The sequence below is a fragment of the Vibrio aestuarianus genome (genome assembly GCF_028858425.1).
Taxonomy (GTDB): Bacteria; Pseudomonadota; Gammaproteobacteria; order Enterobacterales; family Vibrionaceae; genus Vibrio; species Vibrio aestuarianus.
In genome coordinates this window covers 1438275-1495945 of the sequence record NZ_JAKNYQ010000001.1, presented here as the reverse complement: position 1 = coordinate 1495945, position 57671 = coordinate 1438275, and the positions used below count along the sequence as shown (strand labels likewise).

Annotated in this window: 52 protein-coding genes and 1 other annotated feature (2 of these 53 cut by a window edge); of the genes, 33 read left to right on the top strand and 19 right to left on the bottom strand. The window is 42.3% G+C overall.

Features of this window, described 5'->3' with window-relative positions:
* The 3 genes from hutU to MCT08_RS07080 all read left to right on the top strand — a co-directional run.
* Positions 1–1041, top strand: partial view of a urocanate hydratase gene (gene hutU, locus MCT08_RS07090; RefSeq protein ID WP_274678119.1) — the 3' portion only. It extends 657 nt beyond the left edge of the window; only the last 1041 of its 1698 coding nucleotides appear in the window; the start codon falls outside the window, past its left edge; the stop codon is at positions 1039–1041.
* An 11-nt stretch (positions 1042–1052) separates the two neighbouring features.
* Positions 1053–2585: a histidine ammonia-lyase gene (hutH, locus tag MCT08_RS07085; protein WP_053309346.1), complete on the top strand. Its 1533-nt coding sequence runs from the start codon at positions 1053–1055 to the stop codon at positions 2583–2585.
* A gap of 108 nt (positions 2586–2693) precedes the next feature.
* Positions 2694–3419 carry a DUF3581 domain-containing protein gene (locus MCT08_RS07080; RefSeq protein ID WP_274678118.1) on the top strand — a complete coding sequence of 242 codons (726 nt, stop codon included), beginning with the start codon at positions 2694–2696 and terminating at the stop codon, positions 3417–3419.
* Between the two features lie 41 nt (positions 3420–3460).
* Here the strand turns inward: MCT08_RS07080 and MCT08_RS07075 are convergent, their stop codons facing one another.
* Both MCT08_RS07075 and ydiJ read right to left on the bottom strand, forming a co-directional pair.
* Positions 3461–3922 (bottom strand): methyltransferase family protein, encoded by a 462-nt coding sequence (locus MCT08_RS07075; protein WP_274678117.1) that lies wholly within the window; start codon positions 3920–3922, stop codon positions 3461–3463.
* Between the two features lie 103 nt (positions 3923–4025).
* Positions 4026–7061 carry a D-2-hydroxyglutarate dehydrogenase YdiJ gene (gene ydiJ, locus MCT08_RS07070; RefSeq protein ID WP_274678116.1) on the bottom strand — a complete coding sequence of 1012 codons (3036 nt, stop codon included), beginning with the start codon at positions 7059–7061 and terminating at the stop codon, positions 4026–4028.
* Between the two features lie 204 nt (positions 7062–7265).
* On the opposite strand from ydiJ, the gene MCT08_RS07065 reads away from it, so the two are divergent.
* The 6 genes from MCT08_RS07065 to MCT08_RS07040 all read left to right on the top strand — a co-directional run bounded on the left by MCT08_RS07065 (position 7266) and on the right by MCT08_RS07040 (position 12273).
* On the top strand, positions 7266–7955 hold the full coding sequence (locus MCT08_RS07065) for a DUF3334 family protein (protein WP_053309342.1): 690 nt from the start codon (positions 7266–7268) through the stop codon (positions 7953–7955).
* A 126-nt stretch (positions 7956–8081) separates the two neighbouring features.
* Entirely contained in the window at positions 8082–8765 is a 684-nt protein-coding gene (locus MCT08_RS07060) for a DUF2786 domain-containing protein (protein WP_053309341.1), read from the top strand.
* Positions 8766–8896: 131 nt separating this feature from the next.
* On the top strand, positions 8897–9850 hold the full coding sequence (locus MCT08_RS07055) for a J domain-containing protein (RefSeq protein WP_053309340.1): 954 nt from the start codon (positions 8897–8899) through the stop codon (positions 9848–9850).
* Positions 9851–10015: 165 nt separating this feature from the next.
* Complete coding sequence (locus MCT08_RS07050; protein ID WP_080996297.1) at positions 10016–10198, top strand: hypothetical protein; 183 nt, start codon at positions 10016–10018, stop codon at positions 10196–10198.
* Positions 10199–10521: 323 nt separating this feature from the next.
* Positions 10522–10920 (top strand): hypothetical protein, encoded by a 399-nt coding sequence (locus tag MCT08_RS07045; protein WP_053309339.1) that lies wholly within the window; start codon positions 10522–10524, stop codon positions 10918–10920.
* Between the two features lie 249 nt (positions 10921–11169).
* Positions 11170–12273, top strand: a complete 1104-nt coding sequence (locus MCT08_RS07040) for a phosphoribosylaminoimidazolesuccinocarboxamide synthase (protein ID WP_274678115.1) — start codon at positions 11170–11172, stop codon at positions 12271–12273.
* A 66-nt stretch (positions 12274–12339) separates the two neighbouring features.
* On the opposite strand, the gene MCT08_RS07035 is transcribed toward MCT08_RS07040, so the two are convergent.
* Positions 12340–12717, bottom strand: a complete 378-nt coding sequence (locus MCT08_RS07035; protein WP_053309337.1) for a hypothetical protein — start codon at positions 12715–12717, stop codon at positions 12340–12342.
* Positions 12718–12920: 203 nt separating this feature from the next.
* Positions 12921–15269 carry a helicase-related protein gene (locus MCT08_RS07030; protein WP_274678114.1) on the bottom strand — a complete coding sequence of 783 codons (2349 nt, stop codon included), beginning with the start codon at positions 15267–15269 and terminating at the stop codon, positions 12921–12923.
* Positions 15270–15456: 187 nt separating this feature from the next.
* Between MCT08_RS07030 and MCT08_RS07025 the strand changes: the two genes are divergently transcribed.
* From MCT08_RS07025 to MCT08_RS07015, 3 genes are all read left to right on the top strand, one after another.
* Positions 15457–17145, top strand: a complete 1689-nt coding sequence (locus MCT08_RS07025) for an NAD-dependent malic enzyme (protein ID WP_053309335.1) — start codon at positions 15457–15459, stop codon at positions 17143–17145.
* A gap of 179 nt (positions 17146–17324) precedes the next feature.
* Entirely contained in the window at positions 17325–17648 is a 324-nt protein-coding gene (locus MCT08_RS07020; RefSeq protein WP_053309334.1) for a DUF3392 domain-containing protein, read from the top strand.
* The gene (locus tag MCT08_RS07015) at positions 17621–18361 is read left to right on the top strand and encodes a SanA/YdcF family protein (RefSeq protein WP_274678113.1); all 741 of its coding nucleotides are present in this window, start codon (positions 17621–17623) and stop codon (positions 18359–18361) included. The genes MCT08_RS07020 and MCT08_RS07015 overlap by 28 nt, the downstream gene beginning before the upstream one ends.
* On the opposite strand, the gene MCT08_RS07010 is transcribed toward MCT08_RS07015, so the two are convergent.
* Complete coding sequence (locus MCT08_RS07010) at positions 18358–19677, bottom strand: GGDEF domain-containing protein (RefSeq protein WP_274678112.1); 1320 nt, start codon at positions 19675–19677, stop codon at positions 18358–18360. The two genes, MCT08_RS07015 and MCT08_RS07010, sit on opposite strands and share 4 nt — an antisense overlap.
* Positions 19678–19960: 283 nt before the next feature.
* Between MCT08_RS07010 and MCT08_RS07005 the strand changes: the two genes are divergently transcribed.
* The gene (locus MCT08_RS07005) at positions 19961–20785 is read left to right on the top strand and encodes a DUF2797 domain-containing protein (protein WP_274678111.1); all 825 of its coding nucleotides are present in this window, start codon (positions 19961–19963) and stop codon (positions 20783–20785) included.
* A gap of 54 nt (positions 20786–20839) precedes the next feature.
* On the opposite strand, the gene MCT08_RS07000 is transcribed toward MCT08_RS07005, so the two are convergent.
* The 3 genes from MCT08_RS07000 to MCT08_RS06990 form a co-directional block, all read right to left on the bottom strand.
* A complete protein-coding gene (locus MCT08_RS07000) occupies positions 20840–22069 on the bottom strand; it encodes a cysteine desulfurase-like protein (RefSeq protein ID WP_274678110.1) in 1230 nt (409 codons plus the stop codon).
* Positions 22053–22709, bottom strand: a complete 657-nt coding sequence (locus MCT08_RS06995; protein ID WP_171981248.1) for a 2OG-Fe dioxygenase family protein — start codon at positions 22707–22709, stop codon at positions 22053–22055. The genes MCT08_RS07000 and MCT08_RS06995 overlap by 17 nt, the downstream gene beginning before the upstream one ends.
* A gap of 438 nt (positions 22710–23147) precedes the next feature.
* Positions 23148–23792: a MarC family protein gene (locus tag MCT08_RS06990; protein ID WP_168786658.1), complete on the bottom strand. Its 645-nt coding sequence runs from the start codon at positions 23790–23792 to the stop codon at positions 23148–23150.
* Between the two features lie 378 nt (positions 23793–24170).
* On the opposite strand from MCT08_RS06990, the gene trxB reads away from it, so the two are divergent.
* The 3 genes from trxB to cydC all read left to right on the top strand — a co-directional run bounded on the left by trxB (position 24171) and on the right by cydC (position 28752).
* Positions 24171–25130: a thioredoxin-disulfide reductase gene (trxB, locus tag MCT08_RS06985; RefSeq protein ID WP_176313465.1), complete on the top strand. Its 960-nt coding sequence runs from the start codon at positions 24171–24173 to the stop codon at positions 25128–25130.
* A gap of 120 nt (positions 25131–25250) precedes the next feature.
* Entirely contained in the window at positions 25251–27038 is a 1788-nt protein-coding gene (cydD, locus tag MCT08_RS06980) for a heme ABC transporter permease/ATP-binding protein CydD (RefSeq protein WP_274676489.1), read from the top strand.
* Positions 27031–28752 carry a heme ABC transporter ATP-binding protein/permease CydC gene (gene cydC / locus MCT08_RS06975; RefSeq protein ID WP_053309325.1) on the top strand — a complete coding sequence of 574 codons (1722 nt, stop codon included), beginning with the start codon at positions 27031–27033 and terminating at the stop codon, positions 28750–28752. The genes cydD and cydC overlap by 8 nt, the downstream gene beginning before the upstream one ends.
* Positions 28753–28891: 139 nt before the next feature.
* On the opposite strand, the gene rluB is transcribed toward cydC, so the two are convergent.
* From rluB to rnm, 3 genes are all read right to left on the bottom strand, one after another.
* A complete protein-coding gene (gene rluB, locus MCT08_RS06970; RefSeq protein ID WP_053309324.1) occupies positions 28892–29908 on the bottom strand; it encodes a 23S rRNA pseudouridine(2605) synthase RluB in 1017 nt (338 codons plus the stop codon).
* 110 nt (positions 29909–30018) lie between these two features.
* Positions 30019–30639 (bottom strand): L-threonylcarbamoyladenylate synthase, encoded by a 621-nt coding sequence (locus tag MCT08_RS06965; RefSeq protein WP_168521758.1) that lies wholly within the window; start codon positions 30637–30639, stop codon positions 30019–30021.
* The gene (rnm, locus tag MCT08_RS06960) at positions 30636–31514 is read right to left on the bottom strand and encodes an RNase RNM (RefSeq protein WP_171981241.1); all 879 of its coding nucleotides are present in this window, start codon (positions 31512–31514) and stop codon (positions 30636–30638) included. The genes MCT08_RS06965 and rnm overlap by 4 nt, the downstream gene beginning before the upstream one ends.
* 63 nt (positions 31515–31577) lie before the next feature.
* Here rnm and trpL2 point away from each other — a divergent pair, with 63 nt between their 5' ends.
* The 15 genes from trpL2 (at position 31578) to MCT08_RS06885 (ending at position 46699) form a co-directional block, all read left to right on the top strand.
* Positions 31578–31715 (top strand): tryptophan operon leader peptide, encoded by a 138-nt coding sequence (gene trpL2 / locus MCT08_RS06955; RefSeq protein ID WP_080996294.1) that lies wholly within the window; start codon positions 31578–31580, stop codon positions 31713–31715.
* Positions 31662–31765, top strand: a sequence feature (Trp leader region). Its footprint overlaps the gene before it by 54 nt.
* 124 nt (positions 31766–31889) lie before the next feature.
* Positions 31890–33455, top strand: a complete 1566-nt coding sequence (locus MCT08_RS06950; protein WP_171981240.1) for an anthranilate synthase component 1 — start codon at positions 31890–31892, stop codon at positions 33453–33455.
* Positions 33456–33460: 5 nt separating this feature from the next.
* Positions 33461–34051, top strand: a complete 591-nt coding sequence (locus tag MCT08_RS06945; RefSeq protein WP_168786652.1) for an aminodeoxychorismate/anthranilate synthase component II — start codon at positions 33461–33463, stop codon at positions 34049–34051.
* A gap of 21 nt (positions 34052–34072) precedes the next feature.
* Positions 34073–35071, top strand: a complete 999-nt coding sequence (gene trpD / locus MCT08_RS06940) for an anthranilate phosphoribosyltransferase (protein WP_053309318.1) — start codon at positions 34073–34075, stop codon at positions 35069–35071.
* Positions 35072–35076: 5 nt separating this feature from the next.
* On the top strand, positions 35077–36486 hold the full coding sequence (trpCF, locus tag MCT08_RS06935; protein WP_274678109.1) for a bifunctional indole-3-glycerol-phosphate synthase TrpC/phosphoribosylanthranilate isomerase TrpF: 1410 nt from the start codon (positions 35077–35079) through the stop codon (positions 36484–36486).
* A 57-nt stretch (positions 36487–36543) separates the two neighbouring features.
* Entirely contained in the window at positions 36544–37734 is a 1191-nt protein-coding gene (gene trpB / locus MCT08_RS06930; protein WP_053309316.1) for a tryptophan synthase subunit beta, read from the top strand.
* The gene (gene trpA / locus MCT08_RS06925; RefSeq protein ID WP_274673712.1) at positions 37734–38540 is read left to right on the top strand and encodes a tryptophan synthase subunit alpha; all 807 of its coding nucleotides are present in this window, start codon (positions 37734–37736) and stop codon (positions 38538–38540) included. The genes trpB and trpA overlap by 1 nt, the downstream gene beginning before the upstream one ends.
* Before the next feature lie 326 nt (positions 38541–38866).
* Positions 38867–40123 (top strand): dicarboxylate/amino acid:cation symporter, encoded by a 1257-nt coding sequence (locus tag MCT08_RS06920; RefSeq protein ID WP_176245692.1) that lies wholly within the window; start codon positions 38867–38869, stop codon positions 40121–40123.
* 205 nt (positions 40124–40328) lie between these two features.
* Positions 40329–41507, top strand: a complete 1179-nt coding sequence (locus MCT08_RS06915; RefSeq protein WP_274678108.1) for an acyl-homoserine-lactone synthase — start codon at positions 40329–40331, stop codon at positions 41505–41507.
* Positions 41507–44089, top strand: coding sequence for an ATP-binding response regulator (locus MCT08_RS06910; RefSeq protein ID WP_274678107.1), 2583 nt, complete (start codon positions 41507–41509; stop codon positions 44087–44089). Before MCT08_RS06915 ends, MCT08_RS06910 begins: the two co-directional genes overlap by 1 nt.
* 412 nt (positions 44090–44501) lie before the next feature.
* On the top strand, positions 44502–44753 hold the full coding sequence (locus MCT08_RS06905; RefSeq protein WP_274678106.1) for a hypothetical protein: 252 nt from the start codon (positions 44502–44504) through the stop codon (positions 44751–44753).
* An 86-nt stretch (positions 44754–44839) separates the two neighbouring features.
* The gene (locus MCT08_RS06900) at positions 44840–45403 is read left to right on the top strand and encodes a septation protein A (protein ID WP_274678105.1); all 564 of its coding nucleotides are present in this window, start codon (positions 44840–44842) and stop codon (positions 45401–45403) included.
* 111 nt (positions 45404–45514) lie between these two features.
* Positions 45515–45916 carry an acyl-CoA thioester hydrolase YciA gene (gene yciA / locus MCT08_RS06895; protein WP_053309309.1) on the top strand — a complete coding sequence of 134 codons (402 nt, stop codon included), beginning with the start codon at positions 45515–45517 and terminating at the stop codon, positions 45914–45916.
* An 89-nt stretch (positions 45917–46005) separates the two neighbouring features.
* Positions 46006–46302 carry a YciI family protein gene (locus tag MCT08_RS06890; RefSeq protein WP_053309308.1) on the top strand — a complete coding sequence of 99 codons (297 nt, stop codon included), beginning with the start codon at positions 46006–46008 and terminating at the stop codon, positions 46300–46302.
* A 1-nt stretch (position 46303) separates the two neighbouring features.
* Positions 46304–46699: a GspS/AspS pilotin family protein gene (locus MCT08_RS06885; RefSeq protein ID WP_274678104.1), complete on the top strand. Its 396-nt coding sequence runs from the start codon at positions 46304–46306 to the stop codon at positions 46697–46699.
* 66 nt (positions 46700–46765) lie between these two features.
* On the opposite strand, the gene metE is transcribed toward MCT08_RS06885, so the two are convergent.
* On the bottom strand, positions 46766–49057 hold the full coding sequence (gene metE / locus MCT08_RS06880) for a 5-methyltetrahydropteroyltriglutamate--homocysteine S-methyltransferase (RefSeq protein WP_274678103.1): 2292 nt from the start codon (positions 49055–49057) through the stop codon (positions 46766–46768).
* Positions 49058–49320: 263 nt separating this feature from the next.
* Between metE and metR the strand changes: the two genes are divergently transcribed.
* Positions 49321–50232 carry an HTH-type transcriptional regulator MetR gene (gene metR / locus MCT08_RS06875; protein WP_171980996.1) on the top strand — a complete coding sequence of 304 codons (912 nt, stop codon included), beginning with the start codon at positions 49321–49323 and terminating at the stop codon, positions 50230–50232.
* A gap of 16 nt (positions 50233–50248) precedes the next feature.
* Here the strand turns inward: metR and MCT08_RS06870 are convergent, their stop codons facing one another.
* The 4 genes from MCT08_RS06870 to MCT08_RS06855 form a co-directional block, all read right to left on the bottom strand.
* Complete coding sequence (locus MCT08_RS06870) at positions 50249–50449, bottom strand: DUF4250 domain-containing protein (protein WP_171980995.1); 201 nt, start codon at positions 50447–50449, stop codon at positions 50249–50251.
* 69 nt (positions 50450–50518) lie between these two features.
* Complete coding sequence (locus MCT08_RS06865) at positions 50519–51199, bottom strand: hypothetical protein (protein WP_274678102.1); 681 nt, start codon at positions 51197–51199, stop codon at positions 50519–50521.
* A gap of 63 nt (positions 51200–51262) precedes the next feature.
* Positions 51263–52045, bottom strand: coding sequence for an EAL domain-containing protein (locus tag MCT08_RS06860; protein WP_274678101.1), 783 nt, complete (start codon positions 52043–52045; stop codon positions 51263–51265).
* Positions 52042–53673 (bottom strand): bifunctional diguanylate cyclase/phosphodiesterase, encoded by a 1632-nt coding sequence (locus MCT08_RS06855; RefSeq protein WP_274678100.1) that lies wholly within the window; start codon positions 53671–53673, stop codon positions 52042–52044. The genes MCT08_RS06860 and MCT08_RS06855 overlap by 4 nt, the downstream gene beginning before the upstream one ends.
* Before the next feature lie 211 nt (positions 53674–53884).
* On the opposite strand from MCT08_RS06855, the gene MCT08_RS06850 reads away from it, so the two are divergent.
* Positions 53885–56146 (top strand): YgiQ family radical SAM protein, encoded by a 2262-nt coding sequence (locus MCT08_RS06850; protein ID WP_274678099.1) that lies wholly within the window; start codon positions 53885–53887, stop codon positions 56144–56146.
* Positions 56147–56189: 43 nt separating this feature from the next.
* Here MCT08_RS06850 and MCT08_RS06845 read toward each other — a convergent pair whose 3' ends face one another.
* The 3 genes in view from MCT08_RS06845 to MCT08_RS06835 are tightly spaced (each overlapping or abutting the next) and all read right to left on the bottom strand, a layout consistent with a single transcriptional unit that may run on beyond the window.
* Positions 56190–56714: a DUF3833 domain-containing protein gene (locus tag MCT08_RS06845; RefSeq protein WP_274678098.1), complete on the bottom strand. Its 525-nt coding sequence runs from the start codon at positions 56712–56714 to the stop codon at positions 56190–56192.
* Entirely contained in the window at positions 56711–57271 is a 561-nt protein-coding gene (locus tag MCT08_RS06840; protein ID WP_168521723.1) for a chalcone isomerase family protein, read from the bottom strand. The genes MCT08_RS06845 and MCT08_RS06840 overlap by 4 nt, the downstream gene beginning before the upstream one ends.
* A protein-coding gene (locus MCT08_RS06835) for a DUF2878 domain-containing protein (RefSeq protein WP_274678096.1) crosses the window boundary here: on the bottom strand, positions 57204–57671 show its 3' portion. It continues 78 nt past the right edge of the window; 468 of the gene's 546 nt are visible here — the last part of the coding sequence; its start codon lies off the right edge, out of view; its stop codon occupies positions 57204–57206. The genes MCT08_RS06840 and MCT08_RS06835 overlap by 68 nt, the downstream gene beginning before the upstream one ends.

Genomic DNA, 57671 nt, shown 5'->3' with positions numbered 1-57671 from the left:
AAAGCCACCAGCATAGATGAAGCTTTAACAATGATTGCGCAATCAGACACGCCGATTTCTGTTGGCTTGCTCGGTAATGCGGCGGACGTTTTCCCGCAGTTAGTCGAACGCAATATCACCCCAGATGTGGTTACTGACCAAACATCAGCACACGATCCGCTAAACGGCTATTTACCACTCGGCTGGAGCATGGAACTCGCCTCTCAAACTCGTTTAGAAGATGAAGCCAAAGTGGTAAAAGCGGCCAAGCAATCAATGGCGATCCAAGTTCGAGCAATGCTTACCTTGCAACAACGTGGCGCTGCAACTCTTGATTACGGTAATAATATCCGCCAAATGGCATTAGAAGAAGGCGTTGAAAACGCGTTCGATTTCCCTGGTTTTGTCCCTGCTTACATTCGCCCATTATTCTGTGAAGGGATTGGGCCATTCCGCTGGGCCGCGCTTTCTGGCGACCCAGAAGATATTTATAAAACCGATCAAAAAGTCAAAGAGTTGATCCCTGACAACCCTCATCTACATAACTGGTTAGATATGGCACGTGAGCGGATTCACTTCCAAGGTCTCCCTGCTCGTATCTGCTGGGTTGGTTTGAAAGATCGTCAACGTCTCGGTCAAGCTTTTAACGAAATGGTTAAAAATGGCGAACTCAAAGCACCAATTGTTATTGGTCGCGACCACTTAGATTCAGGTTCAGTCGCGAGCCCGAACCGCGAAACCGAAGGCATGCTGGATGGGTCAGACGCCGTCTCCGATTGGCCACTGCTCAATGCATTACTCAACACCGCAGGCGGTGCGACATGGGTCTCTTTACATCATGGTGGCGGTGTCGGGATGGGCTTTTCTCAACACTCTGGCATGGTTATTTGTTGCGATGGAAGTGACGATGCATCACAACGTATTGCTCGCGTACTACACAACGACCCTGCAACTGGCGTGATGCGCCATGCTGACGCGGGTTATGACATTGCGAAACGTTGTGCTAAAGAACAAAAACTGGATCTACCGATGCTTAACCAAGAGCTTGCGCAACTGAAGTAAGGACCATGAAAATGTTGAATCTTGTTATTAAACCAGGGCAACTAAGCCTAAAACAATTGCGCCAAATCAGTCGTTCACCGGTTGTGGTATCGCTTGATCCAAGTGCTATACCAGATATTGAAGCCAGCACTCGAGTGGTTGAGCAAGTTATCGCCGAAAACCGTACCGTTTACGGCATCAACACCGGCTTTGGCCTGCTCGCCAATACCAAAATCGCACCTGAAGATCTGGAAACTCTGCAAAGAAGCATTGTCCTTTCACACGCAGCTGGTATCGGTAAATTCATGTCGGATGAAACCGTTCGTTTGATGATGATATTAAAAATCAACAGCTTATCTCGGGGCTTTTCAGGCATTCGCCTTGCAGTGATTAACGCATTGATGGAGCTGGTAAATAGCCAAGTCTACCCTTGTGTACCACAGAAAGGTTCCGTGGGTGCTTCGGGCGACCTTGCACCACTGGCACACATGAGCACCGTGTTACTGGGCGAAGGTCAAGCACGCCACAACGGTGAGGTAATTTCCGGTTTAGAAGCATTAAAAATTGCAGGTTTAGAACCCATTACCCTCGCACCAAAAGAGGGACTGGCTTTATTAAATGGCACGCAAGCCTCTACCGCTTTTGCACTAGAAGGGTTGTTTGCTGCTGAAGATTTATTTGCATCAGCAACCGTGTGTGGTGCCATGTCAGTTGAAGCGGCGCTAGGCAGCCGTCGACCATTCGACCCACGCATTCATCGTGTTCGTGGTCATCGTAGCCAAATGGACGCAGCTACAGCCTATCGACATATGCTGGATATTAGTAGTGAAATTGGCGATTCACACACCGCGTGTGAAAAAGTACAAGACCCTTATTCACTGCGCTGCCAACCGCAAGTTATGGGTGCTTGCTTACAACAAATTCGCAATTCTGCTGAAATTTTGCAAGTTGAAGCCAATGCGGTTTCAGACAATCCATTAGTCTTTGCCGATGACGGTGACATTATCTCTGGCGGCAACTTCCACGCAGAGCCTGTTGCTATGGCTGCGGATAACTTAGCACTCGCGATTGCCGAAATCGGCAGCTTATCTGAACGACGTATGGCACTTTTGATTGACAGTGCACTCAGTAAGCTGCCTCCATTTTTAGTCGATAATGGCGGCGTCAACTCCGGTTTCATGATTGCGCAAGTTACAGCAGCAGCGCTTGCCAGTGAAAACAAAACCCTTGCCCATCCGGCATCGGTTGATAGCTTACCAACCTCAGCTAATCAAGAAGATCACGTATCCATGGCCACTTTTGCTGGCCGCCGTTTACGTGATATGAGCGAAAATACACGGGGAATTTTGGCCGTTGAATACCTTTCAGCAGCTCAAGGGCTAGATTTCAGAGCACCCAACAAATCATCAACACGAGTCGAAGAAGCCAAACAAATCCTGCGCGAGAAAGTACCGTTTTACGATAAAGACCGTTACTTCTCACCGGATATTGAACAGGCCAATACGCTACTCAAGCTGGCCGTTCATAACCACTTAATGCCCGACATGCTACTACCTAGCTTTTAAACATCGACCTGAGCCTCACAAAAGGTGAGGCTCATCTCACTGGATAGACCATTCATCCAGCTTTCTTCGCTTATAATCCAACGCAGTTTTGGCTAGAAAGCGTAAATTATGTTTCTGACTCCTTATTTTTCACATCAAGACAAGCAATTCCAATTCACTCGCCAACAAGCGAGCCATTTTGCAAAAAAAGTGGCGGGCGATTTCAATCCGATTCACGACGAAGATAGCAAGCGCTTCTGTGTGCCAGGCGATCTTCTCTTTGCAGTGCTGTTGCAAAAAGAAGGCATCAGCCAAAAAATGCGTTTTAATTTTTCTGGCATGGTGAACGACGGCATAGCACTGCATATTGAAAATAAGTGTGATAAAGAAAGTGCAGTCGTTGATACGAGTGGTAAAGAATACTTGCATATGAACCGTGAAGGCCAAGTTAGTCATGATACGGCCTTTATCGAGCATGTGGTCACTAATTACGTTCAATTCTCAGGCATGAACTTCCCACACATCATGGTTCCACTAATGGAAGAAGCGCAGATGATGATCAACTGCCAACGTCCATTGGTTATTTATGAAAGCATGGAAGTGGAATTTAACCGCTTAGATCTAACTCATCCTGAAGTGTCGTTTTCCGGTGCATCCTTTGATGTGGATGGTAAACGTGGCGTAGTTACCCTGAATTTTGTCTTTAAAGAGGAAGGCGAAGTTGTCGGTAAAGGCGTAAAACGCATGGTGGCAAGTGGCCTCAAGCCTTACGATCAAGATGCCGTTGATGATTTGGTTAACCGCTTCAATGAACGCAAAGAGATGTTTCTAGCTAAGTTTTCTGCAGCTGCATAACAACCATACATACCCATAGCCCTGCCAACTTGGCGGGGCTTTTAAATCCAGCGTCTCACTCGCTGTTTATAATCCACATACTCCTCACCAAACAGTCTCTCCAAAACCCGTTCTTCTGGGAGGATCTGTAACCGATTCATAAACCACACAAACAAAAAGATAATGGCAAAACTTAGTATGTTTTGTTGCCAATAAGCCGTAGCAAAAAGTAGTAAAAGCAACCCTAAATACATAGGATTGCGTGAGTAACGATAGATTCCACTATCAACAACACATGATGCGTTTTCCGGCTTAGTTGGATTAACCGTCGTTTGCACTTTGCGAAATTCATGAATGCCCCACAAGCCGACAATGCCGGAAAGCACGAAGCAAATCGCAAATACCACCGCAGGTAAAGGCAATGTAATACTGGCAAAAACAAAGAGGTGGGAAAGACGATTCATCAACACCAGTGCTACGATAAACACCGCGACTGGTGGAATCTTAAGTTCTAATTTATCCATCGTTTACTCTCTCAATCTTACTGCAACTCCAAGTATAGCCATAAAATCTAGAAAAAAGCCCAGTCACAAACTGGGCTATTTGCTTAACCAACACTCGGATAATTTACACCAAGGCTAACAACGCTTGTAGAGGATGCTTTGGTTTAAAGTGTTCGAAGCGTTTAACTTGGCTACGACACGAATAACCAGTGATCAAACAGCGCTCCTTCGGCAATTTTTCTAAACTTGGTTGCCAACTTAAACCATAAATATCTTTGGACATTTCAAGTTTATCGAGTTCATGACCAAAGGTTCCAGCCATACCACAACAACCGACAGGTACGGTATGAAGTTTTGCGCCAAAGTGAGTAAAAATCATCCCCCACTCTTTTTCTGCATTAGGCAATTTTGTTTTCTCGGTACAATGAGCAAACAAATACCAAGCCTCGGTATCTAAAGCTTCACTAGCATTAAACTCGGCCAAACGAGGCAACAACCATTCATGCACGGTCAATACATCAAAATCACCACGCTTATCGCCCAGAATCTCGTTGTACTCATCGCGATAACAGAGCACTAGAGCCGGGTCAACACCGACCATCGCAATATTAAGATCAGCCACTTGTGATAAAAATGCCGCGGTATTTTGCGCCGTTGAGGTGAACTGTTTTAAGAAACCTTTAATATGTTGTGCTTTACCGTTAGGTTTAAACGGCAACAGAATTGGATTTTTGCCCAATTTGATCAGTAATTGGATAAAATCTTCAACCACGTCTGCATCGTAATAGCTTGTAAATGGATCTTGCACCACAATCACATGTTGATCGCGATCTTGTTGAGATAATCCAGCCAAACGCTGCAAGTTAAAATCAACGCTATGGCCAGCCACACGTTTTGCCAAAGTTGGCACAGACAACAGCGGTGCATCGACATACCCAACCGTTGATGCAGTCAAACTTTGCACCCACTTTTGTGAAAGCGCAGTATTTACCACTCGTGGTACCTTCGCCATTAACGGCAACATGCTTTCAATATTTGCAACCAAGTAATCTTTTGCTGGGCGTTGATAGCGTGAATAGTAAATATTGAGGAAACGCGAACGAAAACTCGGTACATCCACTTTGATTGGACACTGACTAGCACATGCTTTACATGCCAAGCAGCCATTCATCGCTTCATAAACTTCGTGAGAAAAATCGTATTGATGACGTTTATTTAATGAATTACGAACACGCTCAATCATTGTTTTGATGGTAGGTGACGATTCTAGCACTTGTTTTTCAAGATCAAGAATATCAACACCTTGCTCCGTTAATTGGCGTAACCATTCCCGGACTAACCCTGCTCGACCTTTTGGTGATTGACGACGATCAGCGGTGACTTTCATCGATGGGCACATCGGAGAGCTAGTATCATAATTAAAACAGAGACCGTTTCCGTTACACTCCATCGCTTGCTTGAAACTGTCACGAACTTGAACATCGATTTGGCGATCAAAGTACCCACGTTTAGTATCCGTCACTTTCACTAATTCAAAATTAGTATCGAGAGGAGTACATATTTTGCCGGGGTTCATCTTATTGTGTGGGTCAAACGCCGCTTTGACTCGTCGCAATTCAGTAAACAGTTCCTCACCAAAAAATTCAGGACCGTATTGTGAGCGATAACCTTTGCCATGCTCACCCCACATCAAACCGCCATATTTCGCGACAAGCTTGACGACTTCATCCGACACTTCATGCATCATCAGTTCTTGTTGGGGGTCACACAAATCTAATGCTGGTCGAACGTGAAGAACTCCTGCATCCACATGACCAAACATGCCATAACTGAGCGATTTGCTATCAAGTAAGGTTCGAAATTCAGCAATAAAGTCTGCTAAGTTTTCTGGCGGTACACACGTGTCTTCGGCGAATGCGACTGGTTTTGCTCGGCCTTTTGCCGCGCCCAATAAGCCAACCGCTTTTTTACGCATGTTATAGATACGGTTGATGCTAGCTAAATCACTACACACTTGGTAGCCAATAATGCCAGCTTCTTGATTGGTAAGCATTTTCTCAAGGCGCGCTGTTAGTGCTTGAACTTGCTCCGAAACCTCTTGTTCATCTTGCCCTGCAAATTCAACCATGTTGATGCCTTGCATCTCCTTGCCTGGGACATCTGCGAGCAAGTCACTAACACTGTGCCAAACGATGTCTTGCTTGGCCAGGTTCAGTACTTTTGAATCAACCGTTTCAACCGATAACGCTTTGGCTTCGACCATCAAAGGAGCATTACGCAGTGCTGAATCAAAAGTGTTGTACTTCACATTGACTAACGTACGTGCTTTAGGGATAGGGGTTAGGTTTAGCGTGGCTTCGGTAATAAATGCCAGAGATCCTTCTGCACCACACAATACACGGGTCAGGTTAAACGAATCACTTTCTTCATCAATGGCATTTTTGAGATCATAACCGGTCAGAAAACGGTTAAGTGCTGGGAATTTCGCAACAATTTGCGCCCGCTTTTCACGGCACACCGCTTCGGTCACTTGTAACGCTTGCTCTGCAAATGAACCTTGTTCAGCCATACCAAGTGACATATCAGACTCAAGCTGTGATCCATCGGCAAATACCGCTTGTAACGACAGCACATGGTCTGAGGTTTTGCCATATTTCAACGACCCTTGCCCAGAAGCATCAGTATTAATCATGCCACCCAATGTAGCGCGATTACTGGTTGAAAGGTCGGGCGAGAAAAAATAGCCATAAGGGCGTACCGCATCATTAAGCTGATCTTTCACAACACCAGCTTGAACACGTACCCATCCTTCTTCTGCATTAATTTCAATAACTTGGTTCATATGGCGAGACAAATCAACCACAACGCCTTTCGTTAACGATTGGCCGTTGGTCCCCGTACCACCACCGCGCGGTGAAAATGTGACTCTCTCAAATTCAGGTTTTGAACTAATCTTACCTATAAGAGATACATCATGCGTCGATTTTGGGTGGACCACCGCTTGAGGTAATTGCTGGTAAACGCTGTTGTCAGTAGCAACGGCGAGTCGACTAGAGTATTGTGATTCAATATCGCCGCTAAACCCCTCTGCTTTGAGTTGTTGTAAAAAGCTCAAAACAACGGGATCGACGTCTAATTGGTGGTGAAGTCTTGGTAACATTTGCTTCCTGCCCCTACTGCGCTGATCCAATCAGCTGTGGGTTAATGGTTAATTTGATATTAATCTTTGAATTTCGTCACTTTACAACATTTAAAAAGGTGATCAAATCAGAATCTCAATGCAAGAATGGATCTATGGGTTGCATTTTTCTTATTGGATTCAATATCAGCCTTTTTTAAGCCATTGCACATTACGGATATAAGAATGAAAAAAAATAAAATTGTTACGACCGAAGACATCTTGTTGAAACTTTGCCAATCTGTATCGGGCGTACTCAGCTCAGCGACAGCAACCAATGTCGCCTACTCAGCCATGGTGCAAAAAATCAACAAGACATCACTAAAGCCTGATTTCGGTTGTTTTGTACTGTTTGATGGGGGGTTCTCTGGACTGGTGGTGATTAACTTTACAGCTAAAGCAGCATTAGAAATATACACCAGCTATATGCGCAATATGGGGATGCCAGAGGAAGAACTTGCGGTATTACACACTTCCGATGAAGTGGGTGACGTGCTTGGTGAATTGATGAACCAACTCGTGGGTGATTTCACCAACAAAATCCGTAAAGAACTGCAAACTAACATCACTCAAAACCAACCCAAAATGCTGTCGTTAAATAAACAGGTTATTTTGTCTGTTGATACGAATTTAGACCGACCTCAAGCCCGCCGAGTAACCTTCTCGACAGAAAATAACAATATTTTCTATCTTGAGTTAGCGATGGATAAAACAGAGTTTATCCAACTTGAAGAGTTTGAGATCCAAGAAGATGAAAGCCCTGATTCCATTTTAGAAGCGACTCAACAAAAACTTTCAGAGAAAGCAAAACGCGACGAACAACAAAATAGTAATACAGATATTACCACTGACTTACTTGATGAACTGGGGATTTAACGCCCTTTAATCGCTACTCTCGCTGCCTAAAACTAGGCAGCGACTTCTGCTTGGCTTTCACTTCCTACTTAAAACCGCTAAAATGCCGAACTTTTCTAAAAGTTGAAGCACTGTATTTGCAAATTGATGGATAAACAAAAAGCCTTAAAGAAAATCGCTAAATGCCTTGAGCTTGGTAATTCCGCTAATGTGAATGAAGCGGCTAATGCCATCAAAATGGCTCACCGCCTCATGCTCAAGTATGGACTTGATAAAGATGATATTGAATTTATCAAGATGGGCAAAACCCAATCCACTCACTTATTGCCTACTTCTATTGGCTCTTCATTGCTACGTGTCATTCGTGGTATTAACACCAAGTTTGGCGTTGAAGCGGTACTGCTGAACCATAAAGGTCTTAAGCGTGTCGAGTTTATTGGTGAGGCTGATCGCGCTATTTTTGCCGCTTTTGCTTTTGACATCATTTATCGTGAAATGAATGAGCACACAGGTCAATTTAGAAATAGTTTTGCAGGCAGTGGCACGTCTAACACAGAGGTCACTCGTCGCGTCAATTCGTTTGTATCGGGTTGGATAGAAGGAGCTCTCGAAAAGCTGCCAACCATTACCGCTGATGATGAATCGAATAATAAAATCAATAATTACATCGACAAAGAATTCAAGAACATTGATCGCGAAACCTTCAAACAGCAACTTAGAGATGCGATGAAAAATATCACCGCAGACTACGAAACGGGGCTCAAAAAAGGTCGCAAGATATCGGTGAGTCGCCCTATAGATGGCGCTCCAGTCCCCAAGAGACTCAAATAATCAGAAATACTTGTTGATGTTCTGTTTATCTGATGCAATTCAACTAAAGTGTGTATAGCCATAACCCGTAACTTGAAGGTGATAATTTGAGATTTGTCCTGAGTTTATGCCTATTAATCTCTTCATTTGTTATGGCTGATTCATTGACAGAACTGACCGCTCAAGCACAGCAGCAGAACCCGAATGCACAATATCAGTTAGCCTTGAGTTACCAACAAGGCAATGGTGTTGTGAAAAATCTGGACAATGCTTTTTATTGGTATCAACAAGCGGCGCATAATGATCACCCTCTGGCTAAACTCAAATTGGCCGATGCCTATCTCAAAGGTTTAGGAACGACCCAAAGTACCTCCCAAGCTATTTTCTGGCTAACCGATCTGGCAACCACTGGCAACATTGATGCTCAACTGCGACTTGCTCAGCTGTATGAAACACTGCCATCATCCCCATCGCCACTTGAACTTTCAGAAATTTGGTACCATGCTGCGGCAGCCGAAAATACTCAAGCTGAAGAAGGTTATGCTCGAGTGCTCGAGGAAAAATTTAATAAACAACGAGCCAAACAAATTTCATCTATTGAACAACTAAATAGTGCATTCACCACCACTTCTGAAGAAGAAGCATCAATAAGTTCAGCATCAACAACAAAACCGCAAGCCGATATCATGGCTGATTACTTATCATTGATTGTGCTAGCGATCATCTGCTTAGTCACTTGGTACATCTATCGATTTTTGATTAAAAGACACCGCGAAAATAAGAATCAAGCAAACAATAAATTACAAAAAGACAATCAATCCCAAGCTTTCGTCATCAAACAACAAAAGAGACAATTAGAAACCCTATTTAGAGAACTCAAAAGACTGCAACAGCTGCATGCAAACCAATCTCAAGATCAAAAACTGTTGCTGGCATGTACGCTATTTGGATTCAAACCCTCGGCTCTTCCCGATGAAAAAGCCATTAAGCTCCGTTATAAACAACTTTCAAAAATCTATCATCCTGATCTAAAAGGTTCTCAAGATGAAATGAAACGTTTGAATGCTGCGTTAAAAATCATCCTGTGCAGTGTTAATAAAAAGTAAATTTTATTTCTGGATGTTTCATAGATAACCTTCACCCTAATAAAATAAAGGTAATGCAATCGATCCCCATCTCAATTTTAGTAACAAATAGTTAACTTATCTGTTTTTAATATGGGATAATCTCGCGTGAGAATTGCACCTAAATAGTCTAGGTGGGGAGATAAAATGTTTACGATTGAAGGTATCTGCGATTGGTGTAAACAACCAAAGCTACTAACTAAACACAACTATATTGATGGGAAATCGCACAACTCATGTGAAAACTGTAATGAGTTTGCAAGAATGGACGTAAGACAATTTAATATTGCAGAACAAGCAGTAAGAGAACGACAGTCACTTTCACAGTAAAGTCATATATGTTCGACAGAAAGGCGCCTTTTGGCGCTTTTTTGATTTATCCACGTAAGCTATCGAACTTCAATCCCGCGTAACTGATGGATATACAGGTATTACTACGGTCATCCTTAGTCTATCTAGATCACAAAACCTGTAATGTCGTTGTTTTTTTAAACAGCCAAAATTTTCAAAAAACTCAAACTAAATCAATAAATTAAAACAAAAACCATAATTAAATCGATCTTTTTTGCTGATAAAAACAACAAAAATAACTTGATCAAACCAACCTCTTAAAATACTGTATACACATACAGCATGTGTATAAGGACAGTATTATGTTTCAAGCAAATTTTAGATCACACACTCTAGTTAGACATCATCGGTATACTTCTTCACGTCCGCAAAAGGGTACTGTAGAGAACATGATGTCAACATTGGCTGGACTGTCTCAACAGCAACAACAGTGGATCTTATTTACCGCTGAATGCCCTCGTCCTCAATATCAACAATTTGCTTCCTTTAACATACATTGCGATAGAGTAATTCATATGAAACCTTCTCAATCTCTATCTGAGTTAGAGATTGTGATTAAAGCAATTCGATCAGGTAATGCTAGCGCCGTTATCGCCTCAAACGGCATCGAAACGGTTAACCAAGCATTATTGAAACAGTTGGCGGCAGAACATCAATGTGAAGTGTTTTTCGTTGAAGGCAGACATCCACAATTCCATTAATTAAGATCAACGTTTATACACTGTCTTTTGCCTTCCCTCTGGGAAGGTTTTTTTCATTATTTTTCTCCTTTATTTCTTTCTATAAACTCAAAATTCAATAAAGTAGCCAGATAAAAAGCAAACGATTGCTATTTATCTGGCAGCGAGCAATAGTTCTGGTATGATGCGCACAGTTAATCGATATCCATACCTGCTTTATGCTAGAGATATCTTCTCTGTATGACGTTTGAAAAAGATAGGAATGTCTAAATGAGCCTCGCTGATCAAGTTCTTGCCGTCAATGACGACCTCCCAATTCGCACTCACCAACCTGTTCACAGTGGTAAAGTCCGCTCCGTTTATTGGCTAACGGCAGAAGACAGCCGCCGTTTAATTCAAGAAAAAGGATACAACGTCGCACCAGATGCCCCTTTGGCAATTATGGTCATTAGCGACAGAATATCGGCCTTTGATTATATTTGGCACGCTGAAGGTGACATCAAAGGTGTTCCCGGTAAAGGTGCAGCATTGAATGCGATATCAAACCATTGGTTTAAATTGTTTAAAGATAATGGCTTAGCTGATAGCCATATCCTAGATATCCCTCACCCTTTCGTGTGGATTGTTCAAAAAGCCAAACCAGTAAAAATTGAGGCTATTTGCCGCCAATACATTACTGGTTCAATGTGGCGTGCGTATGAGAAAGGCGAGCGTGAATTCTGTGGTATTCAGCTTCCGGAAGGGCTACAAAAAGATAAAGCCCTACCTGAAATGCTAATTACACCATCAACAAAAGGCATTTTAAAAGGCATACCGGGCGTACCTGAAGCTGACGATGTAAACATAACCCGCCGCAACATTGAAGAAAATTTTTCTGCCTTCAACTTCAACAGCGCTGACGATATTGCACTTTATGAGAAACTACTGAAGGAAGGTTTTGGCGTTATAAGTCAAGCACTTGCAAAGGTGGATCAAATATTCGTTGATACTAAATTTGAGTTTGGTTACGTGGCTGATACCAACGGTGTTGAAAAGCTGATTTATATGGATGAAGTCGGTACGCCAGATTCATCTCGTATTTGGGATAATAATGCTTACCAGCATGGGGAAATCGTTGAAAATTCCAAAGAAGGTTTCCGTCAATTCTTACTTAACTATTTTCCTGATCCCGATATCTTACTTAATAAAGAAAGAATGACTGAGCGTGAGGCACTCGCTCGTGATAATGCTTTACCTTTGGAAGCACTGATGGACATTTCAAAAACATACTTAGGAATTGCGGAAAAGATCATTGGTCGCCCTGTCGAACTTAGCAAAAATCCAAAACAAGAGATCATTGATATTTTAAGTACGCAATATGGCTTAATTGACTAGGTCGATAGGCTGGTATTTAAGACAACGGGGCTATACGCCCCGTTATTATATGTAGACATATACTATCTATAGCGTAATGACAAACTCATCTGGTTTGGTCGTTCGAATGAGTGTTTTGCTTTTACTCTCAATCGCCTGAATCTGCTCCGAGTCTAATGGATATGGCATCACTAAAGTTAGCTCATCGATCCCTTCTAGCTTCGCAAGTTTCACTAATGAAATGAGATTAGATTCATCACTACGACGTGGTGACAACGATTTTAGTGCCATTTCCCACAAGCGATCTTCTGGAGTCGATAATTCTTTAATGCTGTCTTTCCACATCATCCCAAAGATCGGCGCAAATGACGTCATCGCTTCAATAAAAGTCCATTTTTTATTACACGAAGCACCAAGAAATGTCGTGTAATCGAACACGGCACGATTTATTTCTTGTGTATTCATTTTGTCCTCCGACAAATTAGCAGCATACTGTACTCAATATCATATAAGCTTATCTATATAGCAATAGGATATAAAAAAATCGTCTTTTATGCCCAAGCTTCCCGCGAAATAGCTATATAAAAATCAGTTGTGTAACAAAACACAAACAGACTTTACGACATATGTGCCTGATTGATTAATATTTCAAACAGTGAAGGAAAACATCACCTTATATCGACAATACGACTCGCTTTTTTATATTGAATTCTAAAGCCTTGCCATCTTGGTAACTCCCAACGTTTAGGATCACCTTTTCGTAAACCACTTTTATACACAAGATAAATGAGCTTCTTAGCAACATGGTATTCAACGCTTAAGTTAAGATCACCTAGATAAAGCTCAAAGGGGTAAGTATTAGCAAAATCCTCATACTGCCAATATGGAATACCATCAAACTCAAAATCGTCGACATCAAATATCGATAGATCTTCTAAGCTGCTAACTTCTAATGTTTTAAGCTGATCTTTAAACCAACGATCAAAAGTCATGTTGTGGTGGGAAGTCTTTGTTTCATCCAAACCAAGCTCAACATATAAGCGCCAATGCGCAATCTCTGTCATCCGAGTCTGAGCTAAACCCGGTAGAATATCGCCATTTTTAACCGCTTCAACTAAGGGGATAATGGCAAACTCACCACAAGCTTCAACCTGTCGACTTACAATTTTGCGCCCCGCGTAGATCAGATTCAAACGAGTATTGAGTTTGCCATTCTCATAAATAACATCATCTTGCTGCCACTCTCCCAAATTAAGTTCATCAATTATCGCCAGATCAATTGGCATCATTACTGTCGCTAAGGTCAGCGTTTGCTTAACGCCTCGCCCGGCCAAACTGTGTTGGTCTAATACCAATGCTGCTTGACACTCTTGGCTAAAACGGCTGTTTCTTGCTGGCATAACTTCCATTTGGCCATTACCAAGCGCATCTCGACGTTTTTCTCGACGAACAAAAACGAGTTCAGGGTGTAAACGAGCGATTTCTTTTGCCAAACTAGATCTTTGATAACGGGAGGCAACGTCTAGGTGGGGCAACACGAAGATTGCTCTCATTTGTGCTGAAAGTCCCTTTGCTTCCTTAAGAACCTGTTGATCAACCGTTACCCCGCTAAAAGTTTCTCCACGAACTATTCGGATCAATAATTGCCCATCGCACTGACAAGGTTCTTGCTGTACTAAGGAATCTAATGCCTCCTCATTACTGGATAACGAATAGAGTGAAGCAGAGACCGAAAGGGCAGCGGTTAAATCAACCATCGCTTCTTTCAATGCTTTTGAAGGCATTCGCGTGACTAAATCGGCATATAAGCTGTCAATAGGAAGTGGCGCGAGTTGTAAGCCATGCTCTGTAACTTGGCCATCTTCATCAATGGCGTCCATCTGGCGCAATATAGTCAGTGCACTCTTTAGTGCTTTTTCTGGCAGCGGCTCTAGAAACGTTAATCTCGGCAGTGGATAACCACAACTCGCGCTCGCAAGCATAGCTTCAACCAATTCCTCGCGTTGTAGCTCTGGTGGCGTGACATTAGCAAGCGCGGCATGTTGACCATATAGCCGCACTGCGGTTCCATCCATCACACGCCCTGCCCGTCCCGAGCGCTGATTGGCACTAGCTTTAGAAATATGCTTTAAACTTAAAGTGGTACGACCGTTGCGTTGCTCAGTTCTGCGCTCTAAGCCACTATCAATAACAACTGTCACATTAGGAATAGTGAGTGAGGTTTCCGCTACATTGGTAGCAAGAATGACTTTTTGTTGCGGTTGGATCGTTAACGCAAGCTCACGTTCATGCTCTGACACTGACGCATGAAGTGGCAGCACCAGTAAATCTTCGATGTTAGATAATGCCTGTTGGCATTGCTGAATTTCTTTACGACCAGGGAGAAAAACTAGGATATCACCTTGAGTTGCTCCATAAGCACTAACGACCTCCGCCTTCACTCGCTGCTCTAAATGTCTTGCATCTGGAAGCTGGCGGCTGTCATTGGCACGGTAGTTAACAGCCACATTAAACTTTCGACCTTGCGCCACTAACCGCTTACCACGAATATAACGTGCCAGCTTATCTCCTTCAATCGTTGCTGAAGTTAAAACAATACGATGTGTTTGCTGCTGATTAAGCAATGCAACTAATAGATCGGTATCCCAGCGGCGTTCATGAAATTCATCAACCATGACCACCTTGAAATCATGCAATTTATTTTCAGCAAACCAACGTAAAGCCACACCAGGTGTTACGAATACAACTTGTGTATTGGCATCGAAATACTGCTCTAACTTGATCGCATAACCTATCGTTTTACCTACAGGTTCATTATGTTCATTGGCCAGAAAACTTGCCAACGAGGTACAAGCGATACGTCTTGGTTCAATCACTAGTACCCTGCCTACATGTAATGACCACAAAGGCAAACGGGTCGACTTCCCTGATCCCGTTTCTGCTTCAACGACTAAATGCTGAATGAGTAGCTCAGATTTGAATGACTTTTCTAGCGTATCAATAGGTAAAAATTGCATGTAAATAAGAGTCTGAAGACATTTGTAGAGGATTATATACTCAAACAACTTGAAGTAGGTGCAAGATAACGTTTTGTCCTCTTTAGTTCAGTATTCTGCGTTATGTATCATGGCCCATCTATTTACAATATCATGAGTAAACCGTTATCATTTTCGAGTCTCCTCTCCACCCTATAATAGGCTTACAATGAATAACGACAAACGCCCTCTTTATATTCCCTATGCTGGCCCTGCTCTACTCAGTACCCCACTGCTCAATAAAGGCAGTGCATTTAGTGCTTCAGAGCGCAGATCGTTCAATTTAGAAGGGCTGCTTCCTGAAACAACGGAAACCATTCAAGAACAGGTGGTACGTGCCTATCAGCAGTACTGCAGTTTCGAAAGTGATATGGACAAGCATATCTACCTACGCAATATCCAAGATACCAATGAGACACTTTTCTACCGTTTGGTACAAAATCACATTACTGAGATGATGCCTATCATCTATACACCAACGGTGGGTGCCGCATGTGAAAATTTCTCGAATATTTATCGCCGTGGACGCGGTTTGTTCATCTCATTCCCAAATCGAGATCGTATCGATGACTTATTAAATAACGCCGCTAACCATAACGTGAAAGTCATCGTAGTGACCGATGGTGAACGCATTCTAGGTTTAGGTGACCAAGGCATTGGCGGCATGGGAATTCCGATCGGCAAACTGGCACTTTATACCGCATGTGGCGGTATTAGCCCAGCTTACACACTGCCGATTGTTCTTGATGCCGGCACCAACAACCCGCAACGACTTGCAGATCCTATGTACATGGGGTGGCGTCATCCGCGAATTACTGGTGCAGAATATGACGCTTTTGTGGAGGAATTCATTCAAGCGGTACAACGTCGTTGGCCTGATGCTTTGATCCAATTCGAAGATTTTGCACAGAAAAATGCCATGCCACTGCTTGAACGTTATAAAAATCGCATTTGTTGTTTCAATGATGATATCCAAGGCACCGCTGCAGTTACCGTCGGTTCATTATTGGCAGCTTGTAAAGCGGCAGGCAGTCAGCTATCAGAACAACGTATCGCCTTCTTAGGCGCAGGTTCTGCTGGTTGTGGTATTGCTGAAGCGATCATCGCACAAATGGTTTCTGAAGGCATTTCTGATGCACAAGCGCGCTCTCAAGTTTACATGGTGGATCGCTGGGGTCTATTACAGGAAGGGATGCCTAACTTACTCGACTTCCAACAACGTCTAGTGCAAAAAAATACCGATACAAAAGATTGGGTGACTGAAGGCAGCGGCTTCTCACTTCACGATGTAATGCGTAATGGTAAACCAACCGTTTTGGTTGGCGTCTCTGGTGCCCCTGGTTTGTTCAGTGAAGAAGTGATCACTGAAATGCACAAGCATTGCCCACGTCCGATTATTTTCCCATTGTCCAACCCAACCAGTCGCGTAGAAGCAACACCGAACGACATTATTCGTTGGACAAATGGCGAAGCCTTAGTTGCCACTGGCAGTCCGTTTGATCCTGTTCAGCACAATGGTAAAACCTACCCGATTGCGCAGTGCAATAATAGCTACATCTTCCCAGGCATCGGCTTAGGCGTGCTAGCGGTTAACGCTAGCCGCGTCACCGATGAAATGCTGATGGAATCAAGTCGTGCACTTGCCTTGTGCTCACCACTGGCACTAAACGGACACGGCGCATTGCTTCCACCACTAGAAGCGATCCACTCGGTTTCTAAAAAAATCGCTTTCGCTGTCGCTAAAAAGGCAATTGAACAGGGTGTTGCTCTTGAAATCTCTGACGATGTATTAGAAAGTGCCATCGAGCAGCATTTCTGGCAACCGACCTATCGCCGTTATAAACGCACAGCGTTCTAACTGATAAGCAATCCGTTGTATTATCCAATTGCAGGTTAGCGACAAGTAAACTACTGCCCCAATCACTAAATCAACGCTGTGATTGGGGTTAGCAAGCGCAACATGCCTCGCTACAACTTCAATGAGTAAGGGAAACGCACTGCCGAGCAAAACGCTAGCGGCTTTATTTGTGAATCAATATGATGAATTTTTTGGCCCCTGCAGGGCACTATATTGCTCCCTATCTGGGTGAGATTTCTACAGCCTTCATCGCCTGTTTATTGGTGATGCTGGGCTCGGATATCAACGCTTTTATGCGCCGATTAATGCGTGATCAGCACTTTGTTATTCGTACATTGGCATTTATATTGATTAACGCCTTTGGTTACGGTTTGATCATTATCAAAGCAAGCCCTTACCTTGCTCAGACACTTTCAAAGTTAGAACAAGGCATGATGTTTAGCATTGTTATGTTATCTTTTACTGTTATCGGAATATGGGCGCAAAGGAACCGTCAAATTTAGTGTTAAACTCTTCCCTCTCACATAAACTCCAGCATTTTTGGAAAAAATATCTTTCCAAACCACTTCGTTATGCATCTGTTTTATTGATTTTGCTATGTGTAGGCGTTGTTGGTATCGATCGCTGGGTAAGCTGGCAAGCGTCTGAGCAAATTTTGACTGACCAGTCGCAAGTTGGTGAGTTCCAAGTCGCGGTTGTACTTGGAACCAGCAAATATTTGGGGAAAATACTCAATGAATATTATACCCACCGCGTAGAGGCGGCTATTTCTCTCTATGATCAAGGAAAAGTTAAAAACTTCTTACTGAGTGGCGACAATGCCCACCGTTCATACAATGAACCTTGGACAATGAAACGTGACTTATTACGAGCGGGAGTTCCAACTGAAAGTATCTACTTGGACTATGCTGGTTTTCGAACCTTAGATTCCATCATACGAGCGAAGCGTATTTTTGAAACCGATAACTTCTTAATCATTTCTCAGCAATTTCATTGTGAGCGCGCGCTATTCATTGCGAACCACCATAACATTAACGCCCAATGTTTAGCCGTGTCTGGCCCGACCAATAGCTCTGGTTTTAAAGTGAGGTTACGCGAGGTTTTTGCTCGAACAAAAGCCTTCTTGGATCTCTATATCATCCATACACAGCCGAGGTTTCTGGGGCCTAAAGAACCGATCATGATTGATGATTCTCACGCTGAAAAACGCAACTAACTCGCTTCTCGTTGTACAAGCCCGTAGTTAATCTCAACACGATTACGCCCTTTGTTTTTTGCTTGATACAAAGCATCATCAGCTCTGGCAATCATTTCAGTGATACGTTCGTCCCCCATCATCGCAACACCAATACTGCACGTTAACTTATCACCATGAACCCAAAGGTGTGCTTCAACTCTGCGCCTTAATTTTTCGGCTCTAGCACAAGCTTCTTGGAGCGAAGTGTCAACGCAAAATACAATAAATTCTTCCCCCCCCCACCGAACTAAGCGATCTTTTTCCGGAAGAGTGCTCATTGTTACCATGGCAAACTCTCGCAAAATATCGTCTCCGGTCGAGTGGCCGTAGCTATCATTGACACTTTTAAAGTGGTCAATATCGATGTACAACGTACAAAATTGAGTATCGGACCAACGCACCTTGTGTGCACACTCATTTAACCACTCTCGAATTCCATTGCGGTTTAACGCACCGGTCAAAGAGTCGCGATGGGCCATTTCGGCAAACTTAATGTTTTGAGAACGAAGTGTACGGTTAATAATTTTTAAATGCTCTTGGCGCTGTAGTGCAAGTTGGGCCTCATGCCGACTTTTGCGCATCTCATTGAATGAAATAGATAAGCCAACCAACATCCAAAAGCTCAATAAAAATAGAAATAGATGCTCACCGTTAACATAAGCGCCGATAAACTCCACACTATTGACGTGCATCTCATAATGACCGAGTTCACTTCCAGAGCCTGTAGCAAACTCAATTTTATTCACATTACTAAATTCGGGCGCAGAATGTTCAATACCAATGCGGTTATCCACTAACCACCACGTCATGACTTGAAGGTTTGCCATCGGAATTTCAATCTCACCTTTCCCCCCAAGTGAGAACTCTAATCCGTTGTATTTATGTGTATATTCATTCTCAACGGTTGAATATTCATGATTAAAATTTCGCAGATAAAAACGTATCGCAGGAGGAGAGGCAGATTGACTGTACGTAAAATCAATACTCAACCTAACGGTGTGATAATCAGATAAATCCAAACCGACCCGAGGATCATCATTGGCGTGAATAGAAATCCCACAATAAGGCCACTGGTAGCTACTTGGTAACAAATCACAACTAAGATGTGCTTGCCCATTTTGAAGACTTAGCTCAGATGTCGATAGCCCCCCATCAAACTGATCATTTGTTGGATGAAAAGAGTATTGAGAGGGTGTGATTTTTAGTACCTTTTGATCACCAATAGCAAGATATGTCACTACTATAATGACCGTTAAGAGCATCAATCCGACCAGAAATCTGGGGAAAGCCGTCATGTAATTACCCCCTAACAATGTTTAACCTTCACTCCTTGAAGGTTAAACATTGTCTTTACTTTTTTTGCCCAATGAAAAAACAGTAACAATGTCTTGTTTTTAATACATTGGTGCCAAAATTTCTATGTTTAATTGACTTTTATCATTCTATTTTACGACCAACTTCAATAAATACTTATTTAGCTAACGCTTAAGTAAAATCAATCATGGTGTAAAACAGCCCCGCCAAAGCCAACTATTTTTCTGTTAGAATGACTCAAACTAACAATAATGAGTATATGTCATGTCTCTCTTAGCGACAGGTACACTGAAGAAATTACATTCTAGCCTCAATGATCACGTCTCTTACCAACTACCGGTAGGAGATGAACTGATTGCCCTCAATCAATTCATCGGCCAGTCATTAACACTCACTCACACGGGTAATATTTATTGTTGTTCATGCGGCAAAAAAACCAAGAAAAGTTATTCTCAAGGACATTGTTTTGTCTGCATGAGAAAACTCGCTAGTTGCGATATGTGCATCATGAAACCTGAAACCTGTCACTATAATCAAGGAACTTGTCGTGAACCTGAATGGGCAGACAAAAACTGCATGGTTGACCACTATGTTTACCTATCTAATACCTCCAGTTTGAAAGTAGGGATCACCCGCCACACGCAAATTCCAACACGTTGGATTGATCAAGGTGCAACGCAAGGGTTACCAATATTCAAAGTGAAAACGCGTTATCTTTCAGGTTTGATTGAGGTAGAACTTGCAAAACATATTGCTGATAAAACAAATTGGCGTGAATTACTGAAAGGTGATGGTGAGCCCATGACTCTTGAAACTAAATTTGCCCAGTTACTTCCTTTGATTGAGGACAAAATTGCGCAACTAAAAGTGCAATTTGGTGAAGATGCGATCCAAACTTTGGATGAGAATATAACTGCTATCAAATACCCGGTAGAACAACATCCGAAAAAAATAGCCTCACATAATTTTGATAAAAACCCTGTCGTATCTGGCGTTTTACAAGGCATCAAAGGTCAGTATTTGCTGTTTGACACCGGCGTAATCAACATTCGTAAATTCACCTCATATGAAGTTGAGGTTTCAAACTAACATTGCTTCTATTTGAAGAAAACCTCATTCGCTGAATGAGGTTTTTGACTCTCTTTAATCAAACGTTGATAACACAGCAAATAGTCGGTCTATTTCCTCTCGTGTGTTGTAATGCATAAAACCAATACGCACAACACCACCGCTTTCTTCCAGACCAAGTTGACGTACTAAACCTAACGCATAAAAGTGCCCATTCCATACACAAATATTATGCTCACCCAAGGTTTTCGCTATGATCTCAGGATGATGATGTGCAAAGCGAATAGCAAAAGTTGGTGTGCGTAATTGGCTGTCAGCTTTATCAAGACCGTATAACGTAACTGACGTTAATGCCCGCAGTTTATATAAAAAATACTCGCTTAATTGACGCTCATGCTGATTATATTGCGCAAAACTCTCTACTAAACGCTGTCTGAGAGTACGGCTTGGATCGCCCCATTGAGCCAAATATTCCACCGCAGCAATAACGCCAGCTAACCCTTCAAAACTCTGCGTCCCAGTTTCAAAACGGCCAGGACCAATATTAGTGGCAGGCTCTACTTTGTAAGGTCTCAGCGCGTGTAACCAATGTGAGGCAATGTAGGCGATCCCTACATGTGGTCCAAAAAACTTATACGCTGAACATGCAAGAAAATCGCAGCCTAAAGCCTGAACATCAATCAAATGGTGAGGAGCGTAGTGAACGGCGTCAACATAAACCATTGCTCCCACTTGATGCGCAGCGTCAATAACGCGCTTTACATCGACTATCGAGCCTGTCGTGTTTGATGCATACGTGATCGCAACTAATTTAGTTTTACTATTTAGCAGCGAAAGTAGATGGTCGATATCCAGCGAGCAATCACCTTCATCAACTTTGGCCTGATGAACGATAACTTGTTTATCTTGCGCGGCTTGTTGCCAACTAGAGACATTCGAGTAATGGTCTAAAGCGGTCACGATCACTTCATCATTAGGTTGCCAATCACGGCTAATGGCGCGGTTAAGCTGAAATGTCAGAGAGGTCATATTTGCACCAAAGACAATATTCCCCGATGATTCAGCATTAAGCAAAGCTTGTGCAGATTCACGTGCTTGCTGCATTAAATCTGTCGTGTTTCTACTAGAAAAAAAATGCCCACCTAAATTGGAATTAAAGTACCCCAAATATTGGGTCATTGATCTTAATACAGTGCGAGGAACTTGAGATCCACCGGGTCCATCTAAAAAACAGACTGGCTTGCCGTTATATTCTTGAGACAATGCATCAAACTGTGATCGAACCTTTTCAGGAGTGAAGGTCATTTTTACCACCCTTTGCCGTTAATACAAACACATCCATATGACCTTCCTCACCATGTTCAATAGAACGAATTGGGCTGGCGTTGTGCCACAATTTACTGTCAGCGAGCATCGCAACTTCACCATTATCTAAAATCTTACGAAAGAAAGGAGCCTCATGACTGTCGTTATACAGCATGATTTCACCGCCCACGATGTTATGGCGATTTATGCCAACCAAAGCGATATGATCAAAACCATCTTGATGAACCCCTTCTGGAGCAACTTGTGTTTCATCATAAACCGCTGAAATGCGAATTTGGTGAATTTCAATTTCTTGCCCATTGGGCAATCCATTAGATTGAACGAACAGAGTACACACTTCATTCATTGCTGGGCTTTGTAGTGTTGAGGGCAAAATAGGATCAAAATGGCGAATCACGTTGCCTTGAAAATGATTGATTTGATCCGTTTGCATAAAATCGTGCTTATCCAGTGCTTCAACTTTTCCATCAATCAATCGAACCACCGAATAACGACGTAAACGGTATTGTCCGTCCGCATGTTCTGTATGAGGCAGTTGAGCAAACGATGGCGCTAATTGTTGAATCGCCTCTTGGCTCAATCGAGTAATATGTAGGGTGTTTTCGTGTGCGTTTAACATCATCGACTCCTTAATGAAAGCACATACCTTCAAACTTTATTTAACAATAAATTTACATAAAGGATACGTTGAAATATTACAAATTCAAGATATAGCGAACATTAACTCCGACAACTTAGTCAAATAAAAAATATAAAACCAAAAAACCACTATATATTGGCCATAAAAACCAAAAAGACAGTATTCACTATTGATTATTTAGACAAGGTCACTAGATTAAGATTTAAATAGATAAAAATCAGTCGGTTAATAACCATTTTAAATATGGAAAGTCTAAAACTAAAATGAAGAAGGCATGGTGCAGAGCATTGATACGGAAACAGTATAATGAACAGAAACGCTCCCTAGCAACTTGACGTTACCAAGGTACAGACTGAGCGTTCATTGCCCATCAACACAATATATCTATGTTGATGGGGATTCACTCATTCAAATAAATTAAAAACCTAAAGATTGGTAAGCTTGATGGATTCCTTCGATCAACATTTGAGTACCAATAACAGCCAGTATCAAACCCATCATTCGTGTTACTACGTTGAGTGCACTTGGTCCAATCGCTTTAACAAAGCGTTCACCAAACAAGAAAAGTATGCAGGTTAATGCACACAATAATCCGAAAGCGATAATAGTGACAACGGTTTCAACAACGCCGCCTTCAGTTGCGAAGTTCATCGCTGTCGCAATAGTACCAGGGCCTGCCAAAATAGGCATAGCCAAGGGTGAAACGGCGATCCCTAGTGCGACATCTTTATCTTTCCGTACCGCCTCGGCCTTTTTTTCATCATGATTTGGTGAAGATTCACCTTGTAGCATACGATAGCCGATCAAAAATACGATCACTCCACCAGTAATGCGCAACGCATACAAAGTGATACCAAACATATCAAAAATGATTTTTCCTGATATCGCAAAAATCGACACAATAATGAATGCAATAAACACCGATCTAAATGCTATCGATTTAACGGTACCTCTATCGTCGCCACTGGTTAGCCCAAGAAATATCGGTGTATTTGCTATCGGATTCATGATGGCAAAAAAGCCCATGAACACTGTAATAATGTGGATAATTAACTCTTTCATTGGCAACCTTTTAAATAAGCGTTAAAAGTTAATTTGATGTGCCAAACTAGAAAGCCGAACATTTCAGAACAAATTCTAATTTTTAGTATCAAATACAAATAAGAAAAGACAAGTATAAGCGCCACTATGCAGATGTCTACCGAATACCCTTAGTCTAGGTACGAAGACCACTGTGTAAGTTCTTTCCCTAAGATTAGTTTGTACAATACCTTGAGCTTTTGGTAAATCATTGCATCAGTAAGGCCATTAGACATTCCAAATGTCTCTAGGCATATAACTATTTATTTCTAAAAACCCTCTTGTTAATTCTTTTATTACCCATACATATTCCCTACAATCGAATCAAATTTTTCGAGCATCTTCGATACTGGAGCGCACATGAGCGACGTAAAACATTGCAAACTTCTTATTCTTGGTTCTGGTCCTGCAGGCTATACCGCTGCCGTTTATGCGGCTCGCGCTAACCTTAATCCAGTTCTCGTTACCGGTATGCAGCAAGGTGGCCAGTTAACGACCACTACAGAAGTTGAAAATTGGCCAGGAGACGCCGAAGGCCTCACGGGCCCTGCGTTAATGGAACGAATGAAAGAGCATGCCGAGCGCTTCGAAACTGAAATCGTATTTGACCACATCAATGAAGTGAACTTATCACAACGCCCATTTCAGCTGAAAGGTGATAGCGCACAATACAGTTGTGATGCTCTTATCATCTCAACCGGTGCATCGGCGCGTTACCTAGGTTTAGACTCTGAGGAAGCCTTTAAAGGACGTGGCGTTTCAGCGTGTGCAACCTGTGATGGTTTCTTTTACCGTAACCAAAAGGTAGCAGTTATCGGTGGTGGTAATACTGCCGTAGAAGAAGCACTGTATCTGTCAAATATTGCAGCTGAAGTACATCTTATCCATCGTCGTGATTCATTCCGCGCAGAAAAGATCCTAATCAACCGCCTGATGGATAAGGTTGAAAACGGTAATATCATCCTCCATACCGACCGAACACTAGATGAAGTATTAGGCGATGATATGGGTGTAACTGGTGTTCGTTTGAAACATACACAATCTGATAAAACGGAACAGCTTGATGTCATGGGGGCATTTATTGCTATTGGCCACCAGCCAAATACTGAAATATTCAAAGGCCAACTTGAAATGAAAGATGGCTATATCCTTGTAAAATCAGGTCTTAACGGCAACGCCACACAAACCAGCATCGAAGGTGTTTTCGCCGCTGGTGATGTAATGGACCATAATTATCGTCAAGCAATTACCTCTGCAGGCACTGGCTGTATGGCCGCTCTTGATGCAGAACGTTATTTAGATGGCCTAAACAATAAGTAAACAAAAGGTTATTTTCCAGTTTTATAACAAAACCCTACAGCCCAGTGGTATATCCACTGGGCTTTCTTTTGTATACTAGCACCCTTCCGTTTACATAATAATTATCATTAAGCCTTCGAAATGGATAAGAAAAAACAACGTAGCTTGAATAATTGGCTCAAACAGCAGAGCAAACTAGCGAAACGCTGGTTGATGATCGCTGTCAGCCTTGGCGTACTATCAAGTGTGTTTTTGCTGGCTCAGGCCGCACTCCTCGCCTCCATTCTGCATCAACTGATTATTGAACATGTCGATAAAGCAGAGCTCATTCCCTATTTTGTGGGCCTAGCCGCCACCATCGCGATCCGAGCCGCTTGTGCTTGGGGACGTGAAATTGCCGGTTTTCGCTGCGGAGAACAGATCCGCATTTATATCCGTCAACTCATTTTAGATAAACTACGCGAACTTGGCCCTGCCTATATAAAAGGAAAGCCTGCTGGCTCATGGGCAACGTTATTGCTTGAACAAGTAGAAGATATGCAAGATTTCTTTGCTCGATACCTTCCGCAAATGTCACTGTCAGTACTGATTCCGTTCATTATTCTTATTGTGGTATTTCCCGTTAACTGGGCTGCTGGTTTAATTTTCCTCATCACCGCACCATTAGTGCCGATGTTTATGGCATTGGTTGGCATGAAAGCGGCGGACGCCAACCGCAAAAACTTTAAAGCACTGCAACGTTTGTCTGGGCATTTTTATGATCGCCTACAGTCAATGACAACGATCCGCTTGTTTGATCGCACCCAAGCAGAAACCGAGCAGCTCAGAGGTGCATCCGAAGTATTTCGTACTCGCACCATGGATGTCTTGAAGATTGCTTTTCTATCCTCAGCGGTATTGGAGTTTTTTACCTCAATTTCCATTGCTATTACTGCGGTCTATTTTGGCTTCAGCTTTATTGGTGAATTGAATTTCGGCTACTACGGAACCAGTATTACGCTCTTTTCGGGGCTATTTATCTTGATACTCGCACCAGAATTTTACCAACCACTGCGCGACTTAGGTACCTTCTACCATGCCAAACAACAAGCCGTTGGTGCTGCGGAAAGTATTGTCGAATTTTTAGAAACCGACGTGAGTAAAGTAAAATCAGGCGATCACGTTTTAGACGATGTAAAACATATAGAAATCAAAGCTCGAGATCTCGAAGTGTTCAGCCCCGAAGGCAAAAGACTGGTTGGCCCGCTTTCGTTTACCCTTGATGGCCAAACAACCACGGCGCTAGTTGGCCCAAGCGGTGCAGGAAAAACCAGCTTAATCAATGCAATTCTAGGCTTTATGCCCTATCAAGGAAGCTTAACTATCAATGGCATTGAACTAAGTCAAATTAATCACAACAGTTGGCGTAAACAGATCAGTTGGGTCGGACAAAATCCGCTTCTATTACATGGGACCATTTACGAAAATATTACACTCGGTCAAAACGATTTAAGTGATGATACGGTTCGAGCGGCCTTAGAGAATGCTTTCGCTGCTGAATTTGTAGATAAACACGGTCTTGAATACGCTATTACCGATCGCTCTGGCGGCTTGTCTGTCGGGCAAGCTCAACGTATAGCACTCACACGCGCTATGCTGCAAAACGGTAATTTTTGGTTGCTTGATGAACCGACAGCCAGTTTAGATGCGCGCAGTGAACAGTTAGTGATGAAAGGTTTAAATAGCCAAATTATCGATAAAACTGCATTGATGGTGACACACCAACTTGCACCGCTGAAGTCGGTACAACAAATCTTGGTGATGAATGATGGAAAGATTGTTCAAAGCGGTGATTACACCTCGCTCAGTCAACAAGCCGGGTTATTTGCCGATATGTTGTCAGCTAACCAAGCCTTAGATGAAAACAATAAGGGGAACCTTGATGCGTGATCTAATCCCTTATCTAAAACTGTATAAAAAACACTGGTTCGGCTTATCGCTGGGAATGCTTCTTGCCTTTTTAACCTTGTTTGCTTCTATTGGTCTATTAACTCTTTCGGGTTGGTTCTTATCCGCAGCAGCAATTGCAGGCTTAACCATTGCCCGAGAAACCTTTAATTACATGCTACCCGGCGCGTTTGTGCGAGGGTTCGCGATGGGCAGAACCGCAGGGCGTTGGGGAGAGCGAGTCGTAAGTCATAATGCAACTTTCAAACTGCTAACCGATCTACGTATTTTCTTTTTCCAAAAGCTTGCTCCACTTATACCAGGGAAAGTATCTAATTTAAGAGATGCCGACCTACTCAACCGCTTAGTAGCAGATATTGATGCCATGGATCATGTCTATTTGCGCTTGATCAGCCCCGTCACCGTCGGCATTTTTGGTATTACAGCCCTCACCGCTTTCCTATGTTGGTTTGACCTACAGTTAGGTTTAATACTCGGAGCAATTTTACTGACGCTGTTATTAGTCTGGCCTGTATTATTCTACAAATTGGGTAAACGCAATGGTGCAGAGCTAACGCAGCATAAAGCAGAACTACGCATTACGACATTGGATTGGCTGCAAGGTTATAGTGAGCTGACCTTATTTGGTGCAGAAAACCGTTACCGTGAAGCGATTCTTTCAGCACAAAATAAATTACTCGCCAACCAGTTTGCCAACGCCCATTTCTCGGGGCTTGCACAAGCTTTATTGATGCTGGCCAATGGCTGGACGTTAGTATTGATCATTTGGCTCGCCGCAGATGGCGTCGCAGGAAACCAACCCGATCCAATGATCGCCTTAGTCGCTTTTGCAACCATGGCAAGCTTTGAGCTGCTAATGCCAATAGCCGGTGCTTTCCAGCATTTAGGTCAGACTTTAACTTCAGCACGTCGTCTAAATGATGTCACTTTGGCAGATCCAGAAGTTCAATTTCCAACTAAAACTACTTCTCATAGCGGCCAATTTGATATTGAGTTTTCAAACCTAAACTTTCACTACCCTGATGGTGACCAAAGAGTATTAAACAATGTGAATTTGCATATTCCCGCAGGTCATCGTGTGGCAATTGTTGGCCAGACCGGTTCTGGAAAATCAACATTAATGCAGTTGCTTTCTCGCTACTGGGATCCTCAACAAGGTGAGATCGCGATTGCAGGCACACCACTTAAAAATTGGAATGAAAGTGATCTGAGAAAAACCATCAGTGTCGTTAGTCAACGGGTTGACGTGCTTAATGGTACCTTGCGTGACAATTTAGCGATGGCCGATCCAACAGCCAATGATGAGCAACTAGCACATGCATTAACACAAGTCGGATTAACCAAACTACTTGAAGACCAGGGTTTAGATGCTTGGCTTGGTGAAGGTGGTCGTCAACTTTCTGGTGGTGAGAAGCGCCGTATCGGTATTGCTCGTGCATTTTTGCATAATGGTTCGATTCTATTATTGGATGAGCCGACAGAAGGTTTAGACAAACAAACGGAACAGCAAATCACCGCGTTGTTTAAAAAACACTTTGCCAACAAAACCGTCATTTTCATTACCCATCGCTTAGTCGAGTTAGAATCAATGGATGCGATCTGTTTGATTGAACAAGGGGAGATTGTTGAATACGGCAGTCACCAAGCTTTATTAGCTCAGCAAGGTCGTTACTACCAACTCAATCAAAGTTTGTAAGGGTGAAGGCTTGGTGATACTACGATCACCAAGTTCAGAAATAAGAAGACTTACACTTTAATCAACAATCCCAAAGCTACCAATAAAAATCCCGAGCAAAGCTCGGGATTTTTAAAACTTCATTATCTCAATGTAAACATTAAGACTGGCGACGAGGTGCTTTCGCCTTACCTGCAGGGCTGCGACCATTGGGTTTGCGTCCACCTTGCTCTGCACCGCTATTACGCGTGCTTGATGCAGGTTTACGACGACCTGTTGTGGTCCCATTGGTTGTACGAGTACTTTTCGGCTTACCTGTTGTCGTTGTCACGCGCTCTTCATGACGTTTAACAGCACGACGAATCTTTTGGCTACGTGAGCGTTCACGTTTACGCGACGTGTTGTCTTTACTTAGATCAAGCATCGTTTCTTTTTCAGGACGCAGTTCGACCAGTTCACGCAAGTAGTTGACATCTTTAAGATCAAGCTCTTTCCAACCACCACGAGGTAATTTCTTATCAAGGTAGATATCACCATAGCGAACACGTTTCAAACGGCTGACGGTTGTTTCTTGAGATTCCCATAAACGACGAACTTCACGGTTACGACCTTCGTTGATAACCACATAAAAAGTATGGTTCATACCTTCACCACCGGCATAAACAATATCTTCAAAGCGAGCCATACCATCTTCAAGTTGTACGCCCTTTACAAGGTTACGTACTTTTTGCTCGTTCACTTCACCGAAAACTCGCACCAAGTATTCACGCTCAACCTGACGGCTTGGGTGCATCAAACGGTTAGCCAGTTCACCATCAGTAGTAAACAGCAATAGGCCAGAAGTATTGGCATCAAGGCGGCCAACAGAGATCCAACGAGAACCACGAATTTTTGGTAGGCGATCAAACACCGTACGTCGGCCTTCTGGATCATGGCGGGTACACAGTTCACCTTCAGGTTTGTAATAAGCTAGAACACGACACACCACTTCTTCTGGCGCTTTGACTGACACAACATGCCCATCAACTCGCACTACAGCGCTGTCATCTTCTAGGCGTTCGCCTAACGTAGCTACCTTGCCATTAACACTTACGCGCCCTGTTCTAATCAACGCTTCTAACTCTCGACGAGAACCATGACCTGCTCGTGCTAAAACTTTTTGTAACTTTTCGCTCATTTATTTACCTTTGTGTCGTCTTCACAGACGTCGAATGAAAAAATGCGACCCCAAAATCGCGGCCGCATAGTATCTCAAATTCTACGTCAAAAAGCACCCGTTTTGATTACCTACTCAAATGGCGTTGGATCACCAGCCCCAACGCGAGTAATTACCATTTCATCATCGCTAAAATCAATTACTGTCGTCGGTTGTTCGCCTAAGTAACCGCCGTTTAATATTACATCGACAGCATGTTCTAGACGATCGCGAATTTCTTCAGGATCAGACTCTGTATGTGTGTTCCCAGGCAGAATGAGTGATGTCGACATCAGTGGCTCACCCAATGCTTCCAATAAATCTAAAGCAATACGGTTATCCGGAACACGGATACCGATAGTTTTACGCTTCGCGTTCATAAGACGACGCGGGACTTCTTTGGTTCCTTTGAAAATAAAGGTATACGCGCCCGGTGTATTGTTTTTTAACAGACGAAAAGCGGTGTTATCGACACGAGCATAAAAAGAGAGCTCAGATAAGTCGCGGCACAATAGGGTGAAATTATGCTTATCATCAAGGCGACGAATTTGGCAAATACGCTCTAAAGCTTGCTTATTCTCTAACTGACAGCCTAGTGCGTAACCTGAATCCGTTGGGTATACGACAACACCGCCATTACGGATAATAGCAACCGCTTGGGTGATCAAGCGCGCCTGTGGGTTTTCTGGATGAACGTAAAAAAACTGGCTCATTGTAATTCCTCATTATCGAGTCTCTCGACTCTATCTATAGGGTTTAAACCCCAATCTTTCCAGACAGGTTCGACTCCAGAAGGCAACCAAAGGTTTCGCCCCAATTCCATCCACGGTGAGGGGTAATGAAAATCACTGCCTTGAGAAGCTAATAGTTTGTATTGTATAGCATAATCCGCCAAATTGCGTCGTTCTTGTTGTGCTTGTTGTGGTTGTGCCACTTCCATTGCATCACCGCCGGCTTCAACGAATGCGGTTATTAGGCGCTTGAGCCACTTGGTCGTCAAGTCATATCGCCCCGGGTGAGCCAGCACTGCCAGCCCTCCGGCACCGTGGATCGCTTGGATGGCATCATTCATTGAACACCAATTAGGTGGTACATAGCCTGGCTTGTCACGGGTAAGAAACTTTTTAAACACTTGCTGCATGTTTTTGGCAAACCCTTGCTCTACCAACCATTTGGCGAAATGAGCGCGGGTTATCGGAGCTTCCCCAGCAATCATTTGTACTTCTTCGAGTACCCCTTCGCGAGTTGATTTTTGTAAGCGGTGTGCAATCAGTTCAGCACGTTTAACACGGTGGTTCTGCTGCTGCTCTATTAAAGCCACCAGCGGGGCAGATTTAGGATCGACATTTAACCCTACAATGTGGATGTCTTTATTCTGCCAAACGGTCGAAACTTCAATACCATCGATAAGTTGAATAGGTAGCTGATTCTGTTCGATATAGTCATGAGCCATGGCTAACGCATTGATGGTATCGTGGTCAGTAATGGCGAGTACTTCGATATCAAAGCTCAACGCCCTATCAATCAACGCTTGCGGAGAAAGTCTTCCATCAGAAAAAGTAGTGTGACTATGTAAATCAATTCTCATAATTTCAATTTGCCGTTTTTAAGGCTTGACTTTTCATCCGGGTACTAGTTAACTAGTACACAAATGCAAAGTACATATCTAAGGTTGACTATGTTACAAGAATTTAACCAAAACCATAATCACAATTTAAGCGCAGTTTCTGCTGAGCTCGATTGGTGGCGCACTTGGTCAAGTTCTTGGTGGGCTCACGTGTACTTTTAAAAGTAAACCACATATTCACGAAGCCCGCTTACATCAGCGGGCTTTTTATTTTGTCGGACAACTCACATTCAACTGAACAATAAAACAGCAAATCGCCTAAAACGTCGATTGGGTCATGAAAAGGATTGTGCGAGTATGAACGACAGGAACTTAAAAAATCATGAAGGATGTCTTGTGAACAAGGCCATTGAAATTAAAAAGTTAGGACGTATTGAATTGCTGAATACTTCAGTTCAATACACGCAGGATCCAACACGTCTTTTCCATTCACTTTGTGAATCAAAAACCGATTGTTTATTGCTTGAATCAGCAGAAATCGATTCAAAACAAGATTTAAAAAGCCTACTGCTGATTGATGCCGCTGTGCGTATTATATGCTTTGGTCACGTTGTCACCTTTCAGGCATTAAGTGATAACGGGCAACATCTTATTGAGCACTTGCACCGTAATATCAAAGCGGACATTACACATCGTCTTCAAGGAGATACATTAACTCTCGAATTTCATGCTGCGTGCGATACGTTAGATGAAGATTCGCGCTTACGTGAAGCCTCTTCTTTTGATGCGTTGCGCCTTGTTCAGCACAGCTTTGACCTCACCAACCAAGATAAACACGCTCTTTTTCTTGGTGGCTTATTTGCCTACGATTTGGTGGCAAACTTTGAGCCACTTGGTGATGCAGCAGCGACAAACCAATGCCCTGACTATGTGTTTTATGTAGCTGAAACTCTGATGGTCATTGACCACCAAACCGAAGTTTGTCAGTTACAAGCCAGTTTATTTGAACCTACAGATGAGGTTCGTGTCGCTCTGAAAGCACGTTTAGCGGCTATTGCTGAGCAAAGCCTTGCACCAAAGCCGCTGCCTAAAGCAAAAACAATTGCCAACCTTGATGTCGTGCCTAGTGTCACTGATGAAGCCTTTTGTAATACCGTTCGTGATTTAAAAGAATACGTGGTGAAAGGCGATATCTTCCAAGTAGTGCCGTCACGCCGTTTCACGCTGGCTTGCCCTTCCCCGCTTGCCGCTTATAAGCAATTAAAAGAGAGTAACCCAAGCCCGTACATGTTCTACATGCAAGACGAACGCTTTACTCTCTTCGGAGCCTCTCCTGAAAGTGCATTAAAATACGCAACAGAAACCAACCAAATTGAAATCTATCCCATCGCAGGCACTCGCCGCCGCGGAAAACGCCCTGATGGCAGCATTGATTTTGATCTAGATAGCCGCATTGAACTTGAATTGCGCTGCGATAAAAAAGAGAACGCTGAACATATGATGCTGGTCGACCTTGCACGTAATGATGTCGCACGCATTTCTCAAGCAGGGACAAGGCACGTGGCCGATCTATTAAAGGTCGATCGCTACAGTCATGTAATGCATCTTGTGTCACGCGTAGTCGGTCAATTAAGAGACGATCTCGATGCACTGCACGCCTACCAAGCTTGCATGAATATGGGCACGCTGACTGGTGCACCAAAAATTCGAGCCATGCAACTGATTCGTGATGTAGAAAAAGCTCGTCGTGGCAGTTATGGCGGTGCGGTTGGCTACCTGACTGGTGAAGGCGATCTCGATACCTGTATTGTCATTCGTGCCGCTTATGTCGAAGATGGTATTGCGCAAGTTCAAGCTGGTGCGGGGGTTGTTTATGATTCAGACCCACAAGCAGAAGCTGATGAAACACGTGGTAAAGCTCAAGCCGTTATTTCCGCGATTCAAGCGGCACATAAGGAGTAGTCAAAATGGCTAATATTATTTTTATCGACAATTTTGACTCATTTACCTACAACCTAGTAGATCAGTTTCGATCTTTAGGCCATAGCGTGACCATTTATCGTAACAATATTGCGGCGCAAAACATTGAACATGCGGTTAATCAACTTGAAAATCCGGTTGTTTTACTCTCTCCAGGACCAGGAGCGCCCTCGGAAGCTGGTTGCATGCCAGAGCTTATACAACGTTTAAAAGGAAAAGTACCGATGATTGGCATATGCCTTGGCCACCAAGCGATTGTCGAAGCGTACGGCGGTACCGTTGCAGGAGCCGGTGAAATCATCCACGGAAAAGTATCGATGATGGCACATCAAAACCATGCTATTTATCAACAGCTTCCATCACCACTAGCCATTGCACGCTATCACTCATTGGTTGCAACTCATGTTCCTAGCTCACTGACAGTAACCGCAGAAGTTGATGGACTAGTGATGTCTGTTGTACAAGAACAAGACAAAGTGTGCGGATTTCAATTCCATCCCGAATCTATTATGACGACACATGGCGCAACTTTGCTCGCCAATGCCATCGATTGGGCTTTAGCAGAACAGACAATTTAACCGGATTGAAAAGGACTTTTTATGGAACAGATCATTAATAAACTGTATGCCCAGCAGTCACTATCTCAAGCAGAAAGCCAACAGCTATTTGACGTCATCATCCGTGGTGAGCTTGATCCTATCTTAATGGCCGCAGTACTAACGGCATTAAAAATTAAAGGTGAAACACCACAAGAAATAGCTGGTGCAGCCAAAGCCCTGTTGGCAAATGCCTCACCATTCCCAAGACCAGATTACGATTTTGCCGATATCGTCGGAACCGGTGGTGATGGCTCAAATACTTTCAATATCTCTACCACTGCTGCTTTTGTCGCCGCTGGTTGTGGAGTGAAAGTCGCGAAACATGGTAACCGAGGCGTATCGAGTAAATCTGGATCTTCTGACCTTCTTGACTCATTCGGTATTAACCTCGCAATGAGCGCGGAAGATACCCGCAAAGCAATCGATGATTTAGGCGTGGCTTTCTTATTCGCACCGCAATATCACGGTGGTGTTCGCTATGCGATGCCAGTACGTCAGACGATGAAAACGCGCACCATCTTCAATATATTAGGACCACTGATCAACCCAGCACGGCCCAATATTGAATTGATGGGTGTTTATAGCAAAGAACTGGTTCGCCCCATCGCAGAAACCATGTTACAAATGGGTTTAAAACGTGCAGCAGTTGTGCACGGCAGTGGTTTAGATGAAGTCGCTATACATGGCGAAACGCTAGTAGCAGAAATACGTGACGGTGAAATCATCGAATACACCCTTCGCCCAGAAGATTTTGGGGTCGACAGCTACCCACTTGAAGCAATTAAAGGCGGTGAGCCTGCGGAAAATAGAACCATTATTACCAACCTACTGACAGGAAAAGGCACTCCAGCTCAATTGGCTGCGGTTGCTGTCAATGTAGCTCTACTGCTTCGACTTTTTGGTCAAGAAGACCTTAAGGCCAATACAGAACAAGCTATAACGGTGATGAATTCGGGCAAAGCCTATGAGCTTGTCCAACAATTAGCGCAACGAGGTTAAGCCAAATGTCTGAGCAACTCTCTGAACATATTTCAACGCAACATACTCAGATGGCTGAAGTGTTGGCAAAAATCGTCAATGATAAATACCAGTGGGTGGCACAACGTAAAGCAGTACAACCACTGGCAAGCTTTGAACACTTACTGACTCCTTCAGATCGCTCTTTTTATCAAGCACTCGATACAGGAAAAACCGCCTTTATTTTAGAATGTAAAAAGGCATCACCATCTAAGGGATTGATTCGTGAAGATTTTGATTTAGATTACATCGCTTCCGTTTATAACGAGTATGCCAACGCGATTTCTGTTCTAACCGATGAAAAGTACTTCCAAGGTGATTTTGAGTTTTTACCGCGTGTTCGCTCACAAGTAAGCCAACCTGTTATCTGCAAAGATTTCATGGTTGATACGTATCAAGTCAATTTAGCTCGCCATTATGGCGCTGATGCTATCCTATTGATGCTTTCGGTGCTCGACGATAGTCAGTATCAAGAGCTTGCAAACGTAGCTCATGCTCTTGGGATGGGCATTCTTACCGAAGTCAGCAATGAGGAAGAACTTCAACGCGCGGTCGCATTAAAAGCCAAAGTGATTGGTATCAATAACCGTAACTTGCGTGATCTTTCTACCGATCTCAATCGCACTAAGCAACTCGCACCTTTATTACCCAAAGAAACCATCATCATTTCTGAATCGGGAATTTATACCCACCAACAGGTGCGCGACCTCGCCCAATATGCCAATGGCTTTTTAATCGGCAGTTCGCTAATGGCTGAAGACAATTTGGAACGAGCGGTTCGTAAAGTCACATTGGGTGAAAATAAAGTGTGTGGCTTAACTCACCCAGACGATGCAGCTAAAGCCTACCAAGCAGGGGCTGTATTTGGCGGATTAATTTTTGTGCCGCGGTCAAAGCGGTGTATCGATGTTGAAACGGCCAGTTCAATCATCAACAGTGCCCCTTTGGATTATGTGGGTGTTTTCCAAAATCATCAATTTGAATACGTCGCACATACTGCATCAACACTCGCACTGCATGCGGTACAGTTACATGGCGATGAAGATCAAACTTATATTGATTCATTAAGAACAGCCTTACCAGACAACATCGAGATTTGGAAAGCTTATGGCGTAAGTGATCATTTACCGACTTTCATTGAGCATAACGTTGATCGCCACTTACTCGATGCCAAAGTTGGCATGCAGTCTGGCGGAACTGGAACCAGTTTCAATTGGCAACTGTTGACCAATATCAGAGATGTCATGTTAGCGGGTGGGATATCTGCAGACAATGCCCAGCACGCGGCCAGTTTTGGCTGCTTAGGGTTAGACCTAAATTCCGGAGTAGAAAGTGAGCCTGGAAAAAAAGACCTGCACAAGCTGACCCAAGCTTTCAGCGAGATTAGAAATTATTAATAACACATTTATTACCGTTGAATCGCTCAGCGGTAAAATAGAATAAGGAATACAATTATGGCTAAGCTCGATGCTTATTTTGGTGAGTATGGTGGTCAATATGTGCCACAGATTTTAGTACCCGCTCTCGATCAATTGGAACAGGCTTTTATTGATGCACAAGAAGATGAGCAATTTCGCTCAGAATTTATGTCTCTGCTTCAAGAATACGCAGGCCGCCCAACTGCACTAACCCTGACTCGCAACTTGGTTAAAGGGACTAAAACGAAACTGTACCTCAAACGTGAAGATCTACTGCACGGCGGCGCACACAAAACCAACCAAGTACTAGGCCAAGCACTGTTAGCTATGCGTATGGGCAAGAAAGAGATCATTGCTGAAACCGGTGCAGGTCAACATGGTGTAGCAACAGCACTAGCATGCGCATTACTCGGTTTAAAATGTCGTGTCTACATGGGAGCAAAAGACGTGGAGCGCCAAAGTCCCAACGTGTTTCGTATGAAACTCATGGGGGCAGAGGTCATCCCTGTTCACTCCGGTTCTGCCACCCTAAAAGATGCATGTAATGAAGCTTTACGTGATTGGTCTGCCAGTTATGAAACAGCTCACTATTTATTAGGCACTGCCGCAGGCCCTCACCCGTTTCCTACCATTGTTCGTGAATTTCAACGTATGATCGGCGAAGAAACTAAGCTGCAAATTTTAGCACGTGAAGGTCGACTACCAGATGCAGTGATTGCCTGTGTTGGTGGTGGTTCTAACGCCATCGGTATGTTTGCTGACTTTATTGAAGAAAAGGAAGTACGTTTGATTGGTATTGAACCTGCGGGTAAAGGCATTGACACCGACCAACATGGCGCACCACTAAAGCATGGCAAGACTGGTATTTTCTTTGGAATGAAATCTCCACTAATGCAAGACGAGAATGGCCAAGTTGAGGAATCTTATTCTGTATCCGCAGGCCTTGATTTCCCATCGGTCGGTCCACAGCACGCATATCTTCATTCAATTGGCCGTGCTGAATACGACAGTATTACCGATGACGAAGCGTTAGAGGCATTCCAAGCGATTGCCCGTAACGAAGGTATTATCCCTGCGTTAGAATCGTCACACGCTGTCGCTCACGCAATTAAGATGGCTTACGCTGAACCAGACAAAGAGCAGCTATTGGTTGTCAACCTATCCGGTCGTGGCGACAAAGACATATTCACTGTTCATAAATTGCTAGAAGAAAAAGGAGCGTTGTAATGGATCGCTATCAAACTCTATTTCAGCGCTTAGCTGATAAAAATCAAGGTGCTTTTGTTCCATTCGTTACCATTGGTGATCCAAACCCAGAGCTGTCTTTGCAAATCATGCAAACGTTAGTAGATGCAGGTGCCGATGCATTAGAGCTCGGGATGCCATTCTCAGACCCACAAGCTGACGGGCCGACAATACAAGGGGCAAACATTCGAGCGCTCGAAGCAAATACAACACCAGACATCTGCTTCGACCTGATCCGTAAAATTCGTGAGCAGCACCCAGACTTGCCAATTGGTCTGCTGATGTACGCTAACTTGGTTTACTCAAGAGGTATCGATAATTTCTATCAGCGTTGTCAAAGTGCAGGCGTTGATTCCGTACTCATCGCTGATGTTCCGACTAACGAAAGCCGAGATTTTGTCGTCGCAGCCGAAAAGTATGGGATTCACCCAATCTTTATTGCACCGCCAACAGCCAGTGACGAAACACTAGAATCGGTTGCGAAGCTTAGCGGTGGTTATACCTACTTACTTTCTCGATCAGGTGTAACTGGAACTGAAACCAAAGCGAACATGCCAGTTCATGCACTGCTTGACCGACTGAATCAATTTGACGCACCGCCTGCTCTACTGGGTTTTGGCATCTCGGAACCAGCTCAAGTTAAGCAAGCCATTGAAGCTGGCGCTGCGGGGGCAATATCAGGCTCTGCTGTAGTTAAGATTATTGAACAAAACATTGCTCAGCCACACGAAATGTTAACCGGTCTTAGCAAATTTGTATCAAGCATGAAAGCGGCGACCATCCGATAATTATTCATCCAAACTTCTCTATGAGATCGATTTCTTACTCCAAAGTAGAAATCGATCTTTTTATTAACATGTAAACCCGACAGATAAAGCATTCGCCAGCTCCGCAAAACAAAAATCCACATTCACCACGACAATAGCAATCGTTTACCCACGCGTTAAATACCATTTTAAATCAACTTACTATCAATATTATTGTCAATTCACTTTCATGCAATGTTGCTAAATGTGAAATATCCGTGTAAAAAGCTATACGAGATATTTATCCTACATTTGTTATTTATATAGTGGGTAATACTGGGATTTTACAATTAATTAGCACAGAGGTTATGGAAGTGTTAAAAGAGAAGAGTTTACTAAGCAACATTGGCGTTCAAGTCGTCATTGCTATGATCGTTGGTACCGCCGTTGGTGCCATGATGGGGCACGAGGCGGCGATGTTTGCCCCACTCGGCGTGATTTTTATCAACCTAATTAAAATGCTAGTCATTCCATTGGTTGCTGTTGCATTAATTTCTGGTGCTGCAGGCCTTGGTGATAGTCAATCAGCAGGAAAAGTTGGGGCGGTAACTTTAGGCTACTTTGCTGTAACTTCAGCACTAGCAGTTGCTCTAGCACTATTGATGGGTGAAGTGTTCCAACCAGGTATTGGTATCGATGTGTCCGGTGTAGAGGGGATGTTTTCTGCCGAATACGCATCAAAAGGTGAATTACCTACTTTTTGGGCGACCATCACAGGTATGATTCCAACCAATGTTTTCCAATCACTGAACAATGCAAACATTCTACAGATTCTTGTCTTCTGTCTATTTTTCGGTGTTGCCATCTCTAAGCAAAGCAAAGAAAAACGTGATCCAATCATCAATGGCGTAAACGTTATTGTTGATGCGATGGTTTGGATGATCAACAAAGTAATGATCATTGCACCGATTGGTGTCTTTGGCCTGATGGCAGAAGCCGTAGGTACTTTTGGCTTTGGTGCGTTGATGGTGGTATTTAAACTATTTGTTGTTTACGTTGCTGCAATTTTGATTTTTGGATTCATCGTTTACCCATTGATGATTCAGATATTCACCAAAACATCGGCGAAAAAATTCATTCTTGCGATGAAAAAACCACAAGCCGTTGCCTTATCCACAGCCTCTTCTATGGCTACGCTACCAGTAACCATGGATACGGTAGAACATGAACTTGGCGTTCGTAATTCAACAGCCTCTTTTGTTTTGCCATTAGGTGCAACGATTAATATGAGTGGTAATGCAATTTACTACGGTCTAGTTGCCATTTTCTTTGCTCAACTATTTAATATTGATCTTTCAATGGGTGCCTATATTGCAATTATTGTTACCGCTACGTTAGGTGCAGTAGGCCAAGCTGGTGTACCCGGTCCTTCATTCCTTGTGGTCGCCGTTCTATTAGCGGCAGGTATTCCAATTGAAGGTTTACCATTATTGTTCGCACTTGACCGTATCTTCGATATGATACGCACAGCCCTAAATATAACGGGTGATGCTGCTTGTGCTGTCATCGTGGATTCTCTTGTGGAAGAAGAAATAGAAACTGAACTTCAAAAACAACAAGCTTAAAACTACCCTATAAAAAATATCGATGGGCTACCGAAAGGTAGCCTTTTTTCATTTAAAAATGAGATAGCCTGTAATAAATAGATATAATGATTATTGAATAAAAAAAACACTACTGATATTTTCCAATAAATTAAGAATAGGAAGGGAAATAATTATTAAAACAACCCTTCATACATAAAAAACACGTCAGTAGCGAGATTAAATAATGGATATCATTAAGGCTCTAGAGCATGAACTATATATTAATTGCAAATCAAACAAAAAAAACATATTTTCTTTATTCAAGCTAATAGAAAAAAACATATCACCCTCCATTTGCTATGAGTTATTAAATTGCAGACTCGCCATAACAAAAAAAATTGACCCAACTACTGAAAAGTTAAATATTGCAGGTTGCATAAAATCTCCCGCTTATAAACAATCTCTTACTCATGAAGTTCCTGACTGGCCTAAAGAATATCATTTATTAGAAAAAATAATTCATCGCGATTTTCTGAACATAGCTCAGTTCTGGTGTGAATTTGAAATATATAAGATTAAATCTAAATATCCAGAGAATGAAGATAATAAGCATAAAAAATTACCATTATTGGAAGAAGCGTATCACTCTAAGATAGTTGAGAATATACAATTATCTCAAAAGCTATACTACACACTGCATCATACACAGCCCATGTCATTGTCCGATGCTATATTATTAATGAATCTTTCAACTTTCATTGCAGATAAAGGTTGGTATGAAATGCTCGAAAGTTTGACGATATCGTCTACAGGAAGGCACTTTATACTACTAACAAAAACTAACGAGTCTATTTCCACGATTGTTGGTTCCGCTAGAATTCAATTATGGAATGAACGTCATGCTTGGCTTTCCTTTTCTCCTTTTTTCACCAATGAAGGTTGGCAGCCATGCATTCATGATAGTATTATAAATAGCCCCCTTCTTACCAAAGTTTTCAAGACTAGTTGTATACCAAAATTAGATTCTATTCATTCATTCGAAAAATATTTCGATGATAAAATTCTCAAAAAAAATCATATTTGTGAGGTTATTAGGCTTAGTATAAGTGGGACCGTCCAAGAATGTATATTTTATTTATTCCTTACACAAAAACACCTTATAAGAGAATTAGATGAAAGGGGGTTCTATATGGCTTACGTCATAATAGAACAGCCTTGGTTGATGAATTTTTATCAAGAATTAGAACTTAATGGCTATCTTAGTAGTAGTTATAAAAACTTAAATGACACCGGAAGAAATACATACAAAGGATTTTGGATTATCCCTAATCTAAAATCCGAGCTTAATAACACATCCTTTAAAGATTACAAAAACATTGTTATTAAAAACAAGAAAAGATCAGGTAATTATAGGAATGATTAATGTTTGATAACATAATGTATCCAAAAGGAATATTTTTAATATCATCCTCTATTATTGTACTAATATGGTTGTTATATTTTTGTCTATCCTTGAAAAAAATTTCATTACTAAAAGGAAAAGATAATAAAAGAAATAATAAATATGCAGTGGCGCATTTTTTTTACATTGTTTATACATCAGGATTATTCATATGGATTCTAATGAATTTGTACTTCCATACTAATTATTTGATTATTTATCCTCCTGAGAATGCGATATATATAGCAACTTTAGCCAACCTGGCCGGATTTAGTTCTTTCGCCTCTGCATTTTTATTTTCATGTAGTCTGCGCTCGACCATTTCCTCAGTCCCCACTCCGGCTTGGAAGTATGTATTGCTAGCTGTTGTTTCATCATATGCTTACGTTGTCAATATCGTACCAGGGTTAGTAATCAAATCTATCGATATAGTTACTCCAAGTGATTTCATAATCAAATTTGGCCCCTACACTAGCAGTTTTTTTGCTGGATTTATCTTAATAGTTTATATGACTTTTAGTAATCTATTATATTTGAGAAAAGCAACGAATAGGCTTGGTAAGACCAAAATGAATTATATGCTTTGTGGTATAGTCATTTTTATGATTTCCACAGCAGTTCTAAATATTGGCTTTACTTATTTACTTAACGATTTTTCACTCACTTGGCTCCCGCCAACACTATCAATCAGTGAAATATTTTTTTTTGGTTATGCTTTACTTACTGTTAGGTTTTATAGTTATAGATATATTCTATATGAATTAACACTAACATGCGGGCTTATTATAGCTTATACCATTCCATTTTTTTTCATAATTACCTTTGCGTCGAAAATTTCAATCGAAATGATTTGCATACTCGCAACAGTATGGTTCATTTTCTCTGTGGCAATTTGGAATAACATTCATAAACTAATGAAGATGGCTTCATCCAAACTGGTTTATGGGTCAACGCTTACACCTATTGATAAAATTTTAAATCTTGAACAAGAATTCCAAAACTCCGTAGAAGAATCCATTAAAAAATTAGCAAAAATCCTCGACATTCCTAAAGAAAAACTACAACTAGTCACCAATGATTATAATAATGGTAACTACTCTGAGTACCTTTCTACTCATCGTTCGATATTAATCGCAGATGAAATAAGTGATGATCTGGTACTGACAGAAAAATTACATGAATTACAAGATATAATGGGTTTAAACAATACTGCTTTAATCTTGCCTCTTTTTGATCAAGATTATAAAGTTTCACATTTATTGGTATCTCAGTATAAAACTGATGGTTCGCTATTCTCAAGTGAAGAAATACATGCTCTACAATTTCTCATTAGTAGAGTTCAAGGTTATATCAATGCTCATAGAAAAATAACCCAGTATCAATCACTTGCCCACTCCATTGCCCACGAAATGCGTACCCCATTAGCTATGGTTCAGCTTCAATTTGAAGATTTGAAAAATAAAATTGATGCTAATCAACCAGTCTCAGAATTGTTCGCTTCAATAAACAAGGGGAAAACAGCCATACTAAACGGAAGGCAAATAATTGACATTATATTACATGAAGCACGAAATTCATCTACGAAACAAGAATCAACATCTTTTTATCGAATATCTTACGTTATTTCACAAGCTCTAAGTCGATACTGTTTTGAAAATTATGCTATTCGTCAACGAGTTGTTTTTCATAACAATCAGGATTTTTTAGTTAATTTAAATGATACAATGTTTAGCTTTGTTATTTTCAATCTAATCCGAAATGCCACTTACTATTTTGACTCTCATCCTAATAGTAAAGTGGATATTATTATTGATACTGGCCAACAAGAAAATTGTGTCATATTTAGAGATACTGGGCCAGGTATAGATGCCAGTATAAGCCAAAAGATATTTGATGACTTTTTTACATACAATAAAAGTGGCGGTAGTGGGTTAGGATTAAGCTACTGTAAGCGTGTGATGGAAACCTTTAGTGGACGTATAGAATGTCATTCAATTCCAGGTGAGTTCACAGAATTTAAGCTTTATTTTCCTACTGTAAATATTACTAATAAACAATACCCTTTTTGCTTATCAACACTAACTACACAAGATTTATATACTATCAAAGATAGCGTGGAAGTCTTCAATGTAGATAATATGACACCCATCAAGAAAACCATATTAGTTGTTGATGATCAGCCAGTTCAAAGAGCGTTAGTCAAAGTTTATTTAGAACAGCTTGGCATGAATGTTATTCAAGCTCATAACGGAGAATCTGCTATTAACCATTTTTTAAATAGTCACATAGATTTAATATTAATGGATATTCAAATGCCTAAAATGAATGGTTTTGATGCAAGTAGGCGAATTAAGCAACTAAAGCCATCCATACCCATTATTGCCCTTTCCGGAGAGTCTTCTGAATACGACTTAAGTTTAATCGATAAACTAATGGATGGGAGATTGGTGAAACCAACGACTAAAGCGGAGTTACAAGCCGCCGTTTATAGATACACAGCTAATCCCAAGCATGAAGCCTCCCTATGTCTAAACAACTTAGAATTGCAGGTAGACGGCAAGTAAGTGAATCCCCTTAAGCGGAGATAAACGATGTGATTGAGGTAAGCTACGCTGCCAACGTCGCTGCAACTTCAAATAGGAAGTATATACATAGCTTAAGTATGGTTGCTTGTATGTGATTATTTTGCATTGCAATTTGCAAAATCACATCATGTACGCCTAAAGTTAAGTTGTAGATTCATGTAATAGACGAGTACATCATTGGCATTAATATTGCAAAGAGCAAATATCCCCCTTCATGTGTTTATACCTAAATAACTTGAAGTTTCAGGTCGGCGGCAAGTAAGTTCATTCCAATGAGCATAGATAAACGGTGTGATTAGGGTTAGCGGACATAGCCAACACTGCTACAGTTTCAAAAATGCAAAGTATGTGATTTTTAACAAGAGTGAAGGATGAACTTGGAGTCTCAGTAATGGATATACACAGAAATGCTTATTACAGTTTAATTCACTATGGAATCAAAGAACTGATGATTGACCGTATTGGTCATTTTAATGAAGTCGAGTACCGTCAATATCTTGGCTTCATTACAGGTAAAGATTCTTGTTTTTCAATGACAAATGAAGAACTTGTAATTACCGTCGCTAACCTTAAAAGCGAAGGTTATTTAGAAGATATGAAGCGTGGCATCTCACAATTAGAACCTAGCGGTTGGGAAAGGTAATTTGTGTCGAATTGCCTCTTCCTATTTAGCTATAGCGTACTTTTCGTTAGACTGTCGTCAACATTCCAACCAAAGTGTTCATACTGATGAAACAACTTATTGATTTTATTCCACTGATTATCTTTTTTGCTCTATTTAAAATGTACGATATTTACGTAGCGACAGGTGCATTAATTGTCGCTAGTGCGGTACAAATTGCCCTAACTTATGCGCTCTACAAGAAAGTAGAAAAAATGCAACTCATCACTTTTTTGATGGTGGCTGTATTTGGTGGGATGACGATATTCCTACACGATGATAACTTCATTAAATGGAAAGTCACCATTGTCTACGTTGTCTTTGCCTTAGGTCTCACTATCACCCACATTATGGGTAAATCGGCAATCAAAGGGATGCTTGGCAAGGAGCTATCTTTACCTGATCATGTTTGGGCCAAAATTAATTGGGCTTGGGTACTGTTTTTCTGCGTCTGTGCTGTTTTAAATATCTATATCGCGTACCGATTGCCTTTAGATGTCTGGGTAAACTTCAAGGTATTTGGTTTACTAGCCGCAACTTTTGCCTACACTCTACTCACTGGGGCGTTTATTTATAAACATTTACCTAAAGAAGATAAAGCGACAGAAGCCAATCAATCTAAGGACAGCTAACTACTCATCCGATGACTCTGAGGGTGTAAATCATGTCTTGTTTCGCTATAATCTACAGTCATTTCACAGCGACCATTTGGTCGCTGTTTCGTTTGTTGCGGATGTCTAAAAATGAATCAGGAAAATAACGCTCCTAGAGGTCAACTATTGCTGCGCACCCTTGCAATGCCAGCAGATACAAATGCCAATGGTGATATTTTTGGCGGATGGATCATGTCTCAGCTTGATTTGGCTGGCGCCATTCTAGCTAAAGAGATATCGAGTGGACGGGTGGTCACAGTTTCTGTATCCAGCATTACCTTTAAAAAACCAGTAAAAGTCGGTGATGTTGTCTGCTGCTACGGCGAATGCACGAAAATTGGACGAACGTCGATGTCAGTAAACCTTGAAGTATGGGTGAAACCTATCAAGCAAGATAGTGTCGGCGATCGATTCCAAGTGTGCGAAGCCACTTTTAACTATGTCGCCATCGATGCAAATGGACGTCCACGAGCTATTAACCCGGGTAGCTGATCAAAAAATTGAGTTTGATTACTTTCAATCTCTATCGGTTTGAGTACATTAAGGCTTCGACTGAAAAATCAATCAATAAGGACATCAATATGTGGTACGTCATCTTCTCACAAGACGTGGAAAACTCTTTGGAAAAACGCATGAGTGTCCGACCGCAACATTTGGAGCGCTTACAAAAACTGCAAAATGAAGGCCGTTTGCTTACAGCTGGACCTATGCCTGCCATTGATTCTGATAATCCCGGAGAAGCAGGGTTTACTGGCTCAACCGTTATCGCTGATTTTACGTCTTTACAGCAAGCGCAAGCATGGGCTGACGCTGATCCCTATGTTGAGGCTGGAGTTTACCAACACGTTATCGTTAAACCCTTCAAAAAAGTTTTTTAAAATGAAAAAAATCGCTTTTGTCATCTCTATAATCTTGCTGGTGACTGGCTGTAGCTCAAGTGCTGACAAACAGAAACAAGAACAGTTAGAACTCTTGGCGAGTAGCCGCGCCAGTGTTATCAGTAGTGAATTACCTTTAGAATTTGGTCCTCTTTCGGTTATGAGAGCCATTTCAAAAGGCAGCACCGTTGAAATTATGATGATTTACAATTCTGATCACCAAGGTGCCAAGCCCATTGATCAAGTATTGAAAACAAGTATTAATGCCTACTGCTCTGACTCTTTAACAAAGTCAAACCTTGATATCGGTTTAACTTACCGTATTCAGATTCGTAATAATCGTGGTCAGTTGATGATCGACCAGTTCGTGACTAAAGAAAGCTGTACTGTCCAATAGAGATCATTTTAACTGCGCTCTTATTGTATAAGGCCTCATCCTGAGGCCTTAATTAGATCAAAGAACCTAGCGGTCAAAGGTTAGCTCTTTACGTAGTGCTTTGGCTGCCAGAACTAAATTGGTCAACGCTGCTTCAGTCTGAGGCCAGTTACGTGTCTTCAAACCACAATCTGGATTAACCCACAGACGCTCCGCTGGGATCTTCTCGGCCGCTTTTCGGACTAAACCCTCAATCCATTGCTGTGATGGGATATTCGGAGAGTGAATATCGTACACTCCTGGTCCTATTTCATTCGGGTAATTGAATTCTTCAAACGCTTTCAGCAGTTCCATATTAGAACGCGATGTCTCAATAGTAATCACATCGGCATCCAATGCTGCTACAGAGTCAATAATTTCATTAAATTCGCTGTAGCACATATGAGTGTGGATCTGTGTCTCTGGTTTCGCACTGGCGGCTGAGATTTTAAAGGCCTCCACCGCCCATTGTAAATACGCCTCATGATCACGCTTTTTCAGCGGCAAACCTTCTCGAATAGCAGGTTCATCAATTTGGATTATATTAATGCCTGCCTGTTGTAAATCGGCGACTTCGTCACGCAACGCAAACGCCAATTGTTGAGTAATTTCCTTCCGAGAAATATCTTCACGAGGGAATGTCCAGCATAAGATCGTTACTGGCCCTGTTAGCATGCCTTTCATCTGTTTAGACGTTAGCGACTGAGCATAAGTTGACCACTTAACGGTTATTGGCTTCTCTCGCTCTATATCTGTCACCACAATGGCTGGTTTAACACAACGAGAACCGTAACTTTGAACCCACCCAAACTGAGTGGTTTGAAAGCCCGCAAGATTTTCAGCAAAATATTCCACCATATCGTTACGTTCAGCTTCACCGTGCACCAATACGTCCAAATCTAATGCCTCTTGGCGTTTTACAGCATCGGCAATGTGGCCTTTTAATGCCGCTACATATTCGCTTTCAGAAAGTTGACCTTGGCGATAAGCACTACGTTGGGTGCGAATTTCCGCTGTTTGAGGAAAAGAACCTATCGTTGTTGTTGGCAAAAATGGCAAACCAAGAACTTCCGCTTGGTGATGCGCACGCTCTGCATAAGGTGCGCTTCGCTCCGACAATGCAGAAGTAATACTATTTACGCGAGCTTGGACCTGAGGTTTATTCACATGAGTTGCACTCTGACGCGCTACAATCGGCAAACTATAGGTATCACAAGATAAAATAGCGGCTGGATCGCCATCTAATGCCTTGCCCAATAAAGCCACTTCCGTCACTTTTTGCTTAGCAAATGCGAACCAACTTTGAACCTCCGTTGATAAACTTTGCTCAAGATCTAAATCTATCGGGCTATGCAGTAGTGAGCATGAACTCGCAATCCATAATCGCTCACCCAACTGATTTTTCACCGGCTGTAGACGAGCTAATAACGCAGCAAGATTGGCTCGCCACACATTTCGCCCATTTACGACCCCCAACGAGAGTACCCAATCACTTGGCAACTTTTCGACTACAGCTTCAAGTTGTTCTGGAGCGGCGGAAAGGTCGATATGTAAGCCGTGAACCGGCAGCTCAACAATCTTATCGAGCGTATCAACCACCGAATCAAAATAGGTAGTTAATAACAATTTCACATCACCACTGATCACTTGGTAAGCCAGTTTTAGTACATCTTGCCACTCTTTCTCTAACTCTAACGATAAAATCGGTTCGTCGATTTGCACCCATTCAACGCCTTGTTTAGCTAACTTGGCAAGAATGGTTTGGTATGCGGTTAACAAACGAGGTAATAAAGTGAGGCGATCAAACCCTTCTTCTATTTCTTTACCTAGATAAAGATAACTAAGTGGACCAAGCAACACCGGTTTCACTTGATGCCCGGCCTTCAACGCTTGATTGGTTTCTTCAAATAACTGTGGCCAACTGACACTAAACGTATCATCTTGGCTAAATTCGGGCACAATGTAGTGGTAATTCGTATTAAACCACTTAGTCATATCTGACGCTGCACTACCAGCACAGCCACAGCTTGCTTGCGATTGACCACGGCCAACGCGAAACAAAGTGTCTAAATCAGGAAAACCATTATTGTGGCGCTTAGGAACATGTCCGAGTAGCAATGTGGTGGTGAGCACATGATCATACCAAGCAAAATCCCCTACTGTTGTAAAACTAAGCCCAGCTTGCTGCTGTAGAGCCCAATTGTGCTGACGAATGGTGCTACCCACTTGTTTTAATTGATCTTGTGTACTTTCTCCACGCCAATATTTTTCAAGCGCAAACTTGAGTTCACGTTTTTCACCAATACGCGGATAACCTAAAATGTGTGTGGTTGTCGTCATCTTCCTAGCCCTTATTCTGTTGGTAGTGTTGAACTTTTATCTTGATAATTAAGAAGTCCAGATGGCTAAACTATCCACTTGAATGGGCCAGCGAACAACATCCAATTATTCAACATGTTCATTAAATAAATTCATGTTATTTTCGACAACGTTAGGTCACCTCAAAATAAATAGCCATCTAGATGTTTACAGCTCCCTACATACAGCGTAAGTTAGTGCAATTAAAGCCATCTATTTCAAGAGATAATGAGGAAATAGTCACGATGATCGAACTTAAGCATTTGCGAACGTTAGCTTCGCTAAGAGATTCGGGTTCATTGACCTCGACCGCAACGTCTCTCCACTTAACACAATCAGCGCTTTCACATCAGATTAAAGATTTAGAGGCAAGAATTGGCGGGCAGTTGTTTTTACGCAAAACTCGTCCTGTAAAATTCACCTCAGAGGGAGAAATTTTACTCAAACTTGCCGATGAAATTTTACCCAGAATGGCAAGAGCTGAAAACGAATTAGCGAGTCTGAAAGAAGACGTAAATGGGCGTTTGCACATGGCAATTGAGTGTCACTCTTGCTTCCAGTGGTTAATGCCAGCATTAAAGGAATATCAACTGGCTTGGCCAAGTGTCACGTTAGACTTTTCATCCGGCTTCGGTTTTGAACCCTTACCCGCTTTGCTAGCAGGAGAACTTGATCTTGTCATTACTTCCGATATTTTGCCTCGATCCGAAGTCCACTACGAGCCTCTATTCGACTTTGAAATGCGTCTTATCACCTCAACCGCTCACCCTCTTGCAGAAAAAACGATCATCGAACCTAGCGATTTAGCCTCGCAAACCATGTTGACTTATCCGGTCCAAAAAAACCGCTTGGATGTCGTAAAACACTTTCTGCAACCCGCAGGCATTGAGCCAGCAAAATGGAAACAAGCTGATAACACATTGATGTTGGTACAAATGGTATCTGCAGGTTTAGGGGTAGCCGCACTGCCTAATTGGGCAATCAGTGAATTTTCTAGGCAAGGACTGATCACCAGTAAGCCATTAGGTAACGGTTTATGGCGGCGGTTATTTGCAGCCACCCGTCATAGCGAAAAAGATAAACATTATCTGCAAGCTTTTTTCGTCACCGCTCGACAACAATGCAAAAGCCACCTTGATGGCATCAAGATGGCTTGATAGTTAAACAAAAATATTAACGGGAATAGGATTTGAATTGGTTAGTCAGTGGATCGTATTGGTAACCTAAGACATCTAGTTTACCAATAACACCTTCCACATCCATTTCGTACATACTGGCAAGTTCTTCAAAGCTGTCGCACTCTAAGCGCAGTTTTTCATTCACAATGCCCAGTAAAATAACACTATCAAAGCGGCTGACGTTACTTAGGTCCATCACAAGCTCCTTTACCAAAGAGGTAATAAAAGCCTAGTCGCAAAATCATCTGCAAAAAGTGACCAATATCTAGAGAATAAATAAACCTTGGAAACTTGTGCTTGCCGCTAACATAAACAGTAGGGCAATACCTAACTGGATTTTTTCTGCACTTTTTGAAAATAAAATATGCCAACACCAGGCGATAATTCCTGCGATCATCAAACCAAAACTGGTTAGCAAAGCCAATGTCGCTTGTGTTAACGCTTGATCATCTAAGCCATAAGCTTTCGGTACAACACAAAGTGCAACCCCCATCGCACATAAAATGCCGATGATAGGAAGTAGTCGGTGAAATGCTTGCAGACGCGTACGTGCAATCGTCAACAGTAGATGAGAAAAACATGATCCAAGTAAACCCACTAATATCACATTGGCAACGGATGCTGGCCAATTCGCCTGCTCAGACACCAGAATGGCAACATAAGCTAATGACAACCCGTTAGCTAGATAAAGTACCCATAATGGGCCTTCATCACGTGTTTTCTTGGTTTGTACTTGAGAGTAAAAATAGAAAATGGCAAATACGACCATGAACGCTTCAATTTTAATAGAAGCCACCGCGAGCCACAAAACGCCAATCGCTGGCAATAAGCGGTGAATACGCCCACGTTGCCCCGGACAAATCTCCCCTCTAACTAATACGAGAGTCAAGATAATTTGTGCACCCAGTAACATCGGAGCAAAAACAGAAAGTAACGATTGAATCATGCTATATGGCCATTAAAATGTGTCTGGGCGCGATGATAGCAAATTTATTCAGCTGACTAGAAGTCAGTTCGTACTCAGATGCATCAAAACATCATCTGCCGTTATTATTCCTACATATCTTCCCTCTCGTACAAGCACCCAAGGAAAAGGGATTTTTTTCTTAATTAGGTGAGTAACCGTTGATAGTTCCGTCATAACATCTAATTGAGTGAAGGTTGTGCTCATTAGCTGATTGACAGGGCGCTTCCAAATAACACTTTCTTTTGCATTTTCAAGTTCCGTACCCATTGATGGACTCAAGTGTAAATTCAATGCGGCTTTATTGACTAAACCCACACACTGCCCATTGTTGATAACAGGCAGTGAGTCGAGAGCCGTTGCTTGAACGTACTGATTAGCTAAGAAAATGGAATCACCAGGGTCTAGCCTAGGCACGTTTGAGCGAACCAAGAGCAATAATGTATTGGCCCTATCGCTTTCATCTTCAGTTGTATTAATCACATTCAAATGCGCTTTGTAGCGATTCGCATGAGCAATATTTTCTAATGGTAACGGTTTAGAAAATAAATACCCTTGTAAGTAGTCAACACCGAGCATTCTTAACACTTTCATTTCTTGTTCGGTTTCCACACCTTCGGCAACCACCTTAACGCCTAGAGTATGAGAAAGGTCTGTAACCATTTTGACAATACTGTACTTACGAGTACCAACCGCAATATCCGTCACAAATTCCTTATCAATTTTTAATAAATCGAATTGGCGATCACTCAAATAAGTAAAAGAAGAGTAACCCGTGCCAAAGTCATCAATCGCTATAGATACACCTAACTTGCGCAATTCATTCATTGCATCATAGGATTTCCCCCGGCTTCTTGGCTCGAAAAATAGGCACTTTCCGTCAATTCAATCGTGATGTGTTTGGGGTTACAACCGCTACTTTTAATAATGGCTGCGGTGTTGTTTAGTATTACATCCGAGCTTAGCGATGTATTCAAAGACCGATTGATGGTAATTCCTGTCTCTGAACCAAATATTTTTTGTAACGTAGCCAAACTTCGCAGAGAGATAAAAGCCACTTGTTTATCAAGCTGAGGAATGATGTTCAGCTCTTCAGCAATGGTGATCATTTCTTGAGTGTCAACCAGTTCACCAGCTTCATTAGTGAAACGACACAACGCTTCAAATTTAGCTATCTTGAGCGTTTTGGTGTCGACAATCGCTTGGAAATAAACGGCAATATCACCCGTCGCTATTTTTTTGGTCACTAAATCCTCCAACGCTTTTCGTCGTTGAAGCTGTTCATGAATACTACTTTGATAGAAATTAACCGATTTACCTTGGCCGCCATGCATCTCTAACATCGCTTGTATCGCATGTGAGACCATGTGTTTAGGGCTATTTGCATCTTGTCCAAACACTGAAACCCCAATCCGGCACTTAGAAATCATTTTAAATATTTGCGGTGGCATTTCATTTTTAATTTCATAGATAAACGCCTTAATTTCTGACGAAATCAGAGCACTTTGATTGGTATTCGCTTCACAGGTTGTTGCTAAGCAGACACCAAAAATATCAGCGCCTAAGTAGCCTGAAATACGCGCGGTCGCACTTCTGAGCAGCATATCTGAAAACAATTTGCGATCAGAATAGGCGGAATCCCCCTCAAAAATAGGGTTTAAGGCCATCAAAATAATTAAACGATTGTGATTACCCACTTCGCAGATTTGATCGAGTAGAGAGATAAGCTTGCTCTTAGTAGGTAACTGGGTGTGGACATCGACCTCATCAATTTCGACTTGCGCCGTTACTTCTCTTTTTTGGGAAACATCCAACGTTAAACCAAGATAATAGCTATCCCCATTTTCTAGCTGTATTTTCTGAACCGTTAGATCTCGCGGTGATGCGTGACCTTTTGCATGGCGGTTTAAAACCACACCATTCCAATAACCTTTGGTTTCAATATCACTCCACATTTGTTTAAAAAAACTTGGCGAGTGTTTTCCAGCATTAAAAATATTGGTTTTACAACCGAGCAACTCTTGCTGCAAATAACCAGTTTGTTTTTCAAATAAAGTGTTACAAGCCAAAATACGTGTTTGGCTGTCAGAGATCACAATACCATGGTGTTGGTTATTGATAATACTTTGGAATAACCCCGCCACGCTGACTCGCGTTTTCTCACATAACAAGACGGTCATCAGTCCACTTAGTACACCCCGCTGCTCAAGGGATACAGAAAAACTGACAAAGCAAAATGCATAAGACTGGGTGACTAGGCAACAAGAGAACTGCTCACTTTTCCCTGTTTTCAATACGTTAGTAAAGAGTTCTTTGGCATGGGCAGCGATATCTTGCGTCATATAGCTCAAAATATCGTTGACCTTTTGTGGTGCTGAATCATCAGGGAAAAGAGTGGTAAACATGTGTTTATCACAATCGAAATCTGAGGTGTTAATGTTGAAAGACCACCACATTTGTCTATTCTGTAAACTACCTTCTATCACGGTCTATATCCTTTCTGCATTTGCTATTTTCCATAATAAACTCCGTGAGTTAATGACAAGTATAGAACGTTATTATTCATATAATCTCATAATTTTAGTGTTTCGAATGTGAGGTAGGTAGAACTGGCTACTCTTGATCTTAATCGCTATAATGCCCGGCTAATAAATCAGAGGTCAAAATATGCACAGCAACATCACTCCTATTCATCAATATAAAAAATACTGGGCAGAGTGTTTTGGAATTGCGCCATTCTTGCCAACCAGTAGAAAAGAGATGGATGCCCTAGGATGGGACAGCTGTGACATCGTGATAGTCACTGGTGACGCATACGTTGATCATCCAAGTTTTGGCATGGCGATCATTGGGCGCCTATTGGAAGCGCAAGGTTTCCGTGTCGGTATCATCGCGCAGCCACAATGGCACAACAAAGACGCCTTTATGGCTCTGGGGAAACCAAACCTATTTTTTGGTATTACCGCCGGCAATATGGACTCGATGATCAACCGCTATACCTCTGACAAAAAATTACGTCATGATGATGCGTACACACCGAATAACGAGGGTGGTAAACGTCCAGACCGAGCAACGCTTGTCTATTCGCAGCGCTGCCGCGAAGCTTACAAAGAAGTACCGATTGTGCTTGGTGGGATTGAAGCGAGCTTACGACGCGTTGCGCATTACGATTACTGGTCGGATAAAGTGCGCCGTTCCGTCTTGTTTGACGCCAAAGCTGACATTCTGCTGTTTGGTAATGCAGAACGTGCGTTAGTTGAAGTCGCGCACCGCCTTGCCGATGGCGAGAACATCGCTAGCATGACTAATATTCGCGGTACGGCGGTTAACCTTGCCTCCGAACCAGAAAATTACACCATTGTTGATTCATCTCGTATTGAGAAACCGGGCAAAGCATTTGTACCGATAAACCCATACGCGGTGGAAACACAATGCGAAACTAATCAAGAAAAAGAAGCCGAAGCAAAACCAATCACGATTCGTCCTTCTCGTCATGATGCCGCCACGACCGCTGTGCGTATACCTGCATTTGAAAAACTCAATAATGACCGCATTCTTTATGCCCACGCCAGCCGTGTACTGCATTTAGAAACCAATCCGTATTCAGGTCGCGCATTGATTCAGCGCCATGGCGACCGGGAACTGTGGGTTAACCAAGCGCCTATTCCACTCACCACTGAAGAGATGGATTACGTATTTGGTTTAACCTATGCCCGCGTACCTCACCCTATGTATGGAAAGGCGAAAATTCCGGCTTACGATATGATCAAAACCTCGGTCAATATCATGCGTGGCTGTTTTGGCGGTTGTTCATTCTGTTCTATCACCGAACATGAAGGGCGTATTATTCAAAACCGTTCTAAAGAATCAATTTTGAATGAAATGGAAGAGATACGCGATAAAGTGCCTGGCTTTACTGGGACCATTTCTGATTTGGGTGGACCAACGGCTAACATGTATCGTTTAGGTTGTAGTGACCCAAAAGCCGAGATGAACTGTCGCCGTCCGTCTTGTGTCTTCCCGGGGATCTGTAACAAACTTAATACCGACCACAAGCACACTATCGATTTATATCGCGAAGCGCGTAAAGTAAAAGGCATCAAAAAAGTGATGATTGCTTCTGGCGTACGCTATGACTTGGCAATTGAATCACCAGAATATGTCCGTGAGCTAGTGACGCATCACGTGGGTGGCTATCTAAAAATCGCTCCAGAACACACCGAAAAGAACCCACTTGATCTAATGATGAAACCAGGTATGGGCACTTATGATCGCTTTAAAGAGATGTTTGAAAAATACAGCGCTGAAGCAGGTAAGAAGCAGTATTTGATCCCTTACTTTATCTCGGCTCACCCGGGCACTGAAGATGAAGATATGCTGAACTTAGCGTTATGGCTGAAATCTAATGACTTCGAATGTGACCAGGTTCAGAACTTCTACCCGTCACCTATGTGTAACGCGACGGCGATGTATTATTCAGAAACCAACCCACTGAAACGCGTGAAGTATAAAAAACGCGAAGAAGTGCCTGTGGCGAAAGGTGAACGTCAGCGCCGCTTGCATAAAGCACTATTACGCTACCATGACCCACTAAACTGGCCAATCATTCGTGAAGCTTTGATCAATATGGGTAAAAAACATTTGATTGGTGACCGACCTAACTGCCTAGTACCTGCTGAAGATCTGGATGCACGTACACCAGCACAACGTCGTAAATCAGGCCGTCATGGTGCAAACCGTTTTGCCACCAAACATACTAAAACTCAGCCTGGCTTTGATGCACTAAATCCGCGTAAAGAAGCAGCAACTTCATCGAATAAACCACGCTCTAGTAGCACGGCAAACAACAAAAACAGTGCAGGGAAACGAGGTGGGAATAGCCAGATTTCGCGCCCGGGCTCTAAGAGCAAGCCGCAAAGAGCTAGGTAATATTCTCACAAGCTAAGCTAATAATAAGGCTCCGACTGGAGCCTTATTGCTTTTCAAAAAACAGCGTTAACGTACCCACTTCGATGCCAAGCTTTTTAATCTTGGTTAAATTAAACACTCGCTTTTCATCTTGGCGGTATAACCAATCATCAAAGCTCACGGTCACCGTTGAATCACCATATGGCAGCGCAAAATCATACTTCCATTGCAATGCGTTACCTTGTTCTTTGCCTTTGGCCTGACCAATAACATCATCGGCATTGCCAATGTATTGATTAGTATCAGTACGCTGTATCGTCCAGATTCGCTGGCTATTTTCACCATCATCAAACACAAAATCCTCTATCAAGGTTAAGGTATCTCCCTCAACTTGACCTTGGATTTTGACCTCAAAACGCCGAGTTTGCTGACCAGTGTAATCTTGCACCATTCCCCAAGCTAAAGTTGTCCCCGAGAAATACTCAAATAGATTAAATGTTGGTGTCTGATTGCGGTAATCGTCTAAATCCGCAGAACAACCCATCAGCAAAAGCAATATTAAACATAAAGTGTGCTTTAGTTGTTTCATCGATTCATTCCTATCAACTGATTTCGAAGCTTCGGATATTCACTATTAGGAGATAACCAAATAGATAAAAATGCGTCATTAAGTGCCTCATCATCGATTTCACCAATCTGCTGCTCAGCACCTGTAACGGGGATGAAAACAAATTGTCCTAACCGCCCATCAGAGATATAAACCAAACGTTGACCATCCGAAACATCGGGAAAAATAGTTTGTAACTGCGTTATCCAGCCTTGTACTTGGCTATCTGAGTACCCTAGCTTTGTCCATTGCTCAGCGGTTGCTTTCAGCAGTTGCGGTTGACTGATGTCTCTTTGATAACGGATTTCAAGCGCAATGGGGTGTGGCGATACATCATCAGACTGCTGATAGACACCGAGCGGAGAGCGTAGTTGTGAAGAATAGATATCCAGCCACAACCAAGATAGAGTCGCTTGGCCAACCACTGGCCACGAATTCCAACTAGGTGTGGATGCTTGCGAAGTCGCTGCACTAGCGCTTGTGATTATGCATTGCAGAGTGATGGCGACTAGATAACGCTTTGTTTTTAAGCTGAACATCTCTGAATATCCTTAGCATCAATGTGCAAATCATGGTCCATTCGAGCCACAGAATCAGCAAAACTGGCAATGTCGGCAATCCAAATTGAGCCGCTCCAAGCCTTTGCGCAGCCCAGTAACAGAGGCACCCAGAAATACCTCCAATCATTGATACGAGAGCAGAAGGGAAACGGTTCACATATTGAACGATATAATAGGCGTACCAAGAGAACGCGAACCATAGTGCCATTAGCCATATAGGAAACTGAGAGCTTGGGAATACGATAACGTCGAACTTCATATTCAACAAATCGACGGTGACACCCACAAAAGCTAAAATAATCACTCTTTCTAACGCGATACGCTGCTTGATAACGGTGTATATCAAAGTGGCTAGTACCAGACAAACCGTGACCCATTG

Excerpts from the sequence above, each read along its gene's own strand:
- hutH (WP_053309346.1), top strand. The coding sequence starts at position 1,053 with ATGTTGAATCTTGTTATTAAACCAGGGCAACTAAGCCTAAAACAATTG.
- MCT08_RS07080 (WP_274678118.1), top strand. The coding sequence starts at position 2,694 with ATGTTTCTGACTCCTTATTTTTCACATCAAGACAAGCAATTCCAATTC.
- MCT08_RS07075 (WP_274678117.1), bottom strand. The coding sequence starts at position 3,922 with ATGGATAAATTAGAACTTAAGATTCCACCAGTCGCGGTGTTTATCGTA.
- ydiJ (WP_274678116.1), bottom strand. The coding sequence starts at position 7,061 with ATGTTACCAAGACTTCACCACCAATTAGACGTCGATCCCGTTGTTTTG.
- MCT08_RS07065 (WP_053309342.1), top strand. The coding sequence starts at position 7,266 with ATGAAAAAAAATAAAATTGTTACGACCGAAGACATCTTGTTGAAACTT.
- MCT08_RS07060 (WP_053309341.1), top strand. The coding sequence starts at position 8,082 with ATGGATAAACAAAAAGCCTTAAAGAAAATCGCTAAATGCCTTGAGCTT.
- MCT08_RS07055 (WP_053309340.1), top strand. The coding sequence starts at position 8,897 with ATGGCTGATTCATTGACAGAACTGACCGCTCAAGCACAGCAGCAGAAC.
- MCT08_RS07050 (WP_080996297.1), top strand. The coding sequence starts at position 10,016 with ATGTTTACGATTGAAGGTATCTGCGATTGGTGTAAACAACCAAAGCTA.
- MCT08_RS07045 (WP_053309339.1), top strand. The coding sequence starts at position 10,522 with ATGTTTCAAGCAAATTTTAGATCACACACTCTAGTTAGACATCATCGG.
- MCT08_RS07040 (WP_274678115.1), top strand. The coding sequence starts at position 11,170 with ATGAGCCTCGCTGATCAAGTTCTTGCCGTCAATGACGACCTCCCAATT.
- MCT08_RS07035 (WP_053309337.1), bottom strand. The coding sequence starts at position 12,717 with ATGAATACACAAGAAATAAATCGTGCCGTGTTCGATTACACGACATTT.
- MCT08_RS07030 (WP_274678114.1), bottom strand. The coding sequence starts at position 15,269 with ATGCAATTTTTACCTATTGATACGCTAGAAAAGTCATTCAAATCTGAG.
- MCT08_RS07025 (WP_053309335.1), top strand. The coding sequence starts at position 15,457 with ATGAATAACGACAAACGCCCTCTTTATATTCCCTATGCTGGCCCTGCT.
- MCT08_RS07020 (WP_053309334.1), top strand. The coding sequence starts at position 17,325 with ATGATGAATTTTTTGGCCCCTGCAGGGCACTATATTGCTCCCTATCTG.
- MCT08_RS07015 (WP_274678113.1), top strand. The coding sequence starts at position 17,621 with ATGGGCGCAAAGGAACCGTCAAATTTAGTGTTAAACTCTTCCCTCTCA.
- MCT08_RS07010 (WP_274678112.1), bottom strand. The coding sequence starts at position 19,677 with ATGACGGCTTTCCCCAGATTTCTGGTCGGATTGATGCTCTTAACGGTC.
- MCT08_RS07005 (WP_274678111.1), top strand. The coding sequence starts at position 19,961 with ATGTCTCTCTTAGCGACAGGTACACTGAAGAAATTACATTCTAGCCTC.
- MCT08_RS07000 (WP_274678110.1), bottom strand. The coding sequence starts at position 22,069 with ATGACCTTCACTCCTGAAAAGGTTCGATCACAGTTTGATGCATTGTCT.
- MCT08_RS06995 (WP_171981248.1), bottom strand. The coding sequence starts at position 22,709 with ATGTTAAACGCACACGAAAACACCCTACATATTACTCGATTGAGCCAA.
- MCT08_RS06990 (WP_168786658.1), bottom strand. The coding sequence starts at position 23,792 with ATGAAAGAGTTAATTATCCACATTATTACAGTGTTCATGGGCTTTTTT.
- trxB (WP_176313465.1), top strand. The coding sequence starts at position 24,171 with ATGAGCGACGTAAAACATTGCAAACTTCTTATTCTTGGTTCTGGTCCT.
- cydD (WP_274676489.1), top strand. The coding sequence starts at position 25,251 with ATGGATAAGAAAAAACAACGTAGCTTGAATAATTGGCTCAAACAGCAG.
- cydC (WP_053309325.1), top strand. The coding sequence starts at position 27,031 with ATGCGTGATCTAATCCCTTATCTAAAACTGTATAAAAAACACTGGTTC.
- rluB (WP_053309324.1), bottom strand. The coding sequence starts at position 29,908 with ATGAGCGAAAAGTTACAAAAAGTTTTAGCACGAGCAGGTCATGGTTCT.
- MCT08_RS06965 (WP_168521758.1), bottom strand. The coding sequence starts at position 30,639 with ATGAGCCAGTTTTTTTACGTTCATCCAGAAAACCCACAGGCGCGCTTG.
- rnm (WP_171981241.1), bottom strand. The coding sequence starts at position 31,514 with ATGAGAATTGATTTACATAGTCACACTACTTTTTCTGATGGAAGACTT.
- trpL2 (WP_080996294.1), top strand. The coding sequence starts at position 31,578 with ATGCAAAGTACATATCTAAGGTTGACTATGTTACAAGAATTTAACCAA.
- MCT08_RS06945 (WP_168786652.1), top strand. The coding sequence starts at position 33,461 with ATGGCTAATATTATTTTTATCGACAATTTTGACTCATTTACCTACAAC.
- trpD (WP_053309318.1), top strand. The coding sequence starts at position 34,073 with ATGGAACAGATCATTAATAAACTGTATGCCCAGCAGTCACTATCTCAA.
- trpCF (WP_274678109.1), top strand. The coding sequence starts at position 35,077 with ATGTCTGAGCAACTCTCTGAACATATTTCAACGCAACATACTCAGATG.
- trpB (WP_053309316.1), top strand. The coding sequence starts at position 36,544 with ATGGCTAAGCTCGATGCTTATTTTGGTGAGTATGGTGGTCAATATGTG.
- trpA (WP_274673712.1), top strand. The coding sequence starts at position 37,734 with ATGGATCGCTATCAAACTCTATTTCAGCGCTTAGCTGATAAAAATCAA.
- MCT08_RS06920 (WP_176245692.1), top strand. The coding sequence starts at position 38,867 with ATGGAAGTGTTAAAAGAGAAGAGTTTACTAAGCAACATTGGCGTTCAA.
- MCT08_RS06915 (WP_274678108.1), top strand. The coding sequence starts at position 40,329 with ATGGATATCATTAAGGCTCTAGAGCATGAACTATATATTAATTGCAAA.
- MCT08_RS06910 (WP_274678107.1), top strand. The coding sequence starts at position 41,507 with ATGTTTGATAACATAATGTATCCAAAAGGAATATTTTTAATATCATCC.
- MCT08_RS06905 (WP_274678106.1), top strand. The coding sequence starts at position 44,502 with ATGGATATACACAGAAATGCTTATTACAGTTTAATTCACTATGGAATC.
- MCT08_RS06900 (WP_274678105.1), top strand. The coding sequence starts at position 44,840 with ATGAAACAACTTATTGATTTTATTCCACTGATTATCTTTTTTGCTCTA.
- yciA (WP_053309309.1), top strand. The coding sequence starts at position 45,515 with ATGAATCAGGAAAATAACGCTCCTAGAGGTCAACTATTGCTGCGCACC.
- MCT08_RS06890 (WP_053309308.1), top strand. The coding sequence starts at position 46,006 with ATGTGGTACGTCATCTTCTCACAAGACGTGGAAAACTCTTTGGAAAAA.
- MCT08_RS06885 (WP_274678104.1), top strand. The coding sequence starts at position 46,304 with ATGAAAAAAATCGCTTTTGTCATCTCTATAATCTTGCTGGTGACTGGC.
- metE (WP_274678103.1), bottom strand. The coding sequence starts at position 49,057 with ATGACGACAACCACACACATTTTAGGTTATCCGCGTATTGGTGAAAAA.
- metR (WP_171980996.1), top strand. The coding sequence starts at position 49,321 with ATGATCGAACTTAAGCATTTGCGAACGTTAGCTTCGCTAAGAGATTCG.
- MCT08_RS06870 (WP_171980995.1), bottom strand. The coding sequence starts at position 50,449 with ATGGACCTAAGTAACGTCAGCCGCTTTGATAGTGTTATTTTACTGGGC.
- MCT08_RS06865 (WP_274678102.1), bottom strand. The coding sequence starts at position 51,199 with ATGATTCAATCGTTACTTTCTGTTTTTGCTCCGATGTTACTGGGTGCA.
- MCT08_RS06860 (WP_274678101.1), bottom strand. The coding sequence starts at position 52,045 with ATGAATGAATTGCGCAAGTTAGGTGTATCTATAGCGATTGATGACTTT.
- MCT08_RS06855 (WP_274678100.1), bottom strand. The coding sequence starts at position 53,673 with ATGTGGTGGTCTTTCAACATTAACACCTCAGATTTCGATTGTGATAAA.
- MCT08_RS06850 (WP_274678099.1), top strand. The coding sequence starts at position 53,885 with ATGCACAGCAACATCACTCCTATTCATCAATATAAAAAATACTGGGCA.
- MCT08_RS06845 (WP_274678098.1), bottom strand. The coding sequence starts at position 56,714 with ATGAAACAACTAAAGCACACTTTATGTTTAATATTGCTTTTGCTGATG.
- MCT08_RS06840 (WP_168521723.1), bottom strand. The coding sequence starts at position 57,271 with ATGTTCAGCTTAAAAACAAAGCGTTATCTAGTCGCCATCACTCTGCAA.